The 57,671-nt window shown below is 45.0% G+C and carries 54 protein-coding genes (1 of these 54 running past the window's edge); 21 read left to right on the top strand and 33 right to left on the bottom strand.

Going from position 1 to position 57,671, the window contains the following annotated elements; genetic code table 11:
- Positions 1 to 160: the 3' portion of a DUF2897 family protein gene (locus LNL84_RS13055; RefSeq protein ID WP_244358007.1), read on the top strand. It extends 32 nt beyond the left edge of the window; the window shows 160 of its 192 coding nt (coding positions 33-192); the start codon falls outside the window, past its left edge; its stop codon occupies positions 158 to 160.
- Positions 161 to 221: 61 nt separating this feature from the next.
- Here the strand turns inward: LNL84_RS13055 and bamC are convergent, their stop codons facing one another.
- The gene (gene bamC / locus LNL84_RS13050; protein WP_244358006.1) at positions 222 to 1,241 is read right to left on the bottom strand and encodes an outer membrane protein assembly factor BamC; all 1,020 of its coding nucleotides are present in this window, start codon (positions 1,239 to 1,241) and stop codon (positions 222 to 224) included.
- Between the two features lie 47 nt (positions 1,242 to 1,288).
- On the bottom strand, positions 1,289 to 2,167 hold the full coding sequence (gene dapA, locus LNL84_RS13045; RefSeq protein WP_244358005.1) for a 4-hydroxy-tetrahydrodipicolinate synthase: 879 nt from the start codon (positions 2,165 to 2,167) through the stop codon (positions 1,289 to 1,291).
- A gap of 288 nt (positions 2,168 to 2,455) precedes the next feature.
- On the opposite strand from dapA, the gene LNL84_RS13040 reads away from it, so the two are divergent.
- Together LNL84_RS13040 and bcp are read left to right on the top strand one after the other, a co-directional pair.
- Positions 2,456 to 2,998, top strand: coding sequence for a glycine cleavage system transcriptional repressor (locus LNL84_RS13040; RefSeq protein ID WP_244358004.1), 543 nt, complete (start codon positions 2,456 to 2,458; stop codon positions 2,996 to 2,998).
- Between the two features lie 105 nt (positions 2,999 to 3,103).
- Positions 3,104 to 3,574 carry a thioredoxin-dependent thiol peroxidase gene (gene bcp / locus LNL84_RS13035; protein ID WP_244358003.1) on the top strand — a complete coding sequence of 157 codons (471 nt, stop codon included), beginning with the start codon at positions 3,104 to 3,106 and terminating at the stop codon, positions 3,572 to 3,574.
- 46 nt (positions 3,575 to 3,620) lie between these two features.
- On the opposite strand, the gene LNL84_RS13030 is transcribed toward bcp, so the two are convergent.
- Positions 3,621 to 4,691 carry an AI-2E family transporter gene (locus tag LNL84_RS13030; protein ID WP_244358002.1) on the bottom strand — a complete coding sequence of 357 codons (1,071 nt, stop codon included), beginning with the start codon at positions 4,689 to 4,691 and terminating at the stop codon, positions 3,621 to 3,623.
- The gene (locus tag LNL84_RS19830; protein WP_425244310.1) at positions 4,684 to 4,920 is read right to left on the bottom strand and encodes a sulfurtransferase TusA family protein; all 237 of its coding nucleotides are present in this window, start codon (positions 4,918 to 4,920) and stop codon (positions 4,684 to 4,686) included. Before LNL84_RS19830 ends, LNL84_RS13030 begins: the two co-directional genes overlap by 8 nt.
- Before the next feature lie 317 nt (positions 4,921 to 5,237).
- Here LNL84_RS19830 and bepA point away from each other — a divergent pair, with 317 nt between their 5' ends.
- The 4 genes from bepA to LNL84_RS13010 are packed head-to-tail and all read left to right on the top strand — an operon-like array spanning position 5,238 to position 8,071.
- A complete protein-coding gene (bepA, locus tag LNL84_RS13025; RefSeq protein WP_244358001.1) occupies positions 5,238 to 6,692 on the top strand; it encodes a beta-barrel assembly-enhancing protease in 1,455 nt (484 codons plus the stop codon).
- A 12-nt stretch (positions 6,693 to 6,704) separates the two neighbouring features.
- On the top strand, positions 6,705 to 7,055 hold the full coding sequence (gene arsC, locus LNL84_RS13020) for an arsenate reductase (glutaredoxin) (RefSeq protein ID WP_244358000.1): 351 nt from the start codon (positions 6,705 to 6,707) through the stop codon (positions 7,053 to 7,055).
- Positions 7,052 to 7,639: an NAD(P)H:quinone oxidoreductase gene (gene wrbA / locus LNL84_RS13015; protein ID WP_244357999.1), complete on the top strand. Its 588-nt coding sequence runs from the start codon at positions 7,052 to 7,054 to the stop codon at positions 7,637 to 7,639. The genes arsC and wrbA overlap by 4 nt, the downstream gene beginning before the upstream one ends.
- A 3-nt stretch (positions 7,640 to 7,642) precedes the next feature.
- Positions 7,643 to 8,071 (top strand): DUF2069 domain-containing protein, encoded by a 429-nt coding sequence (locus LNL84_RS13010; RefSeq protein WP_244357998.1) that lies wholly within the window; start codon positions 7,643 to 7,645, stop codon positions 8,069 to 8,071.
- Positions 8,072 to 8,141: 70 nt separating this feature from the next.
- Here the strand turns inward: LNL84_RS13010 and LNL84_RS13005 are convergent, their stop codons facing one another.
- The gene (locus tag LNL84_RS13005; RefSeq protein WP_244357997.1) at positions 8,142 to 9,371 is read right to left on the bottom strand and encodes a DUF2066 domain-containing protein; all 1,230 of its coding nucleotides are present in this window, start codon (positions 9,369 to 9,371) and stop codon (positions 8,142 to 8,144) included.
- Positions 9,372 to 9,645: 274 nt separating this feature from the next.
- Here LNL84_RS13005 and LNL84_RS13000 point away from each other — a divergent pair, with 274 nt between their 5' ends.
- Positions 9,646 to 10,887 carry a uracil-xanthine permease family protein gene (locus LNL84_RS13000; protein ID WP_244357996.1) on the top strand — a complete coding sequence of 414 codons (1,242 nt, stop codon included), beginning with the start codon at positions 9,646 to 9,648 and terminating at the stop codon, positions 10,885 to 10,887.
- Positions 10,888 to 11,031: 144 nt separating this feature from the next.
- On the opposite strand, the gene upp is transcribed toward LNL84_RS13000, so the two are convergent.
- Positions 11,032 to 11,658, bottom strand: a complete 627-nt coding sequence (gene upp, locus LNL84_RS12995) for a uracil phosphoribosyltransferase (RefSeq protein WP_244357995.1) — start codon at positions 11,656 to 11,658, stop codon at positions 11,032 to 11,034.
- A gap of 259 nt (positions 11,659 to 11,917) precedes the next feature.
- Here upp and purM point away from each other — a divergent pair, with 259 nt between their 5' ends.
- Positions 11,918 to 12,958, top strand: a complete 1,041-nt coding sequence (purM, locus tag LNL84_RS12990; protein WP_244357994.1) for a phosphoribosylformylglycinamidine cyclo-ligase — start codon at positions 11,918 to 11,920, stop codon at positions 12,956 to 12,958.
- A gap of 3 nt (positions 12,959 to 12,961) precedes the next feature.
- On the top strand, positions 12,962 to 13,600 hold the full coding sequence (gene purN / locus LNL84_RS12985) for a phosphoribosylglycinamide formyltransferase (RefSeq protein ID WP_244357993.1): 639 nt from the start codon (positions 12,962 to 12,964) through the stop codon (positions 13,598 to 13,600).
- Between the two features lie 51 nt (positions 13,601 to 13,651).
- On the opposite strand, the gene LNL84_RS12980 is transcribed toward purN, so the two are convergent.
- Together LNL84_RS12980 and lpcA are read right to left on the bottom strand one after the other, a co-directional pair.
- Positions 13,652 to 14,494, bottom strand: a complete 843-nt coding sequence (locus tag LNL84_RS12980) for a class II glutamine amidotransferase (RefSeq protein ID WP_244357992.1) — start codon at positions 14,492 to 14,494, stop codon at positions 13,652 to 13,654.
- Between the two features lie 73 nt (positions 14,495 to 14,567).
- Positions 14,568 to 15,143, bottom strand: coding sequence for a D-sedoheptulose 7-phosphate isomerase (lpcA, locus tag LNL84_RS12975; RefSeq protein WP_244357991.1), 576 nt, complete (start codon positions 15,141 to 15,143; stop codon positions 14,568 to 14,570).
- A gap of 313 nt (positions 15,144 to 15,456) precedes the next feature.
- On the opposite strand from lpcA, the gene fadE reads away from it, so the two are divergent.
- Complete coding sequence (gene fadE / locus LNL84_RS12970; RefSeq protein ID WP_244357990.1) at positions 15,457 to 17,901, top strand: acyl-CoA dehydrogenase FadE; 2,445 nt, start codon at positions 15,457 to 15,459, stop codon at positions 17,899 to 17,901.
- Between the two features lie 76 nt (positions 17,902 to 17,977).
- Here fadE and LNL84_RS12965 read toward each other — a convergent pair whose 3' ends face one another.
- Both LNL84_RS12965 and dnaQ read right to left on the bottom strand, forming a co-directional pair.
- Positions 17,978 to 19,222, bottom strand: coding sequence for a TIGR03503 family protein (locus LNL84_RS12965; RefSeq protein ID WP_244357989.1), 1,245 nt, complete (start codon positions 19,220 to 19,222; stop codon positions 17,978 to 17,980).
- Between the two features lie 8 nt (positions 19,223 to 19,230).
- Entirely contained in the window at positions 19,231 to 19,968 is a 738-nt protein-coding gene (gene dnaQ / locus LNL84_RS12960; RefSeq protein ID WP_244357988.1) for a DNA polymerase III subunit epsilon, read from the bottom strand.
- A gap of 53 nt (positions 19,969 to 20,021) precedes the next feature.
- On the opposite strand from dnaQ, the gene rnhA reads away from it, so the two are divergent.
- On the top strand, positions 20,022 to 20,486 hold the full coding sequence (rnhA, locus tag LNL84_RS12955) for a ribonuclease HI (protein ID WP_244357987.1): 465 nt from the start codon (positions 20,022 to 20,024) through the stop codon (positions 20,484 to 20,486).
- Here rnhA and LNL84_RS12950 read toward each other — a convergent pair.
- Entirely contained in the window at positions 20,480 to 21,232 is a 753-nt protein-coding gene (locus LNL84_RS12950; protein WP_244357986.1) for a class I SAM-dependent methyltransferase, read from the bottom strand. The genes rnhA and LNL84_RS12950 overlap by 7 nt on opposite strands.
- Positions 21,233 to 21,270: 38 nt before the next feature.
- On the opposite strand from LNL84_RS12950, the gene gloB reads away from it, so the two are divergent.
- The 3 genes from gloB to LNL84_RS12935 all read left to right on the top strand — a co-directional run bounded on the left by gloB (position 21,271) and on the right by LNL84_RS12935 (position 24,370).
- Positions 21,271 to 22,029 (top strand): hydroxyacylglutathione hydrolase, encoded by a 759-nt coding sequence (gloB, locus tag LNL84_RS12945; protein WP_244357985.1) that lies wholly within the window; start codon positions 21,271 to 21,273, stop codon positions 22,027 to 22,029.
- A gap of 77 nt (positions 22,030 to 22,106) precedes the next feature.
- Positions 22,107 to 23,684 (top strand): LysM peptidoglycan-binding domain-containing protein, encoded by a 1,578-nt coding sequence (locus LNL84_RS12940; protein WP_244357984.1) that lies wholly within the window; start codon positions 22,107 to 22,109, stop codon positions 23,682 to 23,684.
- Positions 23,681 to 24,370, top strand: coding sequence for a YIP1 family protein (locus LNL84_RS12935; protein ID WP_244357983.1), 690 nt, complete (start codon positions 23,681 to 23,683; stop codon positions 24,368 to 24,370). Before LNL84_RS12940 ends, LNL84_RS12935 begins: the two co-directional genes overlap by 4 nt.
- A gap of 23 nt (positions 24,371 to 24,393) precedes the next feature.
- Here the strand turns inward: LNL84_RS12935 and LNL84_RS12930 are convergent, their stop codons facing one another.
- The 21 genes from LNL84_RS12930 to rpsB all read right to left on the bottom strand — a co-directional run bounded on the left by LNL84_RS12930 (position 24,394) and on the right by rpsB (position 47,184).
- On the bottom strand, positions 24,394 to 25,239 hold the full coding sequence (locus tag LNL84_RS12930; protein WP_244357982.1) for an endonuclease/exonuclease/phosphatase family protein: 846 nt from the start codon (positions 25,237 to 25,239) through the stop codon (positions 24,394 to 24,396).
- A 53-nt stretch (positions 25,240 to 25,292) separates the two neighbouring features.
- The gene (gene glnB, locus LNL84_RS12925) at positions 25,293 to 25,631 is read right to left on the bottom strand and encodes a nitrogen regulatory protein P-II (protein ID WP_244357981.1); all 339 of its coding nucleotides are present in this window, start codon (positions 25,629 to 25,631) and stop codon (positions 25,293 to 25,295) included.
- Between the two features lie 115 nt (positions 25,632 to 25,746).
- Entirely contained in the window at positions 25,747 to 26,058 is a 312-nt protein-coding gene (locus tag LNL84_RS12920; protein ID WP_244357980.1) for a c-type cytochrome, read from the bottom strand.
- A 96-nt stretch (positions 26,059 to 26,154) separates the two neighbouring features.
- Positions 26,155 to 27,480 carry a tRNA lysidine(34) synthetase TilS gene (tilS, locus tag LNL84_RS12915; protein WP_244357979.1) on the bottom strand — a complete coding sequence of 442 codons (1,326 nt, stop codon included), beginning with the start codon at positions 27,478 to 27,480 and terminating at the stop codon, positions 26,155 to 26,157.
- Positions 27,481 to 27,559: 79 nt separating this feature from the next.
- Complete coding sequence (accA, locus tag LNL84_RS12910; RefSeq protein WP_244357977.1) at positions 27,560 to 28,519, bottom strand: acetyl-CoA carboxylase carboxyl transferase subunit alpha; 960 nt, start codon at positions 28,517 to 28,519, stop codon at positions 27,560 to 27,562.
- A 40-nt stretch (positions 28,520 to 28,559) separates the two neighbouring features.
- The gene (gene dnaE / locus LNL84_RS12905) at positions 28,560 to 32,039 is read right to left on the bottom strand and encodes a DNA polymerase III subunit alpha (RefSeq protein ID WP_244357976.1); all 3,480 of its coding nucleotides are present in this window, start codon (positions 32,037 to 32,039) and stop codon (positions 28,560 to 28,562) included.
- 79 nt (positions 32,040 to 32,118) lie between these two features.
- The gene (gene rnhB / locus LNL84_RS12900) at positions 32,119 to 32,736 is read right to left on the bottom strand and encodes a ribonuclease HII (protein ID WP_244357975.1); all 618 of its coding nucleotides are present in this window, start codon (positions 32,734 to 32,736) and stop codon (positions 32,119 to 32,121) included.
- Between the two features lie 7 nt (positions 32,737 to 32,743).
- On the bottom strand, positions 32,744 to 33,883 hold the full coding sequence (lpxB, locus tag LNL84_RS12895) for a lipid-A-disaccharide synthase (RefSeq protein WP_244357974.1): 1,140 nt from the start codon (positions 33,881 to 33,883) through the stop codon (positions 32,744 to 32,746).
- Positions 33,884 to 34,016: 133 nt separating this feature from the next.
- The gene (gene lpxA, locus LNL84_RS12890; protein ID WP_244357973.1) at positions 34,017 to 34,805 is read right to left on the bottom strand and encodes an acyl-ACP--UDP-N-acetylglucosamine O-acyltransferase; all 789 of its coding nucleotides are present in this window, start codon (positions 34,803 to 34,805) and stop codon (positions 34,017 to 34,019) included.
- A gap of 1 nt (position 34,806) precedes the next feature.
- Positions 34,807 to 35,265 (bottom strand): 3-hydroxyacyl-ACP dehydratase FabZ, encoded by a 459-nt coding sequence (gene fabZ / locus LNL84_RS12885; protein ID WP_425244309.1) that lies wholly within the window; start codon positions 35,263 to 35,265, stop codon positions 34,807 to 34,809.
- A 216-nt stretch (positions 35,266 to 35,481) separates the two neighbouring features.
- Positions 35,482 to 36,513, bottom strand: coding sequence for a UDP-3-O-(3-hydroxymyristoyl)glucosamine N-acyltransferase (gene lpxD / locus LNL84_RS12880; RefSeq protein WP_244357971.1), 1,032 nt, complete (start codon positions 36,511 to 36,513; stop codon positions 35,482 to 35,484).
- Between the two features lie 42 nt (positions 36,514 to 36,555).
- On the bottom strand, positions 36,556 to 37,065 hold the full coding sequence (locus tag LNL84_RS12875; RefSeq protein ID WP_244357970.1) for an OmpH family outer membrane protein: 510 nt from the start codon (positions 37,063 to 37,065) through the stop codon (positions 36,556 to 36,558).
- A gap of 17 nt (positions 37,066 to 37,082) precedes the next feature.
- Positions 37,083 to 39,521: an outer membrane protein assembly factor BamA gene (gene bamA / locus LNL84_RS12870; protein WP_244357969.1), complete on the bottom strand. Its 2,439-nt coding sequence runs from the start codon at positions 39,519 to 39,521 to the stop codon at positions 37,083 to 37,085.
- Between the two features lie 48 nt (positions 39,522 to 39,569).
- The gene (gene rseP / locus LNL84_RS12865) at positions 39,570 to 40,928 is read right to left on the bottom strand and encodes a sigma E protease regulator RseP (protein WP_244357968.1); all 1,359 of its coding nucleotides are present in this window, start codon (positions 40,926 to 40,928) and stop codon (positions 39,570 to 39,572) included.
- On the bottom strand, positions 40,925 to 42,133 hold the full coding sequence (gene ispC, locus LNL84_RS12860; protein ID WP_244357967.1) for a 1-deoxy-D-xylulose-5-phosphate reductoisomerase: 1,209 nt from the start codon (positions 42,131 to 42,133) through the stop codon (positions 40,925 to 40,927). The genes rseP and ispC overlap by 4 nt, the downstream gene beginning before the upstream one ends.
- Positions 42,134 to 42,181: 48 nt before the next feature.
- A complete protein-coding gene (locus tag LNL84_RS12855) occupies positions 42,182 to 43,024 on the bottom strand; it encodes a phosphatidate cytidylyltransferase (protein WP_244357966.1) in 843 nt (280 codons plus the stop codon).
- Between the two features lie 12 nt (positions 43,025 to 43,036).
- Positions 43,037 to 43,792 carry an isoprenyl transferase gene (locus tag LNL84_RS12850; RefSeq protein WP_244357965.1) on the bottom strand — a complete coding sequence of 252 codons (756 nt, stop codon included), beginning with the start codon at positions 43,790 to 43,792 and terminating at the stop codon, positions 43,037 to 43,039.
- A gap of 89 nt (positions 43,793 to 43,881) precedes the next feature.
- Positions 43,882 to 44,439 carry a ribosome recycling factor gene (gene frr, locus LNL84_RS12845; protein WP_244357964.1) on the bottom strand — a complete coding sequence of 186 codons (558 nt, stop codon included), beginning with the start codon at positions 44,437 to 44,439 and terminating at the stop codon, positions 43,882 to 43,884.
- Between the two features lie 87 nt (positions 44,440 to 44,526).
- Complete coding sequence (gene pyrH / locus LNL84_RS12840) at positions 44,527 to 45,258, bottom strand: UMP kinase (protein WP_244357963.1); 732 nt, start codon at positions 45,256 to 45,258, stop codon at positions 44,527 to 44,529.
- Between the two features lie 221 nt (positions 45,259 to 45,479).
- Positions 45,480 to 46,325 carry a translation elongation factor Ts gene (gene tsf / locus LNL84_RS12835; RefSeq protein ID WP_244357962.1) on the bottom strand — a complete coding sequence of 282 codons (846 nt, stop codon included), beginning with the start codon at positions 46,323 to 46,325 and terminating at the stop codon, positions 45,480 to 45,482.
- 127 nt (positions 46,326 to 46,452) lie between these two features.
- Complete coding sequence (gene rpsB / locus LNL84_RS12830) at positions 46,453 to 47,184, bottom strand: 30S ribosomal protein S2 (protein WP_244357961.1); 732 nt, start codon at positions 47,182 to 47,184, stop codon at positions 46,453 to 46,455.
- A 438-nt stretch (positions 47,185 to 47,622) separates the two neighbouring features.
- Here rpsB and map point away from each other — a divergent pair, with 438 nt between their 5' ends.
- The 3 genes from map to LNL84_RS12815 all read left to right on the top strand — a co-directional run bounded on the left by map (position 47,623) and on the right by LNL84_RS12815 (position 51,800).
- Complete coding sequence (gene map, locus LNL84_RS12825) at positions 47,623 to 48,501, top strand: type I methionyl aminopeptidase (RefSeq protein ID WP_244357960.1); 879 nt, start codon at positions 47,623 to 47,625, stop codon at positions 48,499 to 48,501.
- 109 nt (positions 48,502 to 48,610) lie between these two features.
- Complete coding sequence (gene glnD, locus LNL84_RS12820) at positions 48,611 to 51,235, top strand: bifunctional uridylyltransferase/uridylyl-removing protein GlnD (protein ID WP_244357959.1); 2,625 nt, start codon at positions 48,611 to 48,613, stop codon at positions 51,233 to 51,235.
- Between the two features lie 181 nt (positions 51,236 to 51,416).
- Positions 51,417 to 51,800, top strand: coding sequence for a DUF3461 family protein (locus LNL84_RS12815; RefSeq protein ID WP_244357958.1), 384 nt, complete (start codon positions 51,417 to 51,419; stop codon positions 51,798 to 51,800).
- Positions 51,801 to 51,852: 52 nt separating this feature from the next.
- On the opposite strand, the gene LNL84_RS12810 is transcribed toward LNL84_RS12815, so the two are convergent.
- Positions 51,853 to 53,439 carry an AbgT family transporter gene (locus tag LNL84_RS12810; RefSeq protein ID WP_244357957.1) on the bottom strand — a complete coding sequence of 529 codons (1,587 nt, stop codon included), beginning with the start codon at positions 53,437 to 53,439 and terminating at the stop codon, positions 51,853 to 51,855.
- Between the two features lie 360 nt (positions 53,440 to 53,799).
- On the opposite strand from LNL84_RS12810, the gene tsaA reads away from it, so the two are divergent.
- The 3 genes from tsaA (at position 53,800) to LNL84_RS12795 (ending at position 57,633) form a co-directional block, all read left to right on the top strand.
- Complete coding sequence (gene tsaA, locus LNL84_RS12805; RefSeq protein WP_244357956.1) at positions 53,800 to 54,531, top strand: tRNA (N6-threonylcarbamoyladenosine(37)-N6)-methyltransferase TrmO; 732 nt, start codon at positions 53,800 to 53,802, stop codon at positions 54,529 to 54,531.
- 91 nt (positions 54,532 to 54,622) lie between these two features.
- Positions 54,623 to 56,338: a proline--tRNA ligase gene (locus LNL84_RS12800; protein WP_244357955.1), complete on the top strand. Its 1,716-nt coding sequence runs from the start codon at positions 54,623 to 54,625 to the stop codon at positions 56,336 to 56,338.
- Between the two features lie 230 nt (positions 56,339 to 56,568).
- Positions 56,569 to 57,633: a glycosyltransferase family 9 protein gene (locus LNL84_RS12795; protein ID WP_244357954.1), complete on the top strand. Its 1,065-nt coding sequence runs from the start codon at positions 56,569 to 56,571 to the stop codon at positions 57,631 to 57,633.
- Positions 57,634 to 57,671: the final 38 nt, after the last annotated feature.

Here is a 57,671-nt window from a genome sequence, read left to right as displayed (position 1 = left end):
TATTGTGGTTGTCGCTGTGGTTGTCGGCAATATTGCCGCTCTCAAATACACCGCAAATATAAAAATGACTCATATGTCGAAACATCAAAAGTCCCAAAACGATCTCGATAAGCTAAATGAACTGGATAAACATCGACACGGAGATGACGGCGAAAAGTAGTTGTTGTCCCCACAAAAAAACCCATTAGCAAGCTAATGGGTTTTTATTAAGACGAGCAGTGTTAGTCTTTCTTAATCATCGTGGCAATAAGTGGCTCAAGTGAGCGCAGTAACGCTTCTGTCACTGGCTTGCCATCTTTGTCAGTTACGTTAATCGAAGTACGGTTTCCAAGATCACCAAACAAGAATGTGTAGCTACCCGAATCCATATCGACAGGTTTCACACCTACATCTATCCAGAAGTCATCACCTGGAGCTGCGTATTTGGCTTTTACAGTACCTTGAGACTGGCTGCGCTCTTCAATGGTGAATCCCATCTTCGGTAACAATGTCGGTACTTCTTGCCACATAGCTGAGTACGGCGTTCTTGCAATGATTACTGGTAAGCCACTGCGGTCAGTACCCATACTAATAGGAACAGACTTCACTAACTCTTGCGCCTTTTTCGCTGCTTCTTCGCGCAAGTCATAATCGTAACGAGCAGTAATCAAATTGGTCATCAAGGTATTGTAGCGTTCTTTGTTGGTGCGAGACACTGGCTTCAAGGTTGTCCCTTCTCGCCAATCAATCAAGTTCATCTTGAAGCCATAACGATTATTAGCTTCAAATCGAGTTAGCTCGTAACGGCTACCAATTTCCGCATCCTCATCTTCAGATACCCATGACACCCAGTCGGTCTCGATGCGATCTTCAGACTCTTCCAATGCTTTAACATCGATCTCAGCCAACATTTTCTTCGCCGTTTCCCACACTTTATCCGCTTCGCTGTCCTGCAGCAGCCACAGTGTTACCTCTGGACCTTGTCGGTCGACTCGGGCACCGGGAATTAGCTCTAAAACTTGCTGTGGAGGTCGAATGTCAACCTCTCGCCCTATCCCCCCTTTAAAATCACCTTTCGGGATTTCGTAGTTAGGATAAAACTGTGGTATCGCCCCTTCAGGCAGTTTCCACTCACGTAACTCCGGAGCGTCTAAATAATTAAAGTCATCCTTTGCCTCTCGACGAGTGCTTGGATCACTAGAACATGCGGCTAATACAATAACAGCTAGTGATGTAACGGCTAGCTGACGAGACAATTTCATCGAGACTCCCTTAATCGAGGCGAAGCAATGCCGCCTCGGATTTCAAATTAATAAATACACGCTTCTGTCATCGCTTTTGCGACGATAGGTTTTGCTTGTTCAGACAGCTCCGTCAAAGGCAAGCGGATAATGCCGTTCTCAATGAGGCCCATTTTGCACGCTGCCCATTTCACAGGAATTGGGCTCGATTCAACAAACAGGTTTTTGTGCAATGGCATCAATCTCTCGTTGATAATATTGGCTTCTTCAAACTTACCATCTAGGGCCAACTGCATCATTTTTGCCATATCGGCAGCGGCAATGTTATTGGTCACCGATATCACACCTTGGCCACCAAGCTTAACAAAATCAAGCCCTGTAGAATCATCACCACTTAGTAAGATAAAATCTTCGCCACAAAGTTCACGATGACGTTGCACTCGATCAAGATCACCGGTCGCATCTTTCAGTGCAACAATATTGTCCAGAGCTGACAATCTAGCCACGGTTTCTGGTAATAGGTCGACTCCAGTGCGCCCTGGTACGTTGTACAGAATCTGCGGAATATCGGTCTCTTCAGAAATGGCTTTATAGTGCTGGTACAAACCTTCTTGGGTTGGTTTATTGTAATACGGTGTCACGCTGAGGCAGCCCGCTATCCCAACGTTACTTAGCAAACGACTGAACGTGACAGCTTCGTGAGTAGCATTAGCACCTGTACCAGCAATTACGGGAATACGTCCGTTCGCAAACTCAACAGTCTTTGCAACAACTTTTACATGTTCTTCTACAGTTAGCGTTGCTGACTCACCAGTGGTTCCTACAGCAACGATACCATCTGTACCTGCTTCAACATGGTAGTCGACGAGTTTCTTTAAACTCGCATAATCCACCTCTCCATCAAGAGTAAATGGGGTTATTAATGCAACAATACTTCCTGAAAACATGATGATCTCCCTAAATTTGATACTACTTGCATGGTACTTTAATGGCATTGATAAACACAAGAGATTAAAAGCAGATACAAGTAAGAAGTGAATGAAATAATTTCAGATGTTAGACGTTAAACATGCTTAAAATGCGCTTTTATCTAAAATAGGGTGTCAGCACCTCGTCAATTGTCCGGTTCCGCCCTACTTTGCGCGCTAATTGTCAACGTAACCTATCAACAAATTTACGTGATATTGCTTCAGCTGTGCTACCATAACATCAAACAGGGAGCATGAAGTTACGCTATGAACCAGCATTTAGTGATCACCGCCATTGGTACCGATCGTCCAGGAATATGCAATGAAGTCATTCACTTGGTCGCCCAAGCGGGTTGTAATATTCTCGACAGTCGCATTGCGATATTTGGCAATGAATTTACGCTTCTGATGCTTGTATCAGGAAATACTAGTCATATCACACGGGTTGAAACGACCCTACCATTGTTGGGTCAAGAACATGACCTTATTACCATGATGAAGCGAACGTCAACACACGAGCCATTATCAAATCGCTATACCGTTGAAGTTTTTGTAGAGTCAGAAGACCGCATTGGCCTTACCGAGAAATTTACTCAGTTTTTTGCCGACAGGGACATTGGACTGTCCGCCTTAAGTGCACAAACCGTACTCAAAGACAAAGTACATACTGATAAAGACCAATTTCATATTGCTCTCACTGCATCTGTTGAAAGCGAGTGTAATCTCATGCAACTGCAAGAAGAGTTTAATGCACTATGCCAATCCTTATCTGTCAATGGTTCTCTTAATTTCATTAATAGCCACTCTTAACCATTAGGTTCTTTTTTTGTAGAATCTCAATGTACCAGTCGCCAAACAGGCAACCCAATGTAGGTTGCCGCGAGTACAGTCACGCTCAATATAAAGGAAATCAACATGAACACATTAACGGCGGGAACCCCGGCCCCTAAATTCTCGCTACTTGATCAAGATGGCAACACAGTAACACTGCAAGACTTTGCGGGTAAAAAAGTACTATTCTATTTTTACCCTAAAGCGATGACACCAGGGTGCACTGTACAGGCTCAAGGGCTTAGAGACATTAAAGCAGAATTAGATAACCACAATGTTGTTGTATTGGGCGTTAGCATCGATCCTGTAAAACGTCTTGGTAAGTTTATTGAAAGAGATTCGCTCAATTTCACTTTATTGTCTGATGAAGATCACGCAGCAGCAGACCAATTCGGAGTATGGGGTGAGAAAAAATTTATGGGTAAAATCTATGATGGCTTACACCGTATTAGCTTTTTAATCAACGAAGAAGGTGTGATTGAGCACGTGTTTGACAAATTTAAAACAAAAACGCACCACGAAGTCGTTCTTGACTACTTGAATACTAAAAGCTAATTACGTTCGATAGTAAAAAGCCTCGCGTTGCGAGGCTTTTTACTATTTAAGAAGATGCTGCGTCATGCTCTTCGTTGCTTGGCAGTGCATTCCAAACGGCTTTGACTAACGTCGCCAAAGGTATCGCGAAGAACACACCCCAGAAGCCCCACAGTCCACCAAAGACCAGAACTGCCACGATGATGGCGACTGGATGAAGGTTAACCGCTTCAGAAAACAACACCGGTACTAAAACGTTACCATCTAACGCTTGAATAATTCCGTAAGCAACAAGCAACCAATAGAATTGTGGTGCAAGCCCCCATTGGAACAAGCCGACAATCGCCACAGGTACGGTTACGGCTGCTGCACCAATATATGGAATCAACACTGAAAAACCAACGGCTACGGCCAGTAAAACAGAATAGCGTAGATCCAACAAGGCAAAGGTAACGTAACTGACACTGCCGACGATCAATATCTCCAGCACTTTGCCGCGGATATAGTTTGAGATCTGCTGGTTCATTTCCAACCAAACTTTATTGGCTAATCGACGATTGCGTGGTAATAGACCGCTCGCTATATCAACCATTTCCTCTTTATCTTTAAGTAAGAAAAACACTAATAGAGGAACAAGAATGAGGTAGATTGCCAGAGCTGCCAAACTCACCAATGATGCAAACGAGCCTTTGACCACATTTTCCCCAAGCAATAATACCTTATCTTTTAGGTTCGCAATGATGGATTCAACAATATGAATTTCTGCAAGATCTGGATATCGAACAGGGATTTGCACAATAAATTCCTGCAAACCGTTATACATATTGGGGATATCGTTTAGCAAGTTGCCTACCTGCCGCCATATGGTTGGCACGAGCCCAAAGATGGCTAACAACATCAAACCAATAAATATCAAAATGACGACAACAACAGATAAGGTGCGTGGCAACCCTAATCGACGCAGCTGAGTGACTGGCCACTCTAGAAGGTAGGCAAGTACAATTGCCACCAATAGGGGCGCAATCAAATTACCAAAAAAGTAAATCGTGACGAAACCAAATAAAAGAATAACCACCAAGCTTACGGCATCGGGGTCAGAAAAGCGTCGCTTATACCAGCGGCGAACCATGTCAAGCATCAATGTGATCCTGTTTAGTTATGGTAATAGAGCTACAGTCTGCACCCTGCGTACAGTAAATTTGATACTGCTTCGAGTGTAAAAACTTCAAAATATCTTGTTGCGACTGGCTATCGGCGAGCTTTACGATCAACTTATCGCTACTGGCCATACTCTTACACGCTCGCTTAACAAGAAGAAGTGACATAGGACAGCGTTGATTTAAAAGGTCTAAATACTTAGTCTGCATAATGTAGAAGGCATGTTATTACAAATACAAATCAATTCAACCTCGCTTATTCACAAAGTGAGTGTAACTGGGCCTATTGTAGATGGTTTTCGTTTTAATCCCAAACGGTATATGTTAGACATTGTCATTCGCATTGTTTCTAATGATGACGGTTGAATTAAACAAAGCATCCATAAATCATCACGATATAGATGTAGTCAAAGGTCCCTGCCTTGTGACAGAATAAGTATCGTTTACATCAGCATAACAAGCTCATTGAAACCAAAGCGGCTAATTGTGGTCTTAAATTGAAACATCGGAGTGATCAAAAAGGTAGTATGTTAAAACGCACGCGCTCTCTAATTTGCCTATGTGTCGCAGCGGCGGTGAGCTCCCCGAGTGTCACAATGGCCAATACGCTAAACTTACCCGAGATTGGTACGGCGGCAGGGTCGACACTCAGTATCGATCAAGAACTTGTCTATGGTGATGCTTATATGCGCATGCTTCGGGCTGGGCAACCTGTTGTCAATGATCCTGTGTTAAGTGAGTATATCGATGCTATTGGACATCGGTTAGTCTCCAGTGCGGATGATGTAAAAACGCCATTTACTTTCTTTATGATCCGCGATCGAAATATTAACGCTTTCGCGTTCTTTGGTGGGCACGTTGCGCTGCACACTGGATTGTTTCTTCATGCCCATACTGAAAGTGAGTTAGCCTCGGTGATGGCGCATGAGATCGCGCACGTAACTCAACGTCACTTAGCGCGACGCATGGAAGATGAAGCTCGCCGTTCACCAGCAACCATTGCCGCCCTCGCTGGCTCACTATTGCTGGCTATCGCAGCACCACAAGCTGGTATGGCTGCTTTAACAGCAACAACGGCAGGTTCGATGCAAGCGAGTATCAACTACACCCGCAGCAATGAAAAAGAGGCCGACCGATTCGGCATTGCGACACTCGCTCGTGCTCAGTTTGATGTGAATGATATGCCACGCTTTTTCGGGCGTCTTGCTGATGAATACCGCTACGCCAGCAAGCCACCGCCAATGTTACTCACTCACCCTCTTCCAGAAGACCGTATTACCGATACACGTCAGCGAGCTCAAAACTATCCCCCTCTTCGAGTCCTGCCTTCCATTGATTACCATCTTGCGCGAGCTCGTATTGTCGCTCGATACGCTGGGATAAAATCTAACGCTGCCCTAGATTGGTTTGAAAGAACCGCTAAAAAGGCTAAAGCGGATATAGCTCCATCCTTTGAATATGGTAAGGCGTTGGTTTTTCTCGATAACAATCAGCTTGAAGAGGCCGAGAAAATTCTGACAAAGCTGCTGTCACAAAGACCAAATAATAATTTTTATCTTGATGCAATGTCCGATTTATACATTGCTCAAAAGCGGCCACAAAAAGCCGAAGAGATGCTCAAAAAAGCGCTCAAAACCAAACCGAATAACGCGGTTATTACCATTAATTACGCCAATGCCTTACTCGAAGGGCAAAAATACGAGTCAGCGATAAAAATATTGCAAAAGTACACTCACGATAAGCCTAATGACACCAATGGTTGGCACCTGCTATCTGAAGCCAATATTAAAATTGGCGACAGTAAAGAAGATCTTGCTGCTCGAGGTGAGATCATGGCATTAAACGCACAATGGGATAAATCCATTCAACTCTACTCTCAAGCGAGCCAACTCGCTGCATTAGGCAGTTTGCAGCAAGCACGCTACGATGCACGCATCGATCAGCTGCTTATTCAACGTGATCGCTTCCTAGCTCTACAATAAAAAGGACCCTATATGTCAGTCGTTATCTACCATAACCCTCGTTGTTCAAAGAGTCGTCAAACTCTGGCGTTACTAGAAGAAAATGGTGTCGAGCCACAGATCGTCAAATATCTCGATACACCACCATCCGTTGAGACGCTAAAGCAGCTTTTCCAGCAACTAGAATTAGATAGCGTCAGAGCAATGATGCGTACCAAAGAAGCGATTTATAAAGAGCTCCGTCTTGGCGAAGCCACCGTGAGTGACGATGATCTATTTAAAGCAATGTCCGAAAATCCAAAACTGATTGAACGCCCAATCGTTATCAATAACGGCAAAGCAAAACATGGACGCCCACCGGAGCAAGTTCTTGGCTTGCTATGAGAAATACGCAGCTATTAGTGCTCTATTACAGTCGCCACGGCAGTACTAAGTCTCTGGCAAGGCAGATTGCACGTGGCATTGAGTCCATTGATGGCTGCGAAGCCATCATTCGAACCGTCGACGAACTTGATCGGCGTGACGGCCTGCCAGAAAGCGACCCTGTGGCGACAAAAGAAGAGCTAAAAAAGAGCCATGGTCTGGCTATGGGAAGTCCAGTCTGGTTTGGTAACATGGCGGCCCCTCTAAAGCACTTTTGGGACCAAACCAGTGATCTTTGGATATCCGGGGAGCTAATCGACAAGCCTGCGTGTGTGTTTACCTCATCGTCAACACTTCATGGGGGCCAGGAAACCACTTTGCAAACCATGATGTTGCCACTGTTGCATCATGGCATGATGATTCTTGGTATCCCGTACTCTCAACCAAGCCTACACACCACTCAGTCTGGCGGAACACCTTACGGTGCGTCTTCTGTCGCAAGCTCTACAGGCCGCCTCTCTGCTCATGAAACCGAACTCGCTTATAGTTTAGGAAAAAGACTCGCCGAGACGGCTAGAAAACTGAACAACGCAACAAAGGAATGATAAATGGAACCAGTTAGCTCAAGGACCGAAGTTTTACGATATTTTGCCTTGATCAGTAATTTGGCTTTGCTTGCGTGGGTCGCATTGTGGCATGGCTATTTGTCCCCGCATCCACACGTCAACCCCACGACACTCACGATAGCTTGGATGATCCCGCTACTGCTGCCTTTACCTGGTATTTTGGCTGGTAAACCATACACACATGCGTGGGCCAACTTTGTATTGATGCTGTATTTTTTACATGCGTTCACTTTACTTTATACGGACGAAGGCGAACGCTGGTTAGCATTAATAGAGCTGCTCCTGACCACCACGACTTTTATCGGAAACACCTTGTATGCACGAATGAAAGGCAAAGAGCTCGGGTTGAAACTCCCTCGCCTTTCTTCTGTTGAAAAAGAAGAAAAGAAACGGTTTGGCACAAAAAAGTAAACGTTAGATCTGCAACAAAAAAGGGGCCGAGGCCCCTTTGTCATTTCAAGTTATTTACACCGCAACAAAGTTAATAAAGCCACTCAAAAGCAAGCTTAGGTTGAGCGTTTGGCTGTGAGTTTTGCTCATCTTGTAGCATGGCTTCACCTTCAGCAGCAGAACTCGTTTCAGAAAGAAACGTATCTTCCTCAGTGACTTCTGGTTGGGTGTCAGGCAGTGCTTCATTGTCTGTCGTTAATATCGGCTGAATGTCGAGCTCATTACTTGCTGTAGTTTCAGTTTCAACGCGAGCCTCTGATCTGTTCAACTCTGGTACATCAACCTTTTTTAATAGGCCGAGTCGCAATACTTCCTGTTCAAACTCTTCTAGACCTGATAACAAGTGTACTCGCGCCACCACATTTAGCCCCTGAATTTCGTGGACATCAACTCGGGCAACGGATGATAGACGAACCAAAGCTCGCTCTAATGTAAAGAAAGCATCGGCACTATTAACATTGCTAAAGACAACTGAAACAAAACCTTCTTGACCATCGCTCACTGTAACAGCAGTGCGAGATGCATAGTAATTACTTACTTCATCAATCAAGCCTTGCGCGGCATTTCGCCCTGTTTGCTGTCCAGTAAGAGGATCAACTTGAGAGCGTGAAATCGTGTTTGGGCTTTGATCATAAAGCGTCCAGCGCAGGTTATTACCTTGTGCTCGCACGACCAACACACCGTCCACAGGATAACGTAAACTGGCCTGACTAATCGGGTCGATGAATCCCCCCCAAATGTCGGTAACCTGAACCCCTGTCATGTCTTCAAAGTCTCCGATAGGAAAAGTTAAAGGCAGTCCTCTTACCTGAGCAAACTTTTTAAGCTGCTTGGCTAGCGGTGAGTTTGAGTGTTCCCAAACGATGTTACGATCGTAGGCTGTCTCTTCGACCACCCACATCATGATGTTGGCTCGTTCTGCTGGCCAATAAGGCAAGTTAGCTTGCGTTAGCAGACCATTTACTTGCTGGCTATTAAACACCATCTTCAGTGCTTTTTGCCCTTCGACATCGGTATACCCCAGTTGAGAAATATATTGCGATGTCTGACTCAGCGCTTTTTTCACGACGTCGTTGTTGGCGACCTCTTGATCCCCACTGGCTCGCACCAACACTTCAACCATACCTTGTCGTCTTGCAAGTTGTTCAGCGTTGTTATCTTCGCCATTGATAACGATTTCAGATGAATAGATATCAATATTTGTTAGAGCATATGCAGGGATAGACAGCATAGCCAATACTAAACAGGCAAAATAGCGCATAAGTTTCCTAAATAATTAAGCTTTACCGCAGATGATAAGCAACTATGAATGAGGGAGCAAGTTCACTCCATCAGCGTTAAGTCAATTTCGCTTGTCAAGTCTCGTCTTAGAGACAAATAGATGCTCCGTCGTTCTATTCTAAATATCTGTACAAAGTTAAGGGTTGTTGATCTAAACATATAGGCAATCGATTACAAAATGTTACACTTTCGCCAATTTGCCTATTTTTAGCGAAAAATGGGCATGTCTATCCTTTAAACATTGAGAATTAACCATGAAAACTATCATTCAAGGTGCCCAAATGCTCTTCGTCGCTTTTGGCTCTCTGGTGCTTGTACCCCTGCTTACAGGGCTTGATCCCAACGTCGCACTGTTTGGTGCCGGTGTTGGTACTTTGTTGTTCCAACTTATTACACGTAGAAGCGTCCCTATTTTCCTTGCCTCCTCTTTTGCTTTTATCGCCCCTATTATGTTTGGTATTCAAACGTGGGGAATCGGCGCAACGATGGGCGGTTTGATGGCAGCAGGTATTGTCTACGTATTACTTGGCGTGCTAATCAAGGTTCGTGGCGTGGCAATCATTCACAAATTGTTGCCTCCTGTAGTCGTAGGCCCAGTTATTATGGTTATTGGTCTTGGACTTGCCCCTGTTGCTGTCAACATGGCTCTTGGTAAAACAGGTGACGGTGCGCTACAACTTGTCGACGCAAATGCCGCTTTGTGGATTTCAAGCATCTCTTTGCTGGTCACCATCACTGTCAGCGTCTTTGGGCGCGGTTTCTTGAGACTGCTGCCCATTTGTAGCGGTATTTTGGCTGGTTATGTGACAGCGTTGTTCTTTGGCGTTGTAGATTTTAACCCTGTAGTACAAGCATCCTGGTTATCGATGCCGAACTTTACCGCGCCAGAGTTCAATATCAACGCCATCCTATTCATGCTACCTGTAGCTATTGCACCAGCGGTAGAGCACGTCGGCGATATGTTGGCAATATCGAATGTCACAGGTAAAGATTACCTTAAAAAACCAGGCTTACATCGCACTATCGCAGGTGATGGTGTTGCAACAATCGCAGCGTCTATGTTGGGAGCTCCACCCAACACTACCTACAGCGAAGTGACTGGCGCGGTTATGCTAACAAAAGCATTTAACCCCGTGATCATGACCTGGGCTGCCGTTACCGCTATCGTATTAGCTCTTGTCGGTAAGCTAGGCGCAATTTTACAGACAATCCCGGTTCCAGTGATGGGCGGGATCATGATCTTATTATTTGGCTCAATTGCTACAGTAGGCTTAAACACACTGATCAAAAACCACGTTGATCTTCACAACTCCCGTAACCTAGTGATTGTGGCAATTACATTGGTGTTTGGCATCGGCGGTATGGCGTTTGGTATTGGTGACTTTAGTCTGCAGGGTGTAAGCCTATGTGGTATTGTCGCTATCATCCTAAACCTAGTCTTACCTGCTAACCTTGGCGAGAGCAAGGTTGTTGATAATGCTCAGATAGAAGACTAGTACGCTTAGATTGATTAAATCGCAGGCTTAAGCTCACAAGTTTAAGCCTGCTGCATGTCCGCGACACACTTTAGTGTTGATAAACAGGATAAAAAAAACGCCCACAATTGTGGGCGTCTTTTTATGCATTTACTTTTCGTGTACTTACACAGTACCAAAGATCTTATCACCCGCGTCACCAAGACCCGGAACAATATAACCTTTGTCATTTAAGCACTCATCGATTGCTGCTGTATACAGTTCAACGTCTGGGTGAGCTTTTTCTAGCGCTTCGATCCCTTCTGGAGCTGACACCAACACAAGCACCTTAAATTGCTTACAACCTTGCTCTTTCAGCAGGTCTATCGTGGCAATCATAGAGCCACCAGTTGCTAGCATAGGGTCAACAATCAGCGCGATACGCTCATCAAGATTTGAAGTTAGTTTATTGAAATAAGGAACTGGCTCGAGCGTTTCTTCGTCACGATAAATACCAACAACACTGATTCTTGCACTTGGCATGTGCTCAAGAACACCATCCATCATACCAAGACCCGCGCGAAGAATCGGCACAACGGTGACTTTCTTACCCTTGATCTGGTCGATTTCAACGGCCCCATTCCAGCCTTCAATTGTTACTTTCTCAGTTTCAAAGTCTGCGGTCGCTTCATAGGTTAGAAGGCTTCCCACCTCTGTTGCAAGCTCACGAAAACGCTTAGTACTAATGTCACCTTCACGCATCAACCCCAATTTGTGTTTTACTAGGGGGTGCTTAACTTCAACAACTTTCATTTCCAACTCCGGCAATTTTTATCAAACCTAACAATTATACATGACCTGCAAAAACTTTCAGGGAAGAATCCAAGGAATTTTCTTACAAGCATAGTGAGAATTCGCAGTCTCGCACTGAATCTATTTTTCCTGTTGAATTTGGTCCACTTTCCTGCAGAAAAAGAAGTTTTCAATTTCTTACGCAAACGTTTTCCTTTTTGATTAAACCCCTGTTAGAATAGCGCCGCTTTCAAATCCATTTATGATCGAGGACTGTCCCGTGAGCGGAAATAACACTTCCTTAAGCTATAAAGACGCAGGCGTAGATATTGATGCCGGCAATGCGTTAGTTGACCGAATTAAAGGCGCAGTTAAGCGCACCCGTCGCCCTGAAGTAATGGGTGGTATTGGTGGTTTCGGTGCGTTGTGCGAACTGCCAACGAAATACAAGGAACCTGTTCTAGTATCAGGCACAGACGGTGTTGGTACTAAACTCCGCTTAGCGCTAGATATGAATAAGCACGATACGATCGGTGTCGACTTGGTGGCTATGTGTGTTAATGATCTGATTGTTCAGGGCGCTGAACCACTGTTTTTCCTAGACTACTATGCAACAGGAAAACTGGATGTGGATACGGCTTCAGACGTAGTTTCAGGCATCGCTGAAGGTTGTGTTCAGGCTGGTTGTGCACTGATCGGTGGTGAAACCGCTGAAATGCCGGGTATGTACGAAGGCGAAGATTACGACGTTGCAGGTTTCTGTGTGGGTGTTGTCGAAAAAGCAGACGTCATCGATGGGACCAAAGTTGCAGCTGGTGATGCTCTTATCGCGGTCGGTTCAAGTGGCCCACATTCAAATGGCTACTCTCTTGTTCGTAAAATCCTTGAAGTATCAGGCGCAGATAAGAATGAAATGCTAGGTGAACGCACCATCGGTGAGCACCTATTAGAACCAACAAAGATCTACATCAAATCGGCTCTAAAAATGATTGCCGAACATGATATCCACGCAATTTCGCACATTACTGGTGGTGGTTTCTGGGAGAACATTCCTCGCGTACTTCCAGAAGGTACGAAAGCGGTAATTGATGGCAACAGCTGGGAGTGGCCTGCAATTTTCAACTGGCTTCAAGAAAAAGGCAATGTCGATACATTTGAGATGTATCGCACATTCAATTGCGGTGTTGGCTTAGTAGTGGCACTTCCAAAAGATCAAGCGGAAGCAGCTGTGAACCTTCTTAATTCAGAAGGTGAAAACGCTTGGGTTATTGGCGAAATCGCAACAGCGCAAACAAACGAAGAGCAAGTAGAGATAAAATAATTCATGAAGAATATCGTTGTTTTAGTATCAGGAAATGGAACGAACCTACAGGCGATCATCGACGCTTGTGAATCGACGATCAGCAATGCTAAAGTTCGTGCGGTTTTCTCTAACAAAGCAGCGGTTTTTGCTCTAGAAAGAGGGACAAGAGCGGGAGCTGAATCCGCATTTCTCGACCCTAAGCTGAGTGAAAGTCGTGAAGCGTTTGACGAAGAATTAATGCGCCGCATCGACGTTCACTCTCCGGATCTTGTTGTTCTAGCAGGCTATATGCGTATTTTAAGTGGCGAGTTTGTTCGTCACTATATGGGACGAATGATTAACATCCACCCGTCATTATTGCCGAAATACCCTGGCCTTAGTACTCACCAACGCGCCATCGACAATTGCGATGAACATCATGGTACAAGTGTTCACTTTGTTACAGAAAAACTCGACGGAGGTCCTGTCATCTTACAGGCTAAAGTTCCTGTTTTTGATGAAGACACAGTAGAAACCCTTGAGCTTAGAGTTCAAAGCCAAGAACACCAAATTTACCCTCTAGTGGTAAAATGGTTTGTTGAGGAGCGGCTAAAAATGGAGGGCAACAAAGCCCTTCTTGATGGCAAGGAGCTCGGCCCGCAGGGATACGCCGAAAGTTAATAAAAAAGCGAGTGATTATATCACTCGCTTTTTTTTGGTTTAAATCGGTGCTCATAGGGATTCTGTTGGTGCTTGGCTTTTAGGCTTTACTTCGGCAAACTTTACATCCACAAGTGCATCTACATTACTTTCTATCATCTCACCAAAGTGAAATAAATTATACTCACCAGGTTTCATTCTATGCCATGTTTCATTGCCCGTCAGTGGTTGAGTCGCAATCACTGAAACGACATCATTTGGCGTGGTTTCTTCCTGGAAGTTAATGGTAATGTCTTCGTCTAGCAAACTGGCTTTACCAAAAGGTGCACGACGAGTGATCCAATACAAATGGTTGGTACAAAATGTCATTACATACTCACCATCACTGAGCATCATGTTGTAGACACCGAGCTTCTTGAGTGACTCACAACACTGAGCAACGTAACGAAACATTGCGACCATATCTTGCGGCGGCTCAGGAAATTTACTTTCGAGTTGATGTAATAACCAGCAAAAAGACAACTCACTGTCTGTCTCTCCGACAGGACGAAAGCGCCCGGTTTCCAACTCTTGATAGTCACTCAATTGGCCGTTGTGAGCAAAGGTCCAATACCGCCCCCACAATTCTCGGGTGAATGGATGCGTATTTTCTAGGTTAACCTGACCACGATTTGCTTGTCGGATGTGGCTGACAACAGCACAACTTTTGATGGGATAGTTCTGTACTAATTCAGCTATTTTCGACTGACTACTTGGCTTTGGGTCTTTAAAGGTCCGAAAACCCTTGCCCTCATAAAAGGTGATCCCCCAGCCGTCGCGATGTGGACCCGTGTTTCCTCCGCGCTGAATCAAGCCAGAAAAACTAAAACAAATATCCGTTGGCACATTGGCGCTCATGCCAAGCAATTCACACATTCTATTCCCTGTTTTTATGCTGTTGAGAAAAGTAACCCAAAACGGGTGAACCTCGTCCACCCGAGCGATTAAACTAAGCCATCTCTTTTTCGATAAGCTGGATAATGATATGGATTATTTTGATATGAATTTCTTGAATTCGATCAGCATAGCCGAAATGAGGAACTCGAATTTCAATATCCGCGCAACCAGCCATCTTACCGCCATCTTTACCTGTTAGCGCGATGGTTTTCATACCCTTAGCTTTAGCCGCTTCAATCGCTTTCAAGATATTACCTGAATTCCCTGACGTTGATAGACCAAAGAGCACATCACCTTTGCTGCCTACCGCTTCGACATAGCGAGAAAATACGAAATCATAGCCAAAGTCATTACTCACGCAAGACAGGTGGCTTGGATCTGAAATCGCGATTCCTGGGTAACCAGGACGATTTTCACGATAACGCCCAGTCAACTCTTCTGCAAAGTGCATCGCATCACAATGTGAACCACCATTACCACAAGAAAGAACTTTTCCGTCTTGTTTAAAAGAGTCTGCAATCAACTTTGCCGCCGCTTCGATTTGCGCAATGTTGTGCTCATCGCTTAAGAAGGCATTAAGTACATCCGCCGCTTCCTGGAGTTCATTCTTTATCAGATCTTGGTACATGTTGTTTTCTCTAATTATTGGTCCGCATTTGCGGTTCTTGGAGGTAATAATGAGTTTACCCATAATAGCCATAGGGTGTCGAGAGCTACAAGCACACTTTCATATCATACAAACTGACTCAACATCTTATTCTCAGCCTTGATATGGCTATCGAGTTTAGCAGAGCAAGTTTCGCTCTTAATTCTGAATATAAAACAAACATATTTTACATTTATGTAATATTCAGGTTACAATTAACTGGTTAGACCTCTTACCTTAACTTGATTTACTTGTTACTAATAATAATGAAACATACCCAGATAAAGGATCGATCATGGATATCTTGCTCTCTACACTAGGACTAGTGGTTGTGATAAGCGCCTGCTTCTATCACCGACTTGCCCTAGCTTACTCACTTGCTGTTATTACCCTTGCGATGATTGTTGCGTCAGCATTTGGCGGATTTGGTTTAGGTACATGGATTGCCTATGTTGTCATTGCAACGCCTTTGTGCGTCCCAAGCGTCAGGCAATCACTGGTGAGTGCCAAAGCCCTAAAGGTATTTAGAAAAATACTCCCTGCGATGTCTCAAACAGAAAAAGAAGCTCTAGAAGCAGGAACTGTCTGGTGGGAGTCTGAACTGTTTAAAGGCAAGCCAGACTGGAAACAACTGCAGTCCATTGCTGCGCCTAAATTATCAAAAGAAGAGCAGGACTTCCTTGACGGCCCTGTCAATACCGTTTGCGCGATGGTCAACGACTACCAGGTGACTCATGAGATGGCCGATTTGTCTCCAGAGGTTTGGCAATACCTTAAAGACAACCAGTTCTTTGCGATGATCATCAAGAAGAAATACGGAGGGCTAGAGTTTTCAGCATATGCACAATCTCTCGTGTTACAACGCCTGACTGGTGTTTCTGGCGTACTCTCTTCTACAGTTGGCGTTCCTAATTCACTGGGACCTGGTGAGTTATTACAGCACTACGGCACAGAAGATCAAAAAAATCATTACCTTCCACGCCTTGCTAACGGGCAGGAAATTCCATGCTTTGCCCTAACCAGCCCTGAAGCAGGATCGGACGCTGGGTCGATCCCTGATTTTGGCATCGTCTGCAAAGGAAAGTGGAAAGGAAAAGAAGTTCTAGGTATGAAGCTGACCTGGAACAAACGCTACATTACTCTAGCTCCGGTTGCGACAGTACTTGGGCTTGCTTTCAAACTGCGCGATCCAAATGGACTACTAGGTGATACTGAAGATCTAGGCATTACCTGCGCTCTTATCCCTACTAATTTAAAGGGTGTTGAGATTGGCAATCGTCATTTCCCACTAAACGTACCATTCCAAAATGGGCCGACTAAAGCACAAGATCTGTTCGTTCCTCTGGATTTCATCATTGGTGGCGCCGATATGGCCGGACAAGGCTGGCGTATGCTGGTTGAATGTCTATCTGTTGGCCGAGGCATCACCTTGCCTTCAAACACCACTGGAGGCCTAAAAACAGCAGCATTAGCAACAGGCGCCTACGCGCGTATTCGCCGTCAATTCAAACAGCCTATCGGACACATGGAAGGCATCGAAGAGCCATTAGCACGTATTGCTGGCAATGCCTATGTCATGGATGCGGCAAGTAGCTTAACCGTGGCAGGAATCGATCTAGGACAAAAACCTTCGGTTATTTCGGCCATTGTAAAATATCACTGTACGCACCGAGGTCAGCACAGTGTGATTGATGCCATGGACATAGTGGGTGGCAAAGGTATCTGTTTGGGCCCATCGAACTTCCTAGCTCGTGGTTACCAGGGTGCACCGATTGCCGTTACAGTAGAAGGTGCCAATATCTTAACGCGTTCTTTGATCATCTACGGTCAAGGGGCTATTCGTTGCCACCCTTATGTTTTAGCTGAAATGGAAGCAGCACACTCTTCACAAAGTGACGCTGTCGAGAAATTTGACCAAGCGCTCGCGGGGCACGTTGCGTTCTCTATCAGTAACTTTATTCGTAGTTTCTGGCTTGGTCTCACTGATGGACGGTTCTCAGCTTCCCCGAATAGAGATGCGACGACTCGCTACTATCAGCAATTAAACCGTTATAGTGCAAACTTAGCATTGCTGTCTGACATTTCGATGGCTGTGGTTGGTGGTTCACTTAAGCGTAAAGAAAGGTTATCGGCGCGTTTGGGTGATATCCTCAGCCAGCTCTACCTTAGCTCAGCAACGCTTAAGCGATTTGAAGAGGAAGGAAAAGTAAAAGAAGATCAACCGCTATTGGATTGGGGGCTTCAAGATAGCCTTAAACAGACCGAAACGGCCATCTCCGATTTCTTGGACAATTTCCCAAATCGCTTTATCGGTAAGGTACTAAGATTCATCGTATTACCTCTTGGCACAGTGCGAAAAGCGCCGTCTGACAAACTAGACAGTAAGCTTGCTCGTATCTTGCAAACACCGTCCGCAACCCGCTCTCGTATTGGACGCGGCCAATACCTAGAGCCAACAGGGAACAATCCAGCAGGTCTTATCGAACAAGCCCTGCATGTTATCCTGACGGCTGAACCAATTTTTGAGCGTATCAGTAAACAGACCAATAAAAAACGTCCATTTACACAACTAGATCAAGTTGCGAAACTTGGCCTAGAAAAGAATATAATCACCAAAGAAGAAGCTGAGTTGCTAACCCAAGCTGAAGCTCATCGTCTTTATACAATCAATGTCGATGATTTCTCACCGGAGGAGCTTGCCGCAAAGCCCGTGTTTCCACAAATGGAAGACGTAGCCTAAGTTAACTTGCTCGAGCAATAAAAAAGAGAAGGTATATCCTTCTCTTTTTTTGTCATCATTATTTGAATGATTCAATCTATCGCATCTTCAACTGCATTTCGGGCTGAGATTCTTGCTGCAAGCGACGTTTCTTGGTAAACCACCAGCCAATAAAGATAAGAAGCAATAGCAAAGAGTTTCCTAACACAATGACGAGCATACTTTTTGTTCTTATTTTTTCTCGATGCGCTCGGATTTGAGCTTCTTGTTGTTCTTTCTTCCTTGCTTCGCGAGCGGCTGTTTGCATTTCCTGCGCCTTGCTCACATCAATGTTAGCTACCACATTAAAGTGCTTCTCCGGTAGTCCAAAGACCAGCGGCCTGCCCGTTGAGGCTTCATTGGCATAGACAAACCCACTCCAGTGGTGTTTACCAAAGTGAGTTCGAGCGTCAAGCGCTACATCTATGCCCATTCGACCTTTAGCAACGTGCTGTTGACCAACGATTTTGGTGTCATCAGGATACGCTAGTGTGACGTGAGCCGCCAATGAGTCGAGATCAAGCGTCGCACTTTCACCCACAACGGTAACATGATGTGGTAGTGAACCATCAACGGAAGGCTGAAGACGAACAGTAAATGGCGTTGGGTAAATCAATACCGTTTGCTCAACGGCCCGCAGAAAAACTCCGTTACCAGTACTTATCATGATGTTGTACTTACCAGGCTCAATATCCATCGGCAGTTCTACCGTAAAAACGCCGTCTCCTGCTTTCTCATCTAACTTTTGGCCATCGTCGAAAAACTCACCAATAACCCGTGGAAGAGGCGCTGTTACACCGGTCGCAGCATCTGTTGGGTTAACATAGCGAGTCACCACCACACGCAAGTTAACCTTATCAAGAATATTTTCGACGATAATTGGCTGCCCTTCAGACAGTAGCCGAGCCGTGAATTTAATTCTTTCGGTAGAATAGACGCGGGCTGGCAACTCATCGGCTTCAAGGCTCAATTTAGACACCAGCTGAATGTTATTCTTTGGAGTGATCTTACCAATCGCTTGCCACGGGCCAGCCATTGGTGATTCGATAGAAATGATGTCTACGCCCGGCTCTTCGATCCAATGTACATTCGACGGGTGTTTTGACGCGTAGTACTTTCGACCATCGGGGCGCACTAAGGTCACGGAGCGAGAGTCGTCTTCCCGGTAAACAATAAAGCTAATGCGCTCTACCGATTCATCAACGCGAAAGCGATTATCGAGCAATGTCATATAGGATTCTGTCGCGTATGACTTTGTCAGTGACAAGACCGTCAGACATAAAACCAGCAAAATCCTAAGCATATACTCTCCTATTGGCGCCACAAACAGGAGCCACTTTTTTCAACAATGTCTAAACGCGATTGGTGTGCCTCTATTTCATCGGCCGTAGCATGTAAAACCTTTAATGTTTTTCGTGTTGGTGCCAAGCGTTGAATTGCTTCCCCGGCGCCATCTTGTGCACCACTATTAAATTGCAAAGAGGTTTGCCCCCCTGTCATCAACAGGTAAACATCGGCCAGGATCTCGGCATCGAGCAATGCGCCGTGAAGGGTTCGGTGTGAGTTATCGATACCGTAACGTTCACACAGAATATCTAGGTTATTGCGTTTACCTGGGAATATCTTTTTTGCCATTGCCAGGGTATCGGTAACCTGACAGATATCTTCGGTGCTGCCGAAACTAGGGTCAAACTTTTGGAACTCGTAGTCCATAAAGCCGACATCAAAGGGAGCATTGTGAGCCACCAACTCTGCACCTTTGATAAATTCAATAAACTCTTGATGAACGGCTTGGTACTCTGGTTTATCAACCAAAAACTCATCGGTAATACCGTGAACTGCGATCGCATCAGGTTGGATCTTCCTGTCAGGTTTCAGGTAGACGTGAAAGTGTCGTCCCGTCAGCTTTCTATTCACAATTTCTACTGCACCGATTTCAATGATTCGGTGCCCTAAATAATGCGGCCCCCCCTCTTGGTTCATACCCGTTGTTTCCGTATCGAGTACGACGATTCGGCGCTGTTGAGAATTGTGACTAGTATTGTTCATATTATGTATGTCAGACTATGTAGATAACAATTGAAGACATATAGTATCAAATCATGACGAAACAGGTCGAAATTTTCACAGATGGTTCTTGCCTTGGTAATCCCGGTCCCGGGGGGTACGGCGTCGTACTCAGATATAAGCAGGTTGAAAAGACGCTCGCGAAGGGCTATCACCTGACGACGAACAACCGCATGGAAATGATGGCTGCGGTTGTGGCTTTGCGCTCGCTCAAAGAACCTTGCCAGATCGTGCTAACCACTGATAGCCAATACGTACGACAAGGTATCACTCAGTGGATCCATAACTGGAAAAAAAGAAATTGGAAAACCGCAGATAAAAAGCCAGTTAAAAACGCCGACTTATGGAAAGCACTTGATGAAGAAAGCCAACGCCATACTATAGACTGGCGCTGGGTAAAAGGTCATGCTGGCCACAGAGAAAATGAAATCTGTGATGAGTTAGCGCGCGAGGCCGCTTCTGCGCCGACGGAAGAAGATACTGGCTATCAAGCTCAATAATCGCTTTTGACCCGCTTTTTTATGCAGCTTATACGATAATTCACACTCACTGGTGATAGCTTTCTCTTTAATCGCCAGTGAGGTTTCACAAGCTTGAGAGGAAAGGTACGCTTTCTCGCCACGATAAAATACAAACTGCCCATTGGTGAGGCCCAATCCCCGATACTGCTCTCCAACCATGTCCACATAGTGCGATAGCGTTTCATTGGAAATAATGCATAGCGGTCACAATGAATCACCTGATAGTTAAGCACACCCAGCCAGTCTTTGATTCGATGAGGGGTAAACATGCGACCACTCCAAGGAAAATTGTTCTTTCGCCAAGGCATGAAACTCGCAAGGCCGGTAAAACTCAACGGGTTGAAACCTGTGATGATGATATAACCGTCATCCATCATGACTCGATCAACCTCACGCAGCAATCGGTGTGGATCTGCACTAAATTCAAGTTGATGAGATAAGACAACCGCATCAAAACTCTTCTCTAAAAATGGCAATTCATACTGGTCAGCGATAACATTATGAAGAGGGTTCTCTTTATCGAGATGAACTTGATGTTGAATGTTGCAATTACTGCTGGTCAGTTCACAACTCAAGCCACCGAGTTTCAACATGTGGTAGCCAAATAGTTTGGGGCACCACTCATCAAACCGAGTTTGAATAGACTCAGAGACCCACTGCCCATTTGAAAGCTCACTCCATGAGTGAGGACGGGCTAGAACTTTAGCGCTGCGAGCTGGTTTCATATTCGCTCTATATCCCAATAGGAACTGGAGAAACAACAATGTTACATATCAAAAGCATACCTGCATTTGACGATAATTACATCTGGCTACTCGAAAATAATCAGCAGCAATGTGCAGTGGTCGATCCTGGAGATGCTCAGCCTGTTCTGGCCTATCTTGAACAACATCAATTGCAGCTTCAATCGATACTGATCACGCATCACCACTGGGACCATACTGATGGTATTAATACTTTAATAGAACACTTTCCCGACACCATGGTGATCGGTCCCTCATCTGAAAAAATCCCTCAAATCACCCACCCTGTATCCGAAGGTCATCGCATCATGTTATTTGGTGAAGAGTTTTTGGTCTTGGATCTCCCTGGGCATACATTGGATCATATTGGTTATGTTGGAGATGGCAAATTATTCTGTGGTGATGTGTTATTTTCTGCTGGCTGCGGTCGCGTTTTCGAGGGAAGCCAAGAGCAAATGTACAATTCGTTACAAAAGCTCACCTTACTCCCTGAGGAAACAGAGGTTTACTGCACACACGAATATACATTGGGAAATTTGGCGTTTGCTATGGCTATCGAACCCAACAATAATTTCTTACACGAGTACCGGGAAGACGCAAATCTAAAGCGCGCACAAGGCATCGCAACCATCCCTTCATCTATTGGGGTTGAGAAACGCATCAATCCATTTTTACGTACTCACCAGCCCGAGGTTATGGGTTCTGTCGCCAATAAAGCCACAACAGATTCGCCTTTAGCCACATTTATCGCATTACGTGAGTGGAAAAATGAATTTTGACGTATTCTTGCTTGATACCAGCATAAATTGGGCAGTATTATTCCCAGCCGTTCTAAAAAAAAGTTGTAGTAATTACTATGTATAAAAAATACAGTTGGGCTTTAGCCTTGTTACTCTCTGGCTGTCAATTAACATCGACAGAGCCAGAAAGTACCAGTTCTGAGCAAACCAACACGCCGACTGAAACACAACAGCCAACTACAACCGTCACGATCGAAGAACCACAGCCTGTTCCGGTTGTAGTAGAGGAGCCAAAAGTCGTCACGCCTCAAGAACAAGAAGATGTATGGCAGCGTATTGCGATGCAACTGCATATGACGACACCGGATCACAGCAAGGTGGAGTATTACCGTAAGTGGTATATCAAACATCCAAGCCACCTGCGCACCGTGTCTCAACGAGCTGAACCTTTTCTTTACCTGATCACAGAAAAAATAGAAGAGCGAGGCCTACCACTTGAGCTTGCCCTACTGCCCGTCGTCGAAAGTTCATTTGATGCCTTCGCCTATTCACACGGCAGTGCTGCAGGCTTATGGCAATTTGTTCCCGCGACAGGTAAAGCCTTTGGTCTAGAACAAAACTTTTGGTATGACGGCCGTCGAGACGTAGCCGCTTCTACCGACGCAGCCTTAGATTTCTTAACACAATTAAATCGTCGTTTTGATGGCGATTGGAATCATGCGATTGCCGCATACAACAGTGGTGGTGGTCGCGTATCAAGCGCTATCCGTAAAAACAAGAAACTGGGTAAGCCTACCGATTTTTTCTCGTTGGATTTACCAAAGGAAACCAGCGGTTACGTACCTAAGCTCCTTGCATTGGCGGATGTTTTAGCCAACAAAGAGAAATACGGCGTTGAAATTCCAGCGATCCCCAACCAACCCGTTTTACAATTGGTCGATCCAAAAGAACAACTCGATCTTGCCATTGCAGCTAAATACGCTGGAATGTCAGTCAAAGAACTACAAAGTTACAACCCAGCGTATAACCAATGGGCAACATCACCAACAGGCCCGTACCAGCTATTAATTCCAAGCAGCAAAGTCGACGCTTTCCTGTCAGAAGTAGAGGCCAATCGTGGCAAAGGTGTAAAGCTGGTTCGTTATCAGGTAAAGCCTGGGGATTCTCTAAGCGTTATCGCCCAGAATCACCAAACGACGAGCAAAGTTATCCGCAGCGCAAACGGGCTTAGAAATAACTCAATTCGTGCTGGTCAATATCTACTGGTACCTACGTCAACGCAAGACGATGCTGCTTATGCGTTATCTTCGTCCAATCGCCTTGCCAAAATCCAGTCAACCTCCCGCGGAAAATACAAGCAAACTCACACGGTCAAAAGTGGCGATAGTTTGTGGACTATCGCAAGGGCAAATAAGGTATCTCACAAGTCGCTTGCTCGCTGGAATGGCATGGGCCCGAGAGACACATTACGTATAGGGCAAGAGCTCGTAATTTGGAAGAACAGCAGCGATGGTGCCATTATTCGCACCGTGTTCTACTCCGTAAGAAATGGTGACACTATCAGTGGTATTGCTCAGAAATTCCGTGTTCGTAGCAGCGACATCGTTAAGTGGAACAATCTTGAGGATCAGAAGTATCTTAAACCAGGTCAGAAGCTGAAACTGTATGTCGATGTGACTAAGGTGAGCGTATGACGGGTTCTCGTTCTCCTCTAGCCTTATTCGTCGATCTATTTCGATCGCCGAGTGGTGCATTCATCGCCCTTTACCAACATGGCAAGTGGGGGTGGTGGTGTTACCTGCTTCTATTGCTGGCGCCCTTTTTATTCTGGGGTGCGTATTTCGATATGGTCAACTTCGACTGGCTAGTCTCGGAGCTCACACCACAAATTGAATCGATTAACCCAGAACAGTTAGCGCTGCTTGACGCTAATACCCTAATGGCCAGTGAGATCCTAAGTGATGTCACGGCTCGAAGCCTGACGATTTGTGCCCTAGCTTTCTGGTTCTATTTAGCCACAAAAGCCATTCAGCCAATTCTCGGATACTGGAAATGGGTTGCAGCATGCTGCGCTATTTTATTTCCGGCCATTTTGGGGGACATCGCCAGCTACGTCAGCTTGTCACTAAATCAAGGTTATGTCTTGACCTATGCCGCCGACCTAAACAGTCTTAATGGTTTAGCTAAGCTGCCTCTAACCAATAAATGGTCAGGCTTGTTGTCCGCTGTGCCATTGCTACTGCCTTGGTACATTGTCTTAGGTTTTGCTGTTACCTCGACATGGACTAACGTCAGCCGCCGTCAAGCCATTAAGATTTCAAGCCTTCCTTGGCTTATCTTCTATCTTGTTTGGTTTATTCGCGTGCTCATCGGCTTTTGATTAGAAAAAGCCGATTTGCTCTGCTAATCGAGACGAAAAATCACCAATAAAGGGTTGTGATCAGACGCTTCACTAATGGGTGTTGAAGCGTCAATAAGCGTCATACCTCGATAAAAAACATGATCCAATGCCAAGCCTGTTATGAATCTTTTACGATGGTCAGGGTGAAACTCAACGCGTTGTAGCCCATATGCCGACAATGACGTTTGTAAGGCCTTCTGGCGAGCGCCACTCCAACTGTTAAAGTCTCCCGCCACCAGTATTGGCCCAGAGTGGGATACTAAAGCTCGTTCAAAAGCATCGAGTTGTTGCTGATACTCTTTCGTTCCCACAGTAAAATTAATCGCATGTAGGTTGACCACTATCAAAAATTCACCATTACTCAACAGATACTTGGCGTAGATCCCTGATTTAGGCAGCCTTAACCACGGCTCTATTTGAAGTTCTGCACACGCCAACACTGGGGCATGACGACCAAGGTTGAGTACACCTGCTGATACGTCGAAGGCTTTAAATGCGTTGACTTGATTCGCCAACCATTTTTGCTCTTTGATCCACGATAAGAATTCACTATCTAGACTGGCTTCTTGCAATAGCAATAACTGCTGATTTTGAGCATAACGTGTTAGCTCTGAGTACAAACTCTCACGGTTCTGCTTATAAACATTCCAGACGAGCACATTTAGTTGGCCATCTTGGTCAATCGCTATCGGCGTGTCATTATGGTAACAGTGCAGTTGAGAGGAAGATTGCTCGGCCTCAATAGATGTTACCGTTGGTGATGTCGGCACATTAAAGATAAGGTGAAAGCTTGAGACAGCAAGGATAACGCTGACAAAGAGAAGAATGATGAGGGATTTAATTTTCATTCTTTACGGCCTTAGCGATAAACAGGGGCACTAGATGCCCCTGTTTTCTAGTTCTAGATAGCGTCTTCGTCTTCTTCGCCTGTACGAATACGAACAACACGCTCTATATCTGTAATAAAGATTTTTCCGTCACCAATCTTACCAGTTTGCGCTGTTTCAATAATAGTATCCACACATTGCTCAGCAACCTCTTCGGTAACTACAATCTCAAGTTTCACTTTCGGCAAAAAGTCCACCATATACTCAGCACCACGGTACAGCTCTGTATGGCCTTTTTGACGACCAAAACCTTTCACCTCTGATACGGTCATACCAGTAATACCGACTTCCGCTAACGCCTCTCGCACATCGTCTAACTTAAACGGCTTAATAATGGCTTCAATCTTCTTCATGTTCATCCCTTACATTTCGGTTATCCGCGTATTATCCAGTAGCATCGAAAAACAATCAACGGAAATAAAAAAGCCTGAGACATTGCTCAGGCGATCCTAGATAACGTCTACCGCACTATTTCAAGCTAGCATAGTAAGCCGCGACGTTGGCAATGTCTTCATCACTTAGCATCGAAGCTTGCGCTTGCATCACAGCTGCCAAGCCACCGCTTCGTTGTTTGTTCTTGTATGCTTTGAGTGAAGAAATAAGGTACTGCTCGTTTTGCCCTTTCAAATGTGGGTACCCCGGGATCACGGCGTTTCCATCTGCGCCATGACAAGCCGCGCAAATCGCTGCTTTTGCCTTGCCAGCGGCAACATCGCCAGCAACTGCATTCCCACCAATTAAACCCAAAGCCAACACTGCACCGATTACGACATTTTTCATTGCATTACCTTCTTAAATTTCCATATATCGCCGCGAGTCAATCAGTTAACAAGCAGCTTACCCCTAACCTTATTACGATTGTGACACGAAAGGTGATCATTTGTCCCAGATAAGTTCACAATCTTGACCATAAAAATCACGATCAACGAACAGACCGGCCACCGCAATCACTTTCCTTTGTGCCAATAAAATTGGTGTACGCTGTCTTAACCAACTCGGTACACCATATTCTTGAAACAATTTCTTCAGCTTTCGAGAGCCGATTCGACCATAAGGGTGTGCATTTAAACCCTGTGGATCAAAAACCACCTCAACACTTGGTGGGAGACTTTGACGAGATAAGGTCATTCTAGAGTTTGAATCTAGTACTTCGATGTTTTGGATAGTTAGAGTGCCCAGTCCCTCTGGCAAAAGTTGTCGCTCAGATGTAGACCAAGTATTGACCCAATCACTCACATCATTAGATTTGGCAATGTAGAATAAGCGACCTTTAAAGCGCCTGATTTGACCATCAGGTAAAGAAAGCCTTGGGTTTGCATCTTGCTGGGCGAGAGCGACTTGTCGCCACAAAACATCAAGTTGTAACTCCGATGGTAAGGTCGCGCCTTGCTTTTGCAACCACAGACGTAACAAAAAGCTGCGCTGTTCTTTAGATTCAGTGACAAGAGGCTTAATGTTCAGTCCACCTTGGTCATCAAGCAATTGTGCCAGTTTTGGCTCTAACAACTCCACTAGTAGACGCTCTTGTGAAGCACATAAACGTGCACTTCTGCTCACTGCGGTATGAATACTTGGCCAGCGGGCCTTCAGTCGTGGTGTAATATCATGCCTTAAAAAGTTACGATCAAAACGCACGTCCCGATTCGTTTCATCTTCCAGCCACTCAAGTCCACGCTGCTTGGCATAGTCTTCGATTTCACTACGCTCAACCGTTAACAAAGGGCGACATAACGTACCATCCCCAAAAGTCATGCTTTCTGCCATAGAAGATAAGCCCTTTGGCCCGCTGCCGCGTTTCAGAGCCAATAAGAAGGTTTCGAGCTGATCATCAAGGTGTTGGCCTGTTAATAGAGCGTCGTTTGCCATCACATGTTGCTTAAGTGCCCCATAGCGAGCATCTCGCGCAGCTTTCTCAATGCTTTCGCCACTGCTGAGATCAAGTTGAATATGCTCAACAGTCACATCAATACCCGTTTGATGGCCCCATTTGACGCACTGTCTTGCCCATTTATCAGCGTTGTCACTCAAACCATGGTGAATATGAACCGCCAAACAGGTGGCTTCAGGGTGGGCGCGTTGGTAACGGGACAACAAGTCCAACAGAACTCGAGAATCAACACCACCACTAAATGCAAGTACCAGACGCCCACCACTTGCCAACTGAGTGTCAATTTGTCGAGCAAAGTGTGAGTACAAACTCATGACATTTGTGTCCTTCTCTGAAAAAAATAAAGCGGGCTTGAGGCCCGCTTTATTATATATCGAAATGCGCGACTAAGTATTAGCAGTATCCGTAACTCATTAGACGCTGGTAACGGCGCTCAAGTAAGTTTTCGCTTTCAAGTTGCTCAAGGTCGGCTAGTTGACGAAGCAATGTCTCTTTCATGTTTTCAGCCATTTTAATTGGATCTCGGTGTGCTCCACCTAATGGCTCATCGATGATTTCATCGATTAACTCAAGTTCTTTAAGACGAGGGGCAACCAAGCCCATAGCCTCTGCCGCCTGTGGCGCTTTATCTGAGTCACGCCACAAAATTGATGCACAACCTTCTGGTGAAATCACTGAATACGTTGAGTATTGCAACATATTAACGTAGTCACCAACACCGATTGCCAATGCGCCGCCAGAACCACCTTCACCAACAACGTTACAGATCACGGGCACTTTAAGACCTGCCATCACTTTCAAGTTTTTAGCAATTGCTTCTGATTGTCCGCGCTCTTCGGCACCAACACCAGGGTATGCGCCAGCTGTGTCAATAAAAGTTATGATTGGCATATTGAAGCGCTCAGCCATTTCCATCAGGCGTAATGCCTTGCGATAGCCTTCTGGCTTAGGCATACCGAAGTTACGAATTACCTTTTCCTTCGTTTCACGACCTTTCTGATGACCGATGATCATCACAGGCTTACCTTCTAAGCGCGCGATACCACCAACAATCGCTTTGTCGTCAGCAAACGCACGATCACCTGCAAGCTCTTCAAACTCTGTAAAGACATTTTCAACGTAATCCAGGGTGTATGGTCGCTGTGGATGACGAGCCAGTTGCGCGACTTGCCAAGCACCTAAATCACTGAAAATTTTCTTTTTAAGCTCTAAGCTTTTGGTTTCCAATTGTCCAATTTCTTTATCGAGATCAATCGCTGTGTCGCCGCCATGACGTGATACGTCACGTAATGCTTCAATCTTTGCTTCTAGTTCAGCGATTGGCTTTTCAAATTCAAGAAAGTTCAAGCTCATCTGTGAATCCTTATCGATTCAGCCGTCTATTCGGCTGAATTTAGTTAAATTCGAGTTCTACCTGGTCAGCACCAAGTAGCTGTTTTAATTCGTCTAATAAAGTGTCGTTGGGCGTTACTCGCCACTCTGTTCCGAGCGTTAACTTCGCTCTTGCGTCAGTACGTTGGTAGTATACATTGACAGGAACAGTACCCGCTTTATGGGGTGTTAATATTTCGCTCAAGCGTTCGTAAAAACGCTCGTCTATCTGGTTTTCAGATATCGAGATAGACAACCCTCGAGTATATTTCTCTCGGGCACTACCAAGATCCATCACTTCGCGGGCAGACATTTTAAGGCCACCATTAAAGTCATCAAAGCTGACCTGTCCAGAAACGACCACAATTTTGTCTTTTTCGAGAAGTTCTGCGTATTTATCTAACGCATCTGAGAACAACATCACTTCCATACGACCACTGCGATCGTCTAAAGTCATTAATCCGATACGATTTCCACGCTTTGTCGTCATCACTCTTGCGGCAATGACCAAACCTGCGATCGTCAATGACTGATCACGGCGCGTCGGGGTGGCATCTTTAAGACGACAGCTGGTATATTTGGCCAATTCACGAATATAAGCATTTATCGGATGTCCGGTCAAATATAAACCCAAAGTTTCCCGCTCTCCTTCCAACCAGACCTTTTCTGGCCAGCGAGGCACCTGTGTATATTTGTTCTCTACTTCCTCGGGTGCGTCGGTTAACACACCAAACATATCACCCTGACCGAACGCTTCAGCCTGATGATGCTGACTCGCTGCCTTCACTGCATCATTTAACGACGCCATCATTGCCGCGCGGTGTGGCCCTAATCGATCAAGAGCACCAGCAAGAATAAGTTTCTCGATTACACGCTTGTTGACCTTTTTAATATCGATTCGTGCACAGAAATCGAACAGATCTCGGAAATAGCCACCTTTCTCACGCGCTTCAATGATCACGTCAATTGGGCCTTCACCGACCCCTTTAATCGCGCCAATGCCATAAACGATCGCCCCGCTCTCATCAACATTAAAACGATAGAGACCAGAGTTAATGTCCGGCGGAAGCAACTTAAGCTTCATACGATGGCATTCATCCACCAAGCCAACCACTTTCTCGGTGTTATCCATATCTGCCGTCATTACCGCAGCCATGAACTCAGCCGGATAGTGTGTTTTCAACCACAACGTTTGATAAGAAACGAGGGCATAAGCTGCCGAGTGAGACTTGTTAAATCCATAGCCAGCAAACTTTTCGACCAAGTCAAAGATCTTCATTGCAAGCTCGCCAGCGACACCATTGTTGATGGCACCTTCTTCAAAGATGGCACGCTGTTTTGCCATTTCCTCGGGTTTCTTCTTGCCCATAGCACGACGCAGCATATCGGCGCCACCGAGAGTATAACCGGCAAGGATCTGGGCAATTTGCATGACCTGCTCTTGATAAAGGATGATGCCGTAAGTGGGATCTAAGGTTTCCTTTAGAGATTCATGTTGCCATGTTTCATCTGGGTAGGATATCGCTTCCCGGCCATGTTTTCGGTCGATAAAGTTGTCTACCATCCCCGATTGCAACGGGCCTGGCCTGAACAACGCTACCAAAGCGATAATGTCTTCAAAGCAATCAGGCTGAAGGCGTTTAATCAAGTCCTTCATTCCTCGAGATTCTAACTGGAATACCGCCGTCGTTTCGGAATTTTGCAATAAGTTAAAAGACGATTGGTCATCAAGCGGGATAGCTTCGATCCGTATGGGTGCCTTTCCTTGCTTTTCTAACTTAGGATTAATCAAGCCTAAGGCCCAGTCAATAATCGTCAGTGTACGCAGACCCAGAAAGTCAAACTTAACCAAACCTGCTGTTTCTACATCGTTTTTATCGAACTGAGTGACCGGGAACTGTCCTTCGGAATCAGCATAAATCGGCGCAAAGTCGGTAATCGTCGTCGGGGAGATAACAACACCACCCGCGTGCTTACCGGCATTGCGTGTACAGCCTTCCAGAATACGACATTTGTCGATCAGCTCTTTGACTTCCTCGTCAGCTTCATATAACTCAGGTAACGCAGGCTCTGCTTTAAACGCTTTTTCAAGGGTCATTCCCGGATCGGGCGGAACTAGCTTAGAGATACGATCAACAAAACCAAATGGGTGTCCCAGCACTCGACCAACGTCTCGAATAACCGCTTTCGCCGCCATGGTTCCGAACGTAATAATTTGCGACACCGCATCACGTCCATAGATTTCCGCTACGTGGTCAATCACCTGATCACGCTTATCCATACAAAAGTCGATATCGAAATCGGGCATGGATACACGTTCTGGGTTTAAAAAACGCTCAAACAGCAAATCGTATTCAAGTGGATCAAGATCGGTGATGCTCAATGCGTATGCAACTAAAGAGCCGGCACCAGAACCACGGCCAGGTCCAACGGGAATATCGTTGTCCTTTGACCATTGAATAAACTCCATAACGATCAGGAAGTAACCGGGAAATCCCATCTGGTTGATTACGTTCAATTCGATATCAAGTCGCTCATCGTATTCAGGCCTGCGAGCGGCTCTAACTTCTGGTTCTGGAAATAGAAACTCGAGGCGCTTTTCAAGGCCTTCTTGAGACTTCTTAACTAAGAAGTCTTCTATTTTCATCCCTTCGGTTGGGAAGTTAGGTAAGAAATACTCACCTAGCCGTACCGTCACATTACAACGTTTGGCTATTTCTACAGAGTTTTGCAGTGCTTCTGGAATATCGGCAAATAACTCACACATTTCCTCTTCGGTTCTAAGGTATTGCTGTGCGCTGTAATTTTTTGGCCGACGGGGATCTTCTAGCGTATAACCATCGTGTATGGCAACTCGAATTTCATGGGCATCAAATGACTCTTCAGTTAAGAAAACCACTTCATTGGTGGCCACAACGGGCAATTGAGTCTGCTCGGCCAATTCAACCGCAAAATGCAGGTAACTTTCTTCATCAGATCTTCCGGTACGGGTTAACTCTAGATAAAAACGATCGGCAAAATGCTCATGGTAAAACGACAGGCAACGCTCGACCAATGCATTATTTCCTTTCAGCAAAGCCTTACCGATTTCACCGCTTTTACCGCCAGATAAAAGAATTAGCCCCTCAGCGTACTCGGCTAACCACTGCCTATCAATGACAGGGTGATGCTGAACATGACCACGTAAGTAAGCTTTCGAAATTAGTAGTGTTAGATTGTTGTACCCTTTGTTGTCGGACGCAAGAATGGTAATTTTTGTAAGATCGTCACCGAAATCATCTGACTGCATCAAAAAATCAGCACCAATGATCGGCTTAATACCGCAAGAATGAGCAGTACCGTAAAACTTCACTAAACCACATAAGTTAGTGAAATCTGTCAATGCCATGGCTGGCATCCCCATTTCTGCGACTTTCTTAACTAAAGGTGGGACTTTCGACAGCCCGTCAACCATAGAAAAATCACTGTGTACGCGTAAGTGTATAAACTTGGGGTCTGACATAGATGGTTCCTAACTCGTCACGACAATAAACTTGGCAGCTACAGACTGTAGCCTAGATTAGCAATTATTAATTGCAATTTCACTCGATGCCGAGTGCTCGCTTGACTGGCTTAAAGCTTTTACGGTGTTGAGCAATAACACCATGTTTTTCGATGGCTTCAAAGTGCGCTTTAGTCGGGTAGCCTTTGTGTTTGGCAAAACCAAATTCAGGGTACTGTTTATCTAGCTCTTCCATCTCTTTATCTCTCACCACTTTGGCGATAATGGAGGCGGCACTGATTTCAGCGACTCGAAGATCGCCCTTAACTACCGCTTGTGCTGCCATCGGCAAGCTAGGAACACGATTGCCATCAATAAGCACAAACTCTGGCACTACAGCAAGCCCTTCTATAGCGCGTTGCATCGCCACCATCGTCGCTTGCAGAATATTCAACTCGTCTATCTCTTCAGGGGAGCAACGACCAACCGACCAAGCCAAGGCTTTACTCTTGATTTCCGGGTAAAGCGCTAACCTTTTTTTCTCTGACAATTTCTTTGAATCGGTTAAACCATCAATTGGTTGGTTAGGATCTAGGATAACAGCCGCGGTCACCACATCACCAACCAGAGGGCCTCGTCCGACTTCGTCGACGCCTGCTATCAATTGGTAGCCCTGCGGGTATTCAAATTCTGGGTATTCTATTACTTTCTTCGTCATATTTTGGCTACTTATTGATGAGAGCTAACACGGCTTGAGCCGCTTGTTTATCTGCGTCTTTCTTAATCCACTGGTGCATTTCGGTAAAGCGTTCAATGATCGGCTCATTATTTTGGCTCAGTAAACGGCTCAACTCTGCGTGCAAATTCTCTGGGGTACACTCTTCAAGAAGGTATTCCTTAACGATCTCTTCATCTGCCAAAATATTAGGTAAAGAAACATACTTCGTTTTAACGAGTCTTTTCGCAATAAAAGCGGTAATCGCGTTCACTCGATAACCGACGACCATTGGCCTTTTTATCAGCATACATTCAAGAGCGACCGTACCAGAGGCTAGAAGCACAACGTCTGAAGCCGTAATGACATTCCTAGCGGTGTCTTGAATGATGGTGAACTCTAACTCTGGCGCGTGCTGCTGCCAGGCTTGTTCAAACTGTTCTTTTCTTTTGTCATTGACCGCTGCGACAAGAAAACCAATCGAAGGATCGTCTGCGTGCAACTTCTGACACGTTTTAATGAACGGTTCAGAAAGCATTTTTAGTTCGTTACCTCGACTACCGGGCAAAACAGCAAGCCATTTTTTGTTTTGCTCTACTCCAAGTAATTCTCGAGCCTGAGTTTTGTCGCTATGCATCGGTATCGCATCTGCTAGCGTATGGCCGATAAACTCACAAGGCACATTGAACTTATCATAGAACGCTTTTTCAAAGGGCAAGAAAGCCAAAACTAAGTTGGTCGCTTTGGCAATTTTATGGATGCGTTTTTGGCGCCAAGCCCAAACTGAAGGGCTAACGTAATGGACGGTTTTAATGCCTGATGATTTAAGATCGAGCTCTAAGCGCAAATTGAAATCGGGGGCATCAATACCCACAAACACATCCGGTGGGTTACTGGTAAAGTATTCAACCAACTCTGCTTTCACCCGCAATAAGCGTTTTAAGCGACCAAGAACTTCCACTAAACCCATAACTGACAGCTCTTCCATGTCAAACAAAGACTGGCAGCCCTGCGCGATCATTTTAGGCCCGCCGATGCCAACAAATTCAGCATTTGGATATTGTTGTTTTACCGCTTTGATAAAGCCTTCACCCAATGTATCACCGGATAACTCCCCGGCTACAATCCCAATACGTAAAGGTTTTTCCATGATGCATTCCTATTTCTTGATCTGCAATGAGTCTGCCTAGAGCCACGCTCTGTTTATGTTACTGTGTATTAAAGACAAAAAGATCGCTCTCCAAACAGACAGCGATCTTTTGTGACTCTAACTTGAAAGCCGTTTAGCGGATAATGCCACGCTCAGAGTTTTCCAAAATATCGACAAAGCGTCCAACAGAATCCCACTCCAGAGCCATTTCAGCTAAGATAGGTTTTACTTCTGCCAGTGTTTTACCTGAACGGTAGATTTCTTTGTACGCTTTTTGTAAAGCACGTAGCTCTGGTTTCTCGAAACCGTTGCGCTTTAAACCTACAAGGTTCAAGCCAAACGGAGTCGCATGGTTGCCTTGAGCAAGAACGTACGGAGGCACATCTTGAACCACAGCTGAGCAACCCCCAATGTAAGCAAAAGCACCAACAGTACAAAATGGGTGAATAGCAGACAGTGCCATAACCCCAGCATGATCGTGAACGGTCACATGACCGCCCAAGATCGCATTGTTACCTATGTGCGTATGGTTACCCACAATCACATCATGTGCCACGTGAGCGTTGACGCACAACAAGTTATCATTGCCAATTACAGTTTGCGTTTTGTCTTGAACCGTACCGCGATGAATTTGAACGGCTTCACGGATGACATTGCGATCACCAATGATGACTCGCGTATCTTCACCTGAGTATTTCTTGTCTTGGTTTTCTTCACCGATCACAGCATTTGGAAAGATACGATTGTCTTTGCCAATAACAGTATTGCCTTTAATCACAACGTGAGACATGATTTCGGTGCCTTCACCGATTTCGACACCAGATGTAATATAAGTAAAGGGACCGACGGTGACATTGGCAGCAATTTTTGCGCCCTCTTCAACTACCGCTGCTGGGTGAATTTGCGCACTTTCATGAATCATATTAAAACTCTCTACGAGCACATTTCAGCTCAGCTGAACAAACGACATCACCGTCAACTTTTGCAATACAGTTAAACGCTGCAATACCTCGACGTTCTTTCACAAACTCAACCTCGATCACCAATTGGTCTCCAGGGACAACCGGTTTGCGAAACTTAGCTTTATCAACGCTTGCAAAATAATACAATTCGTTCCCCGAAGGAGCACCAAACGATTTAAACGCTAACAGTCCGGTCGCTTGCGCCATTGCTTCGAGAATTAAAACGCCGGGAAATACAGGTAACTGAGGAAAGTGCCCGGTAAATTGAGGTTCATTCACTGATACATTTTTTATCGCCGTTAAGTATTTTTCTTCTTGAAAATCTACTACGCGATCAATCAACAGAAATGGGTAGCGGTGAGGCAGCAGTTCCTGGATCTCAGTGATGTTCATTGTTTTTGTATCAGTACTCAAAGTCATAATCCTATTTTCAATTCTTTACCTACTCGAGGCATTATATACTCATTCAACCTGAAGTTGCAGAGTAGATAAGTTCTACTTCATTACTTGTGTCATACGCGGTCACAAACTGTGTTAAAACTTATAAAGCTTAGAACAAAGTCAATGATCGGTCTTACAAATTCATACACGAAAAAGACTCGCTAATAGCGAGCCTTTTTTTATCAAGCAGCAAGGTTAAACCCTTTCGTTCTGCTCTAGCTGTTTCTCAACGGCTTTCAATCGCTTATTCATCTCATCAATGCGGTGGACTCGAGTCGCAGTCTTTCGCCACTCTTTGTTCGCCTGAAGCGGAATACCTGAAGAATACATCCCTTTTTCAGTGATGCTTCTCATTACCATTCCCATCCCAGTAATGGTCACACCATCGGTGATTTCAATATGGCCATTGATCACGCATGCACCGCCAATGATGCAGTACTTACCAATCGTGGTACTGCCCGCGACGACCGTGCCTCCGGCGATTGCTGTGCCATAACCAATATGAACGTTGTGAGCGACTTGCAACTGATTATCCAAAATAACGTTATCTTCGATAATTGTGTTATCAAGGGCACCACGATCTATTGTGGTGCAAGAGCCGATTTCAACTCGATTACCGATAACGACGGAACCGACTTGAGGGATCTTCACCCACTCACCTTTTTCGTTGGCATAACCAAAACCATCAGAACCGATCACTGCATTCGCTTGAATCAGACAGTCACTGCCAATACGTACGTCATGGTAGACTGAAACGTTGGACCATAACTTAGTATTCGCACCAATTTTAGTGCCTTTACCAATAAAGCAGCCCGCTCCAATGATCACGCCTTCCGCAAGCTCAACATCAGCCTCTATAACGGCGTTAGCACCGATAGAAACGCTACCTGCTAGCGTCGCGCTTGAATCAATAACCGCGCTACTGGCAATGTCAGACGCTGGCGCTGGTGTTGTATCAAGCGCCTGAGCGACCTTAGCATAGGCAACATAAGGGTCATCAACGACAAGAACATTAGTATTACACAGTTCTAATTGTGACGCTTTAACCATCACTGCTGATGCCTTACATTCACCAAGATGTTTGGCATACTTCACATTTGATAAGAAAGTAATCTCACCGTTGCCAGCCCTATCCATAGGTGCAACAGAGTGAATCATTACGCTGCCATCTCCGTGTAGCTGCGCTCCTGCTATCTCAGCCAGTTTTGCTAAAGTCAACGCTGTCATTTTTAATCGCCGTATACCTAATATTATTTGAGTGTCAGAGAGTTATTTAAGTGACTGGATCACGCTTTCTGAAATATCAAATTCAGGCTTAGCATAACCTACAGCCTGGATGTCAATGATGATGTCATAACCTTCTTTCTCAGCAACGGTCTTAACAGCATCTTGAATCAGTTTAAACAGCTTTTGCTTCTCTTCGCTTTCGCGGCGTTGGCTTGCTTTTTCTAGCGCCTGTCCCTTGATCTTGTAGTTGCTATCTAGCTGACCGATTTCAATACGCAGCTTTTCAATTTCTTCAGTTCCTAGCAGCTCACCGTCACGCTGAAGCTTTTCCATTTTCTTGGCCGCTTCTGCTTGAATCGCTTGCAGCTCTGCAGCCTTATCTTTGAACTCTTCCTGAAGTTTCTGAAGAACCGCTTCACGCTGCGGGAGTTCTTGGAACACTTGTATCGTATTTACATAGCCAATTTTTTGCGCCGCTTCTGCAGCGTGAGCAAACAGTGAAGATGTTAAAACTACAAGGCCAAGTCCAGCCGCTTTCATCATTTTTTTCAAAGTCGATTCCTCTAAATTTAGAATGTGTTACCAATAGTAAAGGTGAAGAACTCTTCTTTATCACCTTCAAACTTCTTGATTGGTTTCGCGAGTGAGAATACTAATGGTCCCATAGGTGACATCCATTGTACTGCTACACCCAACGATGCTCGGAAGTTGGATGGATCCGAGTAATCATAATAATACTTTTTACCCGGCATGTTAGGGTCCGGTGTTAAGTATGAAAATTCTGTATCCCATAGACTCGCAGCATCGACAAACACGCTAGTGCGAATTTGATTTTTAAATTCGTCTGAAGCAAATGGTGTCGGAACAATCAACTCCATACTGGCCAGCGCTACTGCGTTACCACCAACCGATTGCTCTGTTGCTGAGTAACAAGGGTTATTTCCACCTACGTTACCACAACCGCCGCCGTTTGGATCGTTATACACCGCTTTCGGTCCTACCGAGTTCTGTCTAAAGCCCCTAAGAGTCGAGAAGCCACCGACATAGAAGTTTTCATAAAACGGTAATAAGTTATCATTGCCGTTAGTTTGACCATAACCGTTGCCGTAGCCTAAACGACCACGTAACAATAACGTAAAGTCATGGCTTTGTGTAATAGGGAAATACTGCCTGACGTCGTATTGCATCTTGAAGTATTGAGTATCCGAGCCAGGTACCGTCATCTTGTAATAACTCTTTTGATGGTTACCAGCCGTAGGCATGCGTCCTCGATTCAAGTTGTTGCGAGTCCAAGACACAGTGAAGTGGAAGTCATCAGTTATCAAGTTACCTTCCGCATCGCGGTTTTTCTCTTGCGCTTGCAAGAACTTCTCGATTTGAACGTACTCTTTGATGTTCCCTAAACGACTGTGGGTATAACCACCACCAAACTCAAAATAGTTCAATTCGTCAACCGGAAAACCCCAAGTCAACGTGGCACCATAACTTTGGTCGGTATAGTCAATAATACCCGCTTTTGATGCTTCAAATTCATTGTAGAATACCTGACCACCTAAGCTGACACCATCAAGGTTCCAGAATGGGTTACGGTAATCTAAGGTGATATTTTTTTGGTACTTATTGGTCATCGCGCTGACACCAACACGGTCGCCGGATCCCGCAAAGTTATCTTGTTGCAAACCCACCTGGAAACTTACCCCAGATTCGGTACCGTAGCCAACACCAAAGTTGACACTGCCCGAGTTCGCTTCTTTAACGTTATAGACTAAGTCCACTTGGTCATCACTGCCTGGTACACGAACCGTTTGCACATCGACGGTTTCAAAAAAGCCTAGGCGGTTAAGACGGTTTTTACCCGCTTCAATAGACTTAGAATTCAACCAACTCGCTTCCATCTGACGCATTTCGCGGCGAAGAACTTCATCTTTGGTTGAGTTATTGCCTGTAAAGCGAATGTCACGAACATAAATTCGGCTGCCGGATTCGACATTGATGACCAATGATACCTGTTGGTTCTCATCATCAAACTCGGGAATCGTCCGCACTTGTGGGTAGGCGTAGCCAGACTCACCCAGCACTCGTTTAATGTTTTCTTCAAGAGCCGTCACGCTTGAGCCGTTATAGGTATCCCCTGCTGCAAATGGGACCATCTCAGCGAATTCACTTTGCTTGCCAATTAACTGGCCTCGAAACTTAACGTCTTTGACGGTATAAGGGTTACCTTCATCCAGCCCCAGGCTGATGTATACGCCTTTTTTATCTGGCGAAATCGACACCTGAGTGGTATCAACTTTAAACTTAAGGTAACCACGGTCAAGGTAGTAAGACTTCAATGCTTCGATATCACCTGCAAGCACCTGTTTTTGATACTTATCATCAGCTAGGAAGTTCCACCAAGCGACATCAACACCAAGATTAAAGCGTGATAACAGTTCTTCATCTGGAAATACTTCGTTTCCGATAAAGTTAATCTGTTTGATTTTGGCTGATACACCTTCAGTAAATACAAATTTCAGATCAGCTCGGTTTCTTGGGAGTGGCGTAATGACCGCTTGTACCTTGGCGTTGTATTTACCAACGCTGTAATAGAAGTCTTCTAGGCCTTTTTCAATATTGCTCAACGCAGTTCGGTCGAGCGCTTCGCCCACTTGTACACCGGATGCATCCAAGTTTTGCGTTAGCTGCTCTTCTTTAATCGCTTTGTTGCCTGAAAAAGAGATACTAGCGATGGTAGGACGCTCTTTGACACTGACCACTAAGGTATCTTGATCACGAAGTACCTTAATGTCTTCAAAGTTACCTGATTTGTACAACGCATTAATAATTTCGGCGATCTCTTTACCATCGACGGTATCGCCAATTCGAACCGGCATCTTCAGCAATGCGGCACCGAGTGCAACACGCTGAAGTCCTTCAATTCGAATGTCCTGTACTACAAAATCCTCAGTTCCATTCGCCGTTAAACTGGTCGCGAGTAGAGATGCGAATAGAATATGCTTAATAGCCATACCTGCTCTAATTATTCCTTGCTAATACTAAAGCCTAAATTTCTGATATCAAAGGCGTGTAAAGTCGTTAAATATTGCAATCAGCATCAGGGAGAAAATGATTGCTCCTCCAATGCGATATCCCATTTCTTGTACTTTTTCGGGTACTGGGCGTCGAATAACAGCCTCAATCGCAAAAAAGAGTAAGTGCCCACCGTCTAACATAGGTAACGGAACTAGGTTGATAATGCCCAGGTTTACACTGATCAGAGCGAGAAAACCTAAAAAATACACCAAACCGTAATCAGCGGTTGCTCCAGCACCTTTCGCTATCGATATAGGTCCACTTAAATTATTTAGGCCGACATCGCCAACAATCAGCTTTTTCAGCATGCTGATGGTCAGTGAAATAATCTGCCCTGTCTTGTCTATGGCTTTGCCTACCGATTCAAATACACCATATTGCAGCTCAAATCGATAACTTTCCGGCCATTCTGAGATCTGAGGAGCAATCCCCGCAAACCCAATGGTGGTTCCATTCTTAAGTTGGCGTGCGTTAGGCGTCATCACGATAGTCAAAGATTGACCAGAACGCTCAACCATAATCGTTATCGGCTGCTCAGGGTGAACCTGAATCACATCCACCACTTGCTGCCATTGTGTAATCTCTTGGTCGTTAATCTGTACAATGCGATCCCCTGCCATTAATCCAGCAGCGGCTCCTGCACCATCATCAGCAATCGTGTCCAAGATAGTTTTGATTTCAGGTGTGTATGGTTTAAAACCTAATGCCACCATTGGAGACTCTAATTCTGGGTCAAAGTTCCAATTTTGTAGGTCAAATGTGAGTTTCTTATCCGTTCCTATTTGTTCTTCAGATGAAACCGTGACTTCCATCTGTGATTCACCAATGTGCTTAACGAACCCGAGGTTGACCGAATCCCAATCTAAAGTACTTTGCCCTGCAATGGAGGTAATTTGCATTCCTTCTTGCAGCCCCGCTTCGGCAGCAATGGATTGCGGGGCAATTTCGCCAACGACAGGTTTGACGGCTGGAATACCGATTAAGAAAACCAACCAATAAGCGACGATGGCAAATAAGAAATTAAAAGCCGGTCCGGCACCCACGATGGCAGTACGCTTCCACAGTGACTTCTTGTCAAAAGTGTAGCGCATATCTTGTTCAGCAACGTCATCGACACGGCTGTCGAGCATCTTTACATAGCCGCCAAGCGGAATCATAGACACACTGTACTCCGTGCCATCTTGACCAACTCTGGACCAGATAGAGCGACCAAATCCTATCGAAAACTTCTCAACATGGACGCCACACTTACGAGCGACCCAAAAGTGACCATATTCATGGACTGCAACCAAGATCCCTAATGCAACAATGAATGATGCAAAATTCCAAAGTATATCGATCATAATAATCGTTCTCGTACTCTATCTATCGCGTATGCTCGCGCCATTCTATCTAGCTCAAGAATGGTTTCCAAGCTATCAATAGAGTTAAATTCATTTGATGCGCATACCTTAGACAGTGTCAGTTCATTTACCAAGGAAATATCTGTAAATTTAATTTGCTGTTTTAGGAATGCCTCAACGGCAATTTCATTTGCCGCATTAATCGCCGTTGTTGCATGCTGGCCTTCATAACAAGCCTGAATCGCAAGATCGAGACATGGATAACGATTGAAGTCAGGTTCTAAGAATGTTAATTCACCCACTTTTCTAAAATCAAGTGGCGCAACGCCAGCATCAATTCGCTCGGGGTATGACATCGATAACGCAATTGGTGTTGCCATGTCTGGCTGTCCCATTTGAGCTAAGACGGACCCATCGCGATACTGAACCATCGAGTGGATGACCGATTGGGGGTGAACAATAACCTTAAGCTGCTCTGGCTTAGTATTAAAAAGCCATTTAGCTTCGATGTATTCAAGTCCCTTATTCATCATAGTTGCTGAGTCGACTGAAATCTTCGGCCCCATAGACCAATTAGGGTGTGCGATAGCTTGCTCGGGTGTCACAGCAGGCAACTGCGCCACATCGGTATAGCGAAAGGGTCCACCAGAACCAGTTAGAAGAATTTCGCTCACACCAGAAGCTTCAATATCACACCAACCGAGACTGGTTTGAACTGGCTCAGGTAGACATTGAAAAATGGCATTGTGTTCGCTATCAACGGGAAGCAACTCTGCACCGCTTTTGCTAACAGCATCGACAAAAAGCTGGCCAGACATCACCAGCGCCTCTTTGTTTGCCAGTAACACACGCTTACCTGCTTCAACCGCTGCGATAGTCGGCATCAGGCCTGCAGCGCCAACAATAGCAGCCATCACCATATCAACATCGTTGCTTGCGCAAACATCACACATGGCTTTAACGCCTGACATCACTTGAGTCGAGCTTTTCTCATTAGCAAGGTGTAGACGCAATTCTTTGGCTGCAGATTCTGTCGCCATTACCGCGAATTTCGGTTTCCACTGCAAACAAAGTGACGCCATTTTTGACGCATTGGTGCCTGCTACTAGAGCATAAATCGAAAAAGAGGACGGGTTCTGAGTGACTACTTTAAGTGTACTTGCACCGATCGAGCCCGTTGCGCCTAAGATGGTAAGGTTTCTCATTCTTTCACAACCGAAATAGAATACATGAGGGCAGCATGCTGCCCTCTATTAGAAAACGAGATAAAGGAGCGCAAATACTGGGAATGCGGCAGTTAAGCTATCAATTCTGTCGAGCACGCCACCGTGGCCTGGGATGATATTACTGCTGTCTTTAATTTTTGATACTCGCTTAAACATACTTTCAACGAGATCGCCGAGCACGGATATAACCACTGTAACCAGCGTGATAGCAATCATTACAGGGGTATTGCTAAACTCTAACTCAAACCAAGTTGCAGCAAGCCATGCTACAAACAGGGCAGCAATGATCCCCCCAATTAAACCTTCAATGGTCTTATTTGGGCTAACATTCGGTGCCATTTTGCGTTTACCAAAGCTCTTACCCGCAAAGTAAGCTCCGCTGTCTGCAGCCCAGACAATCAGACAAACGAACATCACAAGTTTGGCGCCGTAATACTCATTAATATCAATATACTGCGCACGTAAAATCACGATACTCCAGAAAAAAGGTATCAGTGTTAGCATGCCAAACGTGTGTCGTAGAACCTTTGAGTTTTTCCATAATACAGAAGACTTAGGGAAACTTAATGCTAATCCGCTGGCTAAAATCCACCAGCCCGTACCGATCCCTAACACCTCTATATGAATCGAATCAACCAAATTCAATGAAATAGTATCAAAAGGGATCACCAGCGCACTCGCTGCGGCAACAACAATAGCTGGGAGTAGCCCCATCATTCGCGAAGTGCTATCTGTAAATTGGGTCCATTCCCAAAAACCAATAAAAGTGACCGCTGCTATAAACAACATAAACCATGGCAATGGGAGACAGAAAATCCCCAAAATGACGAGTGGTGCCAAAATCAATGCTGTGATAATTCTTTGTTTCAAAACGTTTTGTCCTTAGTTCTCTTCCATTAGAGCTTTTATTTGCTCTCCAGTGCAACCAAAACGTCGCTCTCGATTCATAAACCAAGCAATAGCTTTAACTAAGCTATCTTCGTTAAACTCTGGCCAATGCTCTTCCGTAAAGTACATCTCGGCGTAAGCCATCTGCCAAAGCATAAAATTGCTAATGCGACACTCTCCACTGGTGCGGATAAGTAGATCGACATCATCTAAATCTGACATAGTAAGATATTGTGCAATGGTTTGCTCTTCAATATCTTGTGGTGTGATATCACCACTTGCGACTCGACTCGCGACTTTCTGAACGGCTTGAGTAATGTCCCACTTGCCACCATAGTTAGCGGCAATGTTGATCACCATACCAGTATTTTCAGAAGTTAGCTCTTCTGCTTCTGCAATTTTCTGCTGTAGTCGATCATTAAAACGAGACTTATCTCCAATGACTCGCAAACGTAGGTTATTCTTATGCAGCTTTTTTACTTCACTCGTAAGTACCGTGATAAAAAGCTCCATCAATAGTCCAACTTCCTCTTCAGGTCGACGCCAGTTTTCACTGCTAAACGCAAACAAGGTTATCGCTTTGATATGTAACCTTGCCGCAGTCGTAATCGTTTTACGAACCGCAGCGACGCCTCTTTTATGACCAAAAACTCTCGGCTTGCCACGAGATTTTGCCCAGCGACCATTGCCATCCATTATAACGGCAATATGTTTAGGAAGAGATTCGTTGAGGGTCTGGGAGTTTTGCATATGAGAGTTATATTTATTTCGGGGGAATTAGAATAGCATAAAAAAGCGCTGTACGGCGACAGCGCTTCTTCGATTAAGCCAATGGATGATTAAACTTCCATCAACTCTTTTTCTTTTGCAGCCAATACATCATCAACGTCTTTAACTGCCACGTCTGTTAGCTTTTGAATTTCGTCTTGTGCTTTACGATCTTCGTCTTCTGAGATTTCTTTATCTTTCAGTAACGCTTTGAGATCGTTGTTTGCATCACGACGAATATTACGAATAGCAACACGGCCACCTTCAGCTTCACCACGAACGATTTTAACTAGGTCTTTACGACGCTCTTCTGTTAGCGGTGGAAGTGGTACACGAATCACCGTACCTGCAGACATTGGGTTTAGACCCAAATCTGACATCATGATCGCTTTTTCAACTTTTGGAGTTAACTCTTTGTCAAATACCGTGATGGCCAATGTACGCGCGTCTTCAGCAATCACGTTACCTACTTGGTTTAACGGCGTTGGCGTACCGTAGTACTCTACCGAAATACCAGATAGAAGACTTGGGTGAGCACGACCCGTACGGATTTTAGAAAGGTTGTTTTTAAGCGCTTCTACACTTTTTGCCATGCGCTCTTGCGCATCTTGTTTGATTTCATTAATCACAATGTCACCTTAATATATTTCAGACCAAAGCGCGTCAATGCGCTTTGGGTATAACTGTTGCTGTAAACGTTCAGAAGTTATGAACAATTACTCGCAATCATAAATCAAAGTACCTTCAGCTTCACCCATTACTACTCGACGTAACGCGCCAGGTTTATTCATGTTAAACACACGAATTGGCATTTTGTGATCACGAGCTAGGGTAAACGCCGCAAGGTCCATAACTTTTAGTTCATTATCTAATACGGTGTTGTATGAAAGCTTATCATACAATTCAGCATCTGGGTTAGAGACAGGATCAGCATTGAAGACACCGTCAACTTTTGTGGCTTTAAGAACAACGTCCGCTTCAATTTCGATACCACGGAGGCATGCTGCAGAATCGGTAGTGAAGAACGGGTTACCTGTTCCTGCCGAGAAAATAACAACACGTCCTTGACGAAGTTGGCTAATCGCGTCTGCCCAGTTGTAATCGTCGCAAACACCTTTAAGTGGAATTGCAGACATCACGCGCGCGTTGACGTACGCACGGTGCAACGCATCACGCATTGCTAAGCCATTCATTACCGTAGCAAGCATACCCATGTGGTCACCAACAACGCGGTTCATACCTGCTTGAGCAAGGCCAGCGCCACGGAATAGGTTACCACCACCGATGACCACACCCACTTGAACACCCAGTTCAACCAGTTCTTTTATTTCTTGAGCCATACGGTCAAGAACAGTCGGGTCGATACCAAAACCTTCCTCGCCTTGAAGCGCTTCACCACTAAGTTTTAACAAAATACGTTGATATGCAGGTTTTGGGTTCGTTGTCATGGAGTTTACCTTCCAAAGAGAGTTTTGATTAACAGTCATGTTTTGAGACTTTGTAATACCACTAAGGTTATTCCGCAACTAGTAGTATTGTGCGACTCAAAGGTAAATCAAATCGCTGCTTCACAAATCTGAAAACATGACGGCTAAAAAGTGTTCTATAGCCTAGTCGTAAAAAGACCGTAGCCTTGGCCACGGTCTTTATCTTAGCGTCACATCAAGGATTAACCTTTTTGTACCGCTGCAACTTCGTCAGCGAAGCTCATTTCAGCCGCTTTCTCGATACCTTCACCAACTTCTAAACGTACGAAGTTAGTTACTGAAGCGCTTCTTTCTTTAAGAATATCGCCAACAGTTTTCTTAGGTTCCATGATGAAAGCTTGACCTGTTAGAGAGATTTCGCCCGTGAATTTCTTCATGCGGCCAACAACCATCTTCTCAGCGATTTCAGCTGGCTTGCCTTCGTTCATAGCGATTTCAACTTGAACAGCTTTTTCTTTTTCTACTACGTCAGCAGGAACGTCAGCTGGGTTCAAGTAATCTGGCTTAGACGCAGCAACGTGCATTGCAACATGCTTAAGTGTTTCAGCTTCGCCTTCACCAGCAACAACTACACCGATTTTCTCACCGTGGCGGTAAGAAGCTAGTGCAACACCTTCAACGAACTCAACGCGACGGATGCTGATGTTTTCGCCAATCTTAGTAACTAGCGCAATACGTGCTTCTTCAAACTTAGCTTGAAGTGCAGCGATGTCTAGGCGCTCTGCTAGAGCAGCGTCCGCTACTTCGTTAGCAAATGCTAGGAAACCTGCATCTTTTGCTACGAAATCAGTTTGGCAGTTTACTTCAAGAAGAGCGGCAACGCCTGCTTCTTCTTTGATAACGATAGTGCCTTCAGCAGCAACGTTGCCCGCTTTTTTAGCTGCTTTCGCTGCGCCAGATTTACGCATGTTCTCAATTGCTAGCTCGATATCGCCTTCAGCAGCAACAAGCGCTTTTTTACATTCCATCATGCCCGCAGCTGTGCGTTCACGAAGTTCTTTTACTAGAGCAGCAGTTACAGTTGCCATTCTCTATTCCTCAGTTGGTTCTAAACTAGGTAAAATTCAGGGGCTCAATATGTCGGCCCCTGTATGCTATGACTTAGTTTACTTAAAACTAGGTTTCATCAAAACTAAGTTCGTCTCAGAGCTGCTATTATTCAGCTTCTTCAACAAAGCCGTCTTTGTCAGTTACAACAACAGCGTCTTTGTTGCGACCTTCTTTAACCGCGTCAGCTGCAGCGTTCAGGTACAGTTGTACTGCACGGATTGCATCATCGTTACCTGGGATGATGTAATCAACGCCGTCTGGGTTAGAGTTAGTATCTACTACAGCGTAAACTGGGATACCTAGGTTGTTTGCTTCTTTAACAGCAATGTGCTCGTGATCAGCGTCGATTACGAATAGAGCGTCTGGTAGGCCGCCCATGTTCTTGATACCACCAAGAGACTTCTCAAGCTTCTCCATTTCGCGAGTGCGCATTAGAGCTTCTTTCTTAGTTAGTTTCTCGAAAGTACCATCTTGAGCTTGTGCTTCAAGTTCTTTTAGACGCTTGATAGACTGACGAACTGTTTTGTAGTTCGTTAGCATACCACCCAACCAACGGTTGTTTACGTAGTACTGGTTGCTGTTGATAGCAGCTTCTTTAACAGCTTCAGATGCAGCGCGCTTAGTACCAACAAATAGAACTTTACCTTTCTTCTCGCCAACTTTAGCAATTTCAGCTAGAGCGTCGTTGAACATAGGTACAGTTTTTTCTAGGTTGATGATATGTACTTTGTTACGAGCGCCAAAAATGAACGGCTTCATTTTTGGGTTCCAGTAACGAGTTTGGTGACCGAAGTGAACACCAGCTTTAAGCATATCGCGCATTGATACAGTTGCCATTTTAAAATCCTCTATGGGGTTAGGCCTCCACATCCCCCATGTGTCCGACTCAGCAAGAAAGCGTAATTAGGCTGACTTCTAAGCACCCCGGAACATGTGTCGGAATGTGTGTGATTTAAAGAAATAAAGTAAGTGGAACTCAACTCACATCGCCAAAACTGAAGATAATGAGTCGATATTCCGGCGCGCTTTATACCATATTTTGACCATTCATGGCTAGGGAAATCACAATTTATCTTATATTTTGTCCACAGATTTTAAGCGGCTCACAATGCAATTCTTCCAAAACTGTTTTAAGTTCAATTAATAAAGGGGAAAACGTAAAACCATCACAAACTTTGTGCATAACGTTTTAGCCTTAGAAACGAGAGTTATTCTTGTTGCGCTTCGTTCTATGGTTGTTAAAATAACGCGTCAAATTAGTGAGTCGAGAATATAATGTCTATCAAAATCAAAACTGAAGCTGAAATTGAACGTATGCGTATTGCGGGTAAGCTCGCAGCAGAACTTCTAGAAATGATCGAACCTCATGTCAAAGAAGGGGTGACGACCGAAGAGCTGGATAAGATTTGTGCTGACTACACTCGCGACAAAGGTGCTTACTCAGCTCCTTTAGACTATCATGGGTATCCAAAGTCCATCTGTACATCAATCAACCATATTGTCTGCCACGGCATCCCTGCAGAGCAAGATTCAGTGGGGACAACTGGTAAGCTTAAACCAGCTGTACTGAAAAACGGTGATATTGTAAACGTCGATGTTACCGTCATCATTCCTAACGAAGAGAATGCACCGCTTGATACTCGCCCTGAGGGCTATCATGGGGACACATCTAAAATGTTCTTCGTGGGGGAAGTTTCTCCGGCAGACAAGCGCCTATGCATGGTTGCCCAAGAAGCTCTTTATCTGGGTATGAGAACCGTCAAACCCGGTTCTACCGTTGGTGCTATCGGCACTGAGATCGAGAAATTCATCAAGAGCAATAACAAGAAAAACCCACGCAATAAGTTCTCGATTGTTAAAGACTTCTGTGGTCATGGAATCGGTTCTGAGTTTCACGAAGAGCCACAAGTGGTCCATTACAAAAATAATGACCGACGCATCCTAAAAGAGGGGATGGTCTTTACCATAGAGCCGATGATTAACGCCGGTAAATTTGGCTGTAGCATTGATGCCGAAGACGATTGGACTGTGTACACCGGCGACGGCAAAAACTCAGCGCAATGGGAACACACCATTGTGGTGACAAAGACCGGCTGTGAAGTGCTAACGTTAAGAAGCGATGAAACCATCCCTCGCTTAATGAATAACGCATAGCGCCAATGACACTTCAGATTAATATCCTCACTGGCTGAGGATATTTTTTTATCCTTGGCGATCTGGTATAACCATTAGAGTAACTTTTAGCTTGCACGGATCGCACCTTATGTCTTATCAATCGCCATCTAACTTTACCGATGAACAACTGAGTATTTCGCTCCTCAAAGAACAATTAGAAAACTTTGCCCAATTCCAGAAACTGGAATTTCTTAATCATCACCCCATCACAGACCTCGTTCTCGGCCGTTCTGATTATATCGACCTGTTGCTCAACCGGTTATGGACGTTTCACGGATTGAATGATCAAACGACCCTTTCTCTCGTAGCTGTCGGTGGATACGGTCGTGGTGAACTTCATCCACTATCGGATATCGATATACTTGTGGTCTCGAGAAAAAAAATTCCCGAATCTCTACAAGCCAAAATCAGTCAGTTCATTACCTTGCTATGGGATTTACGCCTTGAAGTTGGCCATGCTGTACGCACTATCGATGAATGTTTAGAAATCGGTAAATCCGATCTCACTGTGGCCACCAATTTACAAGAGTCTCGCCTTTTATCTGGCAGTGAGGATACCTTTCAGTCCCTCAAAAATATTATTGATTCTGACAGTTTTTGGCCGTCAGAGGATTTTTACCGCGCAAAACTGGAAGAGCAGAGAATTCGACATGCCAAATATCACGACACTACATACAACCTAGAACCAGACATTAAATCAACGCCCGGCGGGCTGCGCGATATCCATACTCTGAGCTGGGTGGCACGCCGACATTTTGGTGCAACGTCTCTGTTTGAAATGAGCCGTTTTGGATTTTTAACCGATGCCGAATACCGTGAACTGGTGGAATGCCAGAACTTTTTGTGGCGAGTCCGTTTTGCACTGCACATAGAACTGCGTCGTTATGACAACCGTCTTACTTTTGCTCATCAAGCTCAAGTTGCTGAAAGCCTTGGGTTCGTCGGTCAAGGTAACATCGCGGTTGAAACCATGATGAAAGAGTTCTACCGAACATTACGCCGAGTGGCCGAACTCAATAAGATGCTTCTCAAACTTTTTGATCAAGCAATCATCAACAAAGGAAAAATCGCCGAAGCACAAATTCTCGATGATGACTTCCAAAGACGAGGAACATTGATTGAGGCAAGAAAACCAGCACTGTTTCAGGCGAGACCAGAAACGATTCTTGATATGTTCATTCATATCGCTAACGATTCCACTATTGAAGGGGTTAGCCCCGCAACTTTAAGACAATTGCGTACAGCTCGTCGTCGACTCAACAAATTCTTACATACCATCCCAGCGGCTCGTGACAAGTTCATGGATTTGGTTCGCCACCCCAACGCCCTCAACCGCGCTTTTCGTTTAATGCATAAATTGGGTGTATTAGCCGCCTATTTACCGCAGTGGAGTCAAATTGTAGGCCAGATGCAATTCGACTTGTTCCATGTTTATACCGTTGACGAACACAGTGTGCGATTGCTCAACCATATTAATACGTTCAATTTTGAAGAAAGCTATCAAAAACATCCTATCTGTTGTGAAGTGTACCCAAGGATGCAAAAGAAAGAGTTACTTATCCTCGCGGCGATTTTCCACGACATAGGTAAAGGTCGCGGCGGTGATCACTCAGAAATAGGCGCAGTCGAAGCTTATGACTTTTGCATTGAACACGGATTGTCGAAACCCGAAGCCAAACTGGTCTCTTGGTTAGTACAAAATCACCTGCTGATGTCCGTAACAGCGCAACGACGTGATATCTATGATCCGGACGTCATTATTGAGTTCGCTAAAAAGGTCAGAGATGAAGAATATCTAGAATATCTAGTCTGTCTTACGGTTGCTGATATTTGTGCGACCAATCCAGAATTGTGGAATAGTTGGAAGCGCACCCTATTGGCCGAACTATTTCATTCAACTCAAAGATTACTGCGACGAGGTTTAGAAAACCCAGTCGATGTTAGAGATCGTATCCGTCATAACCAACAGCTTGCCTCTGCCATTCTTCGCAAACAAAACTTTTCGGCTAGAGAAATCGAAGTCCTTTGGCAGCGATTTAAAGCCGACTATTTCTTAAGACATACCCATAAACAAATCGCATGGCATTGTGAGCATATACTCAATCAAGAAAATGCCGAGCAACCATTGATCCTAATGAGCAAGAAAGCGACGCGCGGTGGTACCGAAGTCTTCGTCTATAGTAAGGATCAACCAGCACTCTTCGCCACAGTGGTTGCAGAGCTTGATAGACGTAACCTTAACGTTCACGACGCTCAGATTATGACGAGCAAAGACGGCTTTATCTTAGATACTTTTATGGTACTTGACCAAAATGGCAAAGCGATTGACGAGGCTCGCCACCAAGCCATCACTAAACACATAACCCATGTATTGCAAGACGGTAAACCCACCAAAATAAAGGTTCGCAGAGCGCCAAGAAACTTAAAGCATTTTAATGTCAAAACACGCATCGACTTTCTCCCGACAAAAGGAAAAAAGCGTACATTAATGGAATTAGTCGCCCTTGATGCTCCTGGACTCTTGGCAAAAGTAGGGGCAACCTTCGCCAAACTAGGCATTCACTTACACGCCGCTAAAATCACTACGATTGGAGAGCGTGCAGAGGACTTATTTATCCTAACAGGTCCTCAAAATGGTCGACTCACAGAAGAGGAACAACAGCTTCTACAAGAGAAACTGCTCGATACAATATCAGAACAAATCACTAGTTAAGTAACCAGATTCGCAAACAAGATCTGCTCAATAAATGAACAGGTAGAAGATTTGGAGGGCATTGCTATATATTTAAGCGATCTCCTCCACATTTCTTTCCAATTGCTCTAATAATCAACTATCTACCACATCAATACCCTGCTACAGTTGTTATGTAAAAACACAACAAAAGAGGCCGCATATGTATCCAAACCTCACAGGTTTAGGCATCCACGATCCTAAGCAAATTGAGCGTTATTCTTTAAGACAAGAAGCGCACAAGGATGTGTTGAAAATTTATTTTCTCAAGCAGAAAGGTGAACTGTTTGCGAAAAGTGTCAAGTTCAAATACCCGCGACAAATGAAAAGTGTCCGAGTCGATAGCAGTAGTCAAAACTACAAAGACGTCTCAGAGATCAATCGCAATTTAACCTTGGTCATAGATGAATTAAATCAAATCACCAAACCTGCGACATATACCCAAAAAGACATCAAGAAGAAGGTACTCTCCGATCTTCGCCACCTTGAAAAAGTGGTGACCAGTAAAATTGCTGAAATTGAAGCTGATTTAGAAAAACTGAAATAGTACTCGCGTGCACAACAAGCAAAAAAAATGCTCCCCGAGGGGAGCATTTTTATTATGGTGTATAGAATGTCGCAGCACCCGGTCCTACTGGTAGACCTAGTAAGAACACCCAGATGTAGAATAGAACGCTCCAACCTACAAGGAAGCAGATCGAATAAGGTAACATGGTCGCAATCAACGTGCCGATACCTAGATTCTTCATATAGCGAGTCGCTACCGCCAAAATAAGACCGAAGTAACTCATCATAGGCGTAATAATGTTCGTTGTTGAGTCACCGATACGATACGCAGCTTGAATCGTTTCTGGGGCATATCCAACCAGCATTAACATTGGAACAAAGATAGGTGCCGTTACCGCCCACTGTGCAGAGGCTGAACCAATCATTAGGTTAATGAAACCACACATTAGAATGAACGCGAAGAACAGTGAAGGACCTGTCAGACCAATAGTCTGTAGGAAGTCCGCACCCGCGACTGCGAAAACTTGACCAAAGTTTGTCCACTTAAAAAACGCAACAAACTGAGCAGCAAAGAATACCAATACGATGTACATGCCCATTGAAGACATTGACTTAGACATCGCATCAATGACGTCTCGATCATTTTTCATTGAGCCCGTCACTTTGCCGTAGACAAAACCAGGGATCGCAAAGAACACAAAGATAAATGCAACAATGCTCTTCAAGAATGGAGAACCTGCTATCAGACCATCTGCCGTACGCAGAACACCATTCTCAGGGACCACTGTTGACGCAATGACAGCACCTACGATAAGAACCGCGATACCCGCCATTTTCAGACCTTTCTTCTCAATGTCTGTTAGCGAGCCCATCTTATCTTGAGATAGATCTTCTGCAGCTTCTTCATCGTTGTATTTGCCCAATTTAGGCTCAACAATCTTCTCAGTGACAAATGCCCCCATAAAAGAGATAAAGAAAGTCGAGACAAACATGAAGTACCAGTTTACCTCTGGACCAACCGTATAGTTTGGATCGATCATTTGCGCTGCGGTTTCAGTAATACCTGATAACAGAGGATCGACCGTACCAATCAACAAGTTCGCAGAGTATCCGCCTGACACACCCGCGAATGCCGCGGCTAGACCCGCTAATGGGTGACGCCCCAAAGAGTGGAACAGCATCGCTGCGAGTGGAATAAGTACTACGTAGCCTAGCTCAGAAGCAGTGTTAGAGATAATACCAGCAAAAACAACCGTGACCGTTACCATGCGCTGCGATGCACCCATAACAAGTCCACGCATCGCTGCAGAAAGCATTCCTGAATGCTCTGCTATTGCTACACCTAACATCGCTACTAAAACGGTACCTAACGGTGCAAAGCCAGTAAAGTTTTTCACGAGGTTGGTAACGATTAGCTGAAGGCCTTCAGCATTAAATAAACTGACGACATGAATCATGCCATCAGCAGCGCGGCCTGCTGCACCTTCAGGGCGAGGATCGGCCACTGCGACTTCAAAGTAACCAGCGATGCCTGACATCACTAATATCGCAACGCAGAAAATGGCAAAAAGCGTGATTGGGTGGGGTAATAGGTTCCCCAAGTATTCGACGCTATCTAGAAAGCGCGTAAATAGAGGTTTTTTAGGTTTGTTGTGTTTCATTGCGGCAGATGTGCTCATCTGACCCTCCTTATTATCTTTTTTCCTATGCCTTTTCGTTCCAAATCATCACTCGATAGTGACAACCTTATAAAAAGCAGCTGGAGAGTACGTCAGCAATTTTCGATAATAAAGTCTAATGTGTTGCAAAATGTAATAATTGAACACAATACTACCACCATGTTAATCTTATGTCGCCACTTAGCCCAAATAACACATGATAAGCAACAGATTAATTCACGTCAGCTATCGCACTTCTGTTTTGTAACAGAAGGTACGGCTCTCAATGATTTTCAGCCATTCTTTGTAGGTAATGGGTGAAAAAGCTATCCTTGCAACAAACCTTGCAAGAACAGCACCCGCGTGGAAAGATCAACCATAATGACTTGCATCCAACCTGATATTGAGTTTGCCGTGTCCTATTCTCTACAACCGATCGGTTTTGTCCGTTCACCTTATAAAGAAAAGTTTGCCGTCCCTCGCCAACCAAAGCTTGTCAGCTGTGCGACCGCAACAATAGAGTTAACGGGTGAGACTAACTCCCCTGAAGCGCTTCGAGGTATCGAACAGTTTTCACATCTATGGCTACTGTTCTTATTTGATAAAAATTTGACCGCTGGATGGAAACCCACTGTTCGCCCACCTCGCCTTGGCGGGAATCAACGAATCGGTGTTTTTGCCTCACGCTCGACCTTTCGTCCAAATGGCATTGGTCTATCCGCTGTGGAGTTTCGCACAGTCCGTCAGGTTCAAGGAAAAACTCTTATCGATGTAGGCAATGTAGACCTTGTCGACGGCACGCCAATTATCGATATTAAACCTTATATTCCCTACAGTGACAGCATTCCTCACGCTACAGGGGGCTATGCTGATTCAGAGCCAGAAACCATATCCGTGCTTTTTACATCTTCAGCAGTTCAGTCGTTAATGGCGATACAAGACTCCGAGCATAAGCAAAAGGTCATTGAGCAGGTTCTCGCGCAAGATCCGCGTCCTGCTTATAAAAAAGGCAAACCCGATAACAAGGAATACGGGGTAAAGCTCTACGAGTTGAATGTGAAATTCAAAATAATCGATAATCACGCTCTTGTTACCGCTATTGACTCTTTGTAGAAACACATTTGGCTGATATCATAGGCGGCTTAACTCGATTTAGGCACTAACGCCTAGATTTATTATCAACATGATAAACGGATACCCATAAATGCGTACCAGTAACTATCTTCTTTCTACTCTGAAGGAGACACCAAACGACGCAGAAGTTGTAAGCCACCAGCTTATGCTGCGTGCAGGTATGATTCGTAAGCTAGCATCAGGTCTATACACTTGGCTACCAACGGGTCTGCGTGTTCTGCGTAAAGTCGAAAACATCGTTCGCCAAGAGATCGATAATGCAGGTGCAGTTGAGACTTTGATGCCCGTCGTGCAGCCGTTTGAACTATGGGAAGAGACAGGCCGATCTGAAAAGATGGGTGCAGAGCTTCTTCGCTTCACTGATCGTCATGAGCGTCCGTTTGTACTTAGCCCAACAGCAGAAGAAGTGATTACAAGCCTTGTGCGTAATGAAGTCAGCTCTTATAAGCAGTTGCCACTCAACCTGTACCAAATCCAAACTAAGTTCCGTGATGAGCGCCGCCCACGTTTTGGCGTGATGCGTGCACGTGAGTTCTCCATGATGGATGCCTATAGCTTCGATATCGACAAAGAAGGCTTAGAGAAGTCTTACGAAGCGATGCACGACGCTTACTGCAAAGCCTTTGACCGCATGGGTCTAGACTACCGCCCAGTACTGGCAGATACCGGTGCTATTGGTGGTAACGGATCACACGAATTCCATGTATTGGCAGAAAGCGGTGAAGACCTTATTGCCTTCTCTTCTGAGTCTGACTACGCAGCAAACATCGAAAAAGCAGAAGCAGTGGCTCCTACAGAGAAGCTAGCAGCACCAACACAAGAAATGACACTTGTCGATACACCAAATGCTAAGACCATTGCCGAACTTGTTGAGCAATTCGACTTAGCCATCGAAAAAACAGTGAAAACTCTGTTTGTGAAGGCTTCAGATGAAATCGATGCTCCGCTTGTTGGTCTTATCATCCGTGGTGACCACGAGCTAAACGAAATCAAAGCTGAGAAACTGCCTGAGATCGCTTCACCGCTAGAAATGGCAACAGAAGAAGAGATCCGTGCAGCCATCGGTGCTGGTCCTGGTTCGCTTGGCCCTGTAGGCCTTGAACTGCCATTTATTGTTGACCACTCTGTTGCCGTAATGAGCGACTTCGGCGCCGGCGCAAACGTGGATGACAAGCACTACTTTGGCATCAACTGGGGCCGTGATGTTGAGCTTGGAAAAGTTGAAGATCTGCGTAACGTAGTCGAAGGTGATCCAAGCCCATGTGGTCAAGGTACTATCCAGCTTAAGCGTGGTATCGAAGTGGGTCATATCTTCCAGCTTGGTAAAAACTACTCAGAGAAGATGAACTGTGGCGTGCTTGGTCCGGATGGTAAAAACACCATTCTAGAAATGGGTTGTTACGGTATTGGCGTATCTCGCGTCGTCGCTTCTGCTATCGAGCAGAACAACGATAAGTACGGCATTATCTGGCCTGACGCTCTAGCACCATTCCAGGTTGCTATCGTACCGATGAACATGCACAAGTCTGAGCGCGTGAAAGAAGCAGCTGAGAAACTGTACGCTGAACTGACAGCAGCGGGTATCGAAGTGCTATTTGACGATCGCAAAGAGCGCCCAGGTGTGATGTTCTCTGATATGGAACTTGTTGGCATTCCTCACACGGTCGTCATCGGCGACCGTAGCATGGATGAAGGTAACTTCGAGTATAAGAACCGCCGTACTGGTGATAAAACACCAATCGCGATGGCTGATATCGTTGCTCACCTTAATACACAAATGGTTTAAGCTGTATGCTCGACAGTTAAAAAGGTCGCTTCGGCGACTTTTTTTCATTATACGGCACGAATAGACGAAGGCCAGAAATCACACAATCGCCATCAATAACCGCATTGTTTAAACGTTTTTTGTGAAACGCCACCCAATAGTAATCGTAACAATAAGTGACTGACCTCACACTGTCGTATCATCACCCTATTCACCAAGTTAACTTAAAATATGAACAAGGCCTTTAAGGAATGAAAGCTATCAAAAGCCACTTACGACAGTTTGACAAGTGGCGCCGGAGTAAAATGCAAAGCCTGGAACCGCTTTTGTACAAAATTCCAAACAACACGACTCATAGACAAGAGCACCTACTTCATAAAAAAGACGTACAGTCGATCCTTATCATTCGTAATAATAAACGAATTGGTAACATGTACTTTTTGTTGCCCTTTGTACGCCAGGTGCGAGAAAGCTACCCAGATGCGAACATTACTCTAATGCTGAGCCAGCCGTGGCAAGGTGAGGTGTTTGCCAATTTAGGAATAGATAACATTGTTTATTCGCAGTTCTCTTTCAAGAAGGCACTAAGTTGTTGGCAAACGATCAGGACACTTAAGAAAACCGTCTTTGATCTGATTATCACTCCATACAGCTCTGCTGAAGACACGCTTATCGTTGCTAATCTGTCAGCGGGAAACAAAGTCGGCCCAGATAACTCACGTCGTGACATCGCGTATACCCATACTTTCCAAAAAAATGACGATTATCAACACGCCGCATTAAACTGCTTGTATCTGCTTCCTTATTTAGGAAACACCTTAAGTCAGCCTATTTCGCATCATATTGAATTAAGTGATGAAGAGCTGTCTGCCGGAAAAGCAGCGATGGAAAAGACCTATGAAGGGCAGAATCGCGTTGTTGCCTACTTTCGAGGAGCTCGCGGCTCAAAGCAGTTGTCCGACTCCACATGGCAATCAATATTAGACCGCTTCGAGCGCAGCTCTGATAAGCCTGTAACCTGGATTGAGATCCTGAGCCCCGATATAACAGCACCGCTGAACGCAGGTACGCTTACCTACTCAAACCGCAACATGCGCATACTGGCTAGCTACCTTAAAAATACTGATGGCTTTGTTTGCTGTGACACTGGTCCACTGCACCTAGCTGATGCCGCGGGCGTTAAATGTTACGGGTTGTACAATAAAACCGATCCGAAAACCTTTGGCGTCCTCGGTGAGAGATCTGTCAACATCACCGATTTCGAACAACCAGACAAAGGCGCCGCACCGCTAGAGCTCATACTATCGACGAGCTAATAGCGTATTCTCTAAAATGAAAAAGCCGCAGAGTGTTT

It is taken from the genome of Vibrio gelatinilyticus, assembly GCF_022836845.1.
Classification (GTDB): Bacteria; Pseudomonadota; Gammaproteobacteria; order Enterobacterales; family Vibrionaceae; genus Vibrio; species Vibrio gelatinilyticus.
The sequence above is the reverse complement of the archived record's forward strand: the minus strand, read 5'-3'. Positions and strand labels throughout refer to the sequence as shown.

What these genes read in the sequence shown, in the direction of transcription:
- bamC (WP_244358006.1), bottom strand. Translation starts at nt 1,241, where the DNA reads ATGAAATTGTCTCGTCAGCTAGCCGTTACATCACTAGCTGTTATTGTA.
- dapA (WP_244358005.1), bottom strand. Translation starts at nt 2,167, where the DNA reads ATGTTTTCAGGAAGTATTGTTGCATTAATAACCCCATTTACTCTTGAT.
- LNL84_RS13040 (WP_244358004.1), top strand. Translation starts at nt 2,456, where the DNA reads ATGAACCAGCATTTAGTGATCACCGCCATTGGTACCGATCGTCCAGGA.
- bcp (WP_244358003.1), top strand. Translation starts at nt 3,104, where the DNA reads ATGAACACATTAACGGCGGGAACCCCGGCCCCTAAATTCTCGCTACTT.
- LNL84_RS13030 (WP_244358002.1), bottom strand. Translation starts at nt 4,691, where the DNA reads ATGCTTGACATGGTTCGCCGCTGGTATAAGCGACGCTTTTCTGACCCC.
- LNL84_RS19830 (WP_425244310.1), bottom strand. Translation starts at nt 4,920, where the DNA reads ATGCAGACTAAGTATTTAGACCTTTTAAATCAACGCTGTCCTATGTCA.
- bepA (WP_244358001.1), top strand. Translation starts at nt 5,238, where the DNA reads ATGTTAAAACGCACGCGCTCTCTAATTTGCCTATGTGTCGCAGCGGCG.
- arsC (WP_244358000.1), top strand. Translation starts at nt 6,705, where the DNA reads ATGTCAGTCGTTATCTACCATAACCCTCGTTGTTCAAAGAGTCGTCAA.
- wrbA (WP_244357999.1), top strand. Translation starts at nt 7,052, where the DNA reads ATGAGAAATACGCAGCTATTAGTGCTCTATTACAGTCGCCACGGCAGT.
- LNL84_RS13010 (WP_244357998.1), top strand. Translation starts at nt 7,643, where the DNA reads ATGGAACCAGTTAGCTCAAGGACCGAAGTTTTACGATATTTTGCCTTG.
- LNL84_RS13005 (WP_244357997.1), bottom strand. Translation starts at nt 9,371, where the DNA reads ATGCGCTATTTTGCCTGTTTAGTATTGGCTATGCTGTCTATCCCTGCA.
- LNL84_RS13000 (WP_244357996.1), top strand. Translation starts at nt 9,646, where the DNA reads ATGAAAACTATCATTCAAGGTGCCCAAATGCTCTTCGTCGCTTTTGGC.
- upp (WP_244357995.1), bottom strand. Translation starts at nt 11,658, where the DNA reads ATGAAAGTTGTTGAAGTTAAGCACCCCCTAGTAAAACACAAATTGGGG.
- purN (WP_244357993.1), top strand. Translation starts at nt 12,962, where the DNA reads ATGAAGAATATCGTTGTTTTAGTATCAGGAAATGGAACGAACCTACAG.
- LNL84_RS12980 (WP_244357992.1), bottom strand. Translation starts at nt 14,494, where the DNA reads ATGTGTGAATTGCTTGGCATGAGCGCCAATGTGCCAACGGATATTTGT.
- lpcA (WP_244357991.1), bottom strand. Translation starts at nt 15,143, where the DNA reads ATGTACCAAGATCTGATAAAGAATGAACTCCAGGAAGCGGCGGATGTA.
- fadE (WP_244357990.1), top strand. Translation starts at nt 15,457, where the DNA reads ATGGATATCTTGCTCTCTACACTAGGACTAGTGGTTGTGATAAGCGCC.
- LNL84_RS12965 (WP_244357989.1), bottom strand. Translation starts at nt 19,222, where the DNA reads ATGCTTAGGATTTTGCTGGTTTTATGTCTGACGGTCTTGTCACTGACA.
- dnaQ (WP_244357988.1), bottom strand. Translation starts at nt 19,968, where the DNA reads ATGAACAATACTAGTCACAATTCTCAACAGCGCCGAATCGTCGTACTC.
- rnhA (WP_244357987.1), top strand. Translation starts at nt 20,022, where the DNA reads ATGACGAAACAGGTCGAAATTTTCACAGATGGTTCTTGCCTTGGTAAT.
- LNL84_RS12950 (WP_244357986.1), bottom strand. Translation starts at nt 21,232, where the DNA reads ATGAAACCAGCTCGCAGCGCTAAAGTTCTAGCCCGTCCTCACTCATGG.
- gloB (WP_244357985.1), top strand. Translation starts at nt 21,271, where the DNA reads ATGTTACATATCAAAAGCATACCTGCATTTGACGATAATTACATCTGG.
- LNL84_RS12940 (WP_244357984.1), top strand. Translation starts at nt 22,107, where the DNA reads ATGTATAAAAAATACAGTTGGGCTTTAGCCTTGTTACTCTCTGGCTGT.
- LNL84_RS12935 (WP_244357983.1), top strand. Translation starts at nt 23,681, where the DNA reads ATGACGGGTTCTCGTTCTCCTCTAGCCTTATTCGTCGATCTATTTCGA.
- LNL84_RS12930 (WP_244357982.1), bottom strand. Translation starts at nt 25,239, where the DNA reads ATGAAAATTAAATCCCTCATCATTCTTCTCTTTGTCAGCGTTATCCTT.
- glnB (WP_244357981.1), bottom strand. Translation starts at nt 25,631, where the DNA reads ATGAAGAAGATTGAAGCCATTATTAAGCCGTTTAAGTTAGACGATGTG.
- LNL84_RS12920 (WP_244357980.1), bottom strand. Translation starts at nt 26,058, where the DNA reads ATGAAAAATGTCGTAATCGGTGCAGTGTTGGCTTTGGGTTTAATTGGT.
- tilS (WP_244357979.1), bottom strand. Translation starts at nt 27,480, where the DNA reads ATGAGTTTGTACTCACACTTTGCTCGACAAATTGACACTCAGTTGGCA.
- accA (WP_244357977.1), bottom strand. Translation starts at nt 28,519, where the DNA reads ATGAGCTTGAACTTTCTTGAATTTGAAAAGCCAATCGCTGAACTAGAA.
- dnaE (WP_244357976.1), bottom strand. Translation starts at nt 32,039, where the DNA reads ATGTCAGACCCCAAGTTTATACACTTACGCGTACACAGTGATTTTTCT.
- rnhB (WP_244357975.1), bottom strand. Translation starts at nt 32,736, where the DNA reads ATGACGAAGAAAGTAATAGAATACCCAGAATTTGAATACCCGCAGGGC.
- lpxB (WP_244357974.1), bottom strand. Translation starts at nt 33,883, where the DNA reads ATGGAAAAACCTTTACGTATTGGGATTGTAGCCGGGGAGTTATCCGGT.
- lpxA (WP_244357973.1), bottom strand. Translation starts at nt 34,805, where the DNA reads ATGATTCATGAAAGTGCGCAAATTCACCCAGCAGCGGTAGTTGAAGAG.
- fabZ (WP_425244309.1), bottom strand. Translation starts at nt 35,265, where the DNA reads ATGACTTTGAGTACTGATACAAAAACAATGAACATCACTGAGATCCAG.
- lpxD (WP_244357971.1), bottom strand. Translation starts at nt 36,513, where the DNA reads ATGACAGCGTTGACTTTAGCAAAACTGGCTGAGATAGCAGGAGCGCAG.
- bamA (WP_244357969.1), bottom strand. Translation starts at nt 39,521, where the DNA reads ATGGCTATTAAGCATATTCTATTCGCATCTCTACTCGCGACCAGTTTA.
- rseP (WP_244357968.1), bottom strand. Translation starts at nt 40,928, where the DNA reads ATGATCGATATACTTTGGAATTTTGCATCATTCATTGTTGCATTAGGG.
- ispC (WP_244357967.1), bottom strand. Translation starts at nt 42,133, where the DNA reads ATGAGAAACCTTACCATCTTAGGCGCAACGGGCTCGATCGGTGCAAGT.
- LNL84_RS12850 (WP_244357965.1), bottom strand. Translation starts at nt 43,792, where the DNA reads ATGCAAAACTCCCAGACCCTCAACGAATCTCTTCCTAAACATATTGCC.
- pyrH (WP_244357963.1), bottom strand. Translation starts at nt 45,258, where the DNA reads ATGACAACGAACCCAAAACCTGCATATCAACGTATTTTGTTAAAACTT.
- tsf (WP_244357962.1), bottom strand. Translation starts at nt 46,325, where the DNA reads ATGGCAACTGTAACTGCTGCTCTAGTAAAAGAACTTCGTGAACGCACA.
- rpsB (WP_244357961.1), bottom strand. Translation starts at nt 47,184, where the DNA reads ATGGCAACTGTATCAATGCGCGATATGCTTAAAGCTGGTGTTCACTTC.
- map (WP_244357960.1), top strand. Translation starts at nt 47,623, where the DNA reads ATGTCTATCAAAATCAAAACTGAAGCTGAAATTGAACGTATGCGTATT.
- glnD (WP_244357959.1), top strand. Translation starts at nt 48,611, where the DNA reads ATGTCTTATCAATCGCCATCTAACTTTACCGATGAACAACTGAGTATT.
- LNL84_RS12815 (WP_244357958.1), top strand. Translation starts at nt 51,417, where the DNA reads ATGTATCCAAACCTCACAGGTTTAGGCATCCACGATCCTAAGCAAATT.
- LNL84_RS12810 (WP_244357957.1), bottom strand. Translation starts at nt 53,439, where the DNA reads ATGAGCACATCTGCCGCAATGAAACACAACAAACCTAAAAAACCTCTA.
- tsaA (WP_244357956.1), top strand. Translation starts at nt 53,800, where the DNA reads ATGACTTGCATCCAACCTGATATTGAGTTTGCCGTGTCCTATTCTCTA.
- LNL84_RS12800 (WP_244357955.1), top strand. Translation starts at nt 54,623, where the DNA reads ATGCGTACCAGTAACTATCTTCTTTCTACTCTGAAGGAGACACCAAAC.
- LNL84_RS12795 (WP_244357954.1), top strand. Translation starts at nt 56,569, where the DNA reads ATGAAAGCTATCAAAAGCCACTTACGACAGTTTGACAAGTGGCGCCGG.